We start from the raw sequence: 56,348 nt of genomic DNA, 5'->3' as shown, positions 1-56,348 counted from the left end.
GCCCGCAAAGCGGGCAGTGCGCCAGATCGAGCGCTATTTCGAGCGCGCGTCCGCGCGTTTCGACTTGCCGCTCGCTCAAGTCGGCACGCCGTTCCAACATCGCGTTTGGGATGCGATCAGCGCGATTCCGCCGGGCATCGTGCTCACCTACGGACAGCTTGCCAAGCAGATCGGCAGCGCGCCGCGGGCGGTCGGTCAGGCGTGCGGCTCGAATTACTTTCCGTTGGTGATTCCGTGTCATCGGGTCGTCGCATCAAGCGGAATCGGCGGCTTCGCGAATCACGACGACGGCTATTTCCTCCAGATCAAGCGTTGGCTGCTTGCTCACGAGGGAGTGCGGTACTGATGGCGCGCGCAGTTCGCGCTGCCGCGGATAATCCGGCGGGCGCCGCGGCCGATCGTGACGTCGCGCCGGGTGGCGACGTACTCGACTCTGCGCCGGGCGAGGCGAATGCGTCGCCCGCGTGGTTGGAAAGCCGCGCATCGATTGACCTTTTTTGTGATGCGATGTGGCTGGAGCACGGGCTGTCGCGCAACACGCTCGACGCATACCGGCGCGATCTGCAACTGCTGGCGCAGTGGCTTGCCGTGCGGCACGAGGCGAGCGTCGATCGCGCGGACGAGGCGATGGTGACCGGCTATATCGCCGCGCGCAGCGACGGCAAGGCGACGTCGTCGAACCGGCGGTTGTCGGTGTTTCGACGCTATTACGGCTGGGCGGTGCGCGAGCATCGGGCAGCCGCCGATCCGACGCTCAGGATCGCATCGGCAAAGCAGCCGGCGCGGTTTCCGTCGACATTGTCGGAAGCTCAGGTGGAAGCGCTTCTCGGCGCGCCCGACGTCGAGACGCCGCTTGGGCTGCGCGATCGGACGATGCTCGAGCTGATGTACGCGAGTGGATTGCGGGTGAGCGAACTCGTCACGCTGAAGACCGTCGAGATCGGGATGAACGAGGGCGTCGTGCGGGTGACGGGCAAGGGCTCGAAAGAGCGGCTCGTGCCGTTCGGCGAGGTTGCGCATGGGTGGATCGAGCGCTATTTGCGCGATGCCCGGCCGGCGCTGCTCGGCGCGCGCGCCGCCGACGCGCTCTTCGTCACTGCGCGCGGCGATGGGATGACGCGCCAGCAGTTCTGGAACATCATCAAGCGCCATGCGCAGCAGGCCGACATTCGCGCGCACTTGTCGCCGCACACGCTGCGGCACGCGTTTGCGACGCACTTGTTGAATCACGGTGCGGATCTGCGGGTCGTGCAATTGCTGCTCGGCCATAGCGACATCTCGACGACGCAAATCTACACGCATGTCGCGCGTGAGCGCTTGAGGACGCTGCACGCGACGCACCATCCACGCGGCTGACGCCGCGCTGCGCGCGATGCGCGGCTCCGGGGCGTTGCGATGCATTGCCATGCCGAGGCAAACGGCCCCGTCAAAGCAATTCCCGCAACTTATGTTTGAGCACCTTGCCGGTCGACGCGGCGGGCAGCGCGGCGAGCGTGCGTATCCGCGCGGGCCGTTTGTAGGGCGCGAGCCGCGCTGCGCACCAGTTTTTCAGCTCGTCTTCGGTCGCCGCGGCATTGGGCGCGAGTTCGACGAATGCGATGACTTCCTCGTTGCCTTCGACTGCGTGCCCGACGACCGCCGATTGCACGACGTCCGGATGCGCGTTCAGCGCCTGCTCGACTTCGGGCGGGTAGACGTTGAAACCGGAGCGGATGATGAGTTCCTTGCTGCGGCCGACGATCGTCAGCGATCCGTCGGGCTCCGCGCGCGCGAGATCGCCGGTTTTCAGCCAGCCGTCGGCCGTCACGGTCGCGCGTGTGCGCTGCGGGTCGCGATAGTAGCCGAGCATCACGTTCGGCCCCCGCACCCAGAGTTCGCCGACTTCGCCCGGCGCGACATCGACGCCTTGCGCCGAGCAAAACCGCACGCCGATGCCTGGAATCGGCGCGCCGACCGAGCAATCGGCGCGTGGCGCGTCGATCGACGTCTGCGCGACAGTCGGGCTGCTTTCGGTCATGCCGTAGCCGTTATGCAGCGGCAATCCATACACGCTCTCGACCCGTGCCTTCAGATCGGCGTCGAGCGGCGAGCCGCCCGAATAGACGAAGCGCAAATGCGGCGCATGCCATGCGTGGCCATGCGTATGCAGATGTTCGAGCAATTTTGCGTGCATCGCGGGGACGCCTTGGAAAATCGATACGCGTTCGTCGACGAGCGCGCGGCGCAATGCCTGCGGCGAGAAACGCGGCACGAGCCGCAGCGTCGCGCCTGCGTAGAGGCTGCCGAGGCAGACCGACGCGAGTCCATACGAGTGCGAGATCGGCAGCGCTGCGTAGACGACATCGGCGGGGGCGACGCGCCGCTGCGTGCTGGATACCGCCGCGACGAACAGCAGATTGCGGTGCGACAGCATCACGCCCTTGGGTGCGCCCGTCGTGCCCGTCGTATAGATGAGCGCCGCGCACTGGCGCGCGCTGTCTGCGTCGGCCGGCTCCGCTTGCGCCGACGGATCGAGCGCATACGACCACGCGCCGATATCGGGCTCGAACGGCTGGGCCGGCAGTGCGCCGCGCCGCTCGGCATGCGCAAGCGCATCGGGCGACGTGCTGGTCGCGAACGCGATGACGCGCGGCTTCGCATGCGTGGCGATCGCATCGAATTCGAGCGGCGAAAGCCGCGCGTTCGCGACCAGCGCCCACGCGTCGAGTTTGGTGGCGGCGAACAGCAGCACGACTTGCGCGATGCTGTTCTCGGCGGCAATCATCACCCGGTCGCCAGGCTGTACGCCGAGATCGCGCAACCGGGCGGCAGCGGTATCGACCGCGCGCGCGAGTTGTGCGTAGGTGAAGCGGCGCGCGTCCTCGATCAGCGCAACGTGATCCGGGGTGTGCGTTGCGATCCGTTCGGGAAGTGCCGCGATGCGCGACGGCAGCGACGCGATCAATGTGTCGATATCCCATTGCGCTCGAGGAGGCGGGTTCGCTGTCATGATTTCTCCGGCGGGTTGGCGCGAGCGAAGCGGCAGGCGCGCCGTCAGGGCTCTCTGTGGGGCATCGTGCCATCGCCGCTTGCGGCGCGCAATCTGCCATTCGGACAATGGTCCGTCAACGCCGATGCAATTAAAATGCGCGGATGAGTAAATCCAGACACGTCTCCGAAACGCCCGCCACGCAGTTCCTGCGCCGTCACGGCATCGCATTCGGCGAGCATCCCTACGATTACGTCGAACATGGCGGCACGTCCGAATCGGCGCGGCAGCTCGGTTGTGACGAACATCAGGTCATCAAGACCCTGGTGATGGAAGACGAGCATGCCAAGCCGTTGATCGTGCTGATGCACGGCGATTGCAAGGTGTCGACGAAAAACCTGGCGCGGCAGATTGGCGCGAAACGTGTCGAGCCATGCAAGCCCGAGGTCGCGAATCGTCATTCCGGCTATCTTGTCGGCGGCACGTCGCCGTTCGGCACGAAGCGGGCGATGCCCGTCTACGTCGAATCGACGATCCTCGAACTGCCGTCGATCTATCTGAACGGCGGGCGGCGCGGCTATCTGGTGAGCATCGCGCCCGGCGTGCTGACCACGCTTCTCGACGCGCGGCCCGTGCAATGCGCGAGCGTCGACTAGCTTGTCGGCCGGCATATGCCGGCCTAGGGTTTCACCCGCATGGCACGGCGCTGCGCTTCGGTAGAATGAGCGCCGCCGCGGCCTTGTTGCTTGCGCTGCCTGTCCATCCATCGTTATTTGAAACAAGAGTCCTTCGCATGCAGATCCTGCTCGCTACCGTCGCCGCTTATCTGATTGGATCGGTGTCGTTTGCCGTTGTCGTCAGCGCCGCGATGGGGCTCGCCGATCCCCGCTCGTATGGCTCGAAGAATCCCGGCGCGACCAACGTGCTGCGCAGCGGCAACAAGACGGCGGCGATCCTTACGCTCGTGGGCGACGCGTTCAAGGGCTGGCTCGCGGTCTGGCTCGTCAAGCGCTTGGGCATGGGCGGTGAGATCGGTGTCGCGCTTGCCGCGCTCGGCGTGTTCCTCGGTCACCTGTACCCGGTGTTCTTTCGCTTTCAGGGCGGCAAGGGCGTCGCGACGGCAGCGGGCGTGCTGCTTGCCGTGCATCCGGTGCTGGGTCTTGCGACCGCGCTGACCTGGCTCATCGTCGCGTTTTTCTTCCGCTACTCGTCGCTCGCGGCGCTCGTCGCAGCCGTATTCGCGCCGCTTTTCGACGCGTTTTTGTTCGGCACGCGCGGCAATCCGGTCATGTGGGCAGTGGTTGCGATGAGCGCACTGCTGATTTGGCGGCATCGCACCAACATTTCGAAGCTCCTCGCGGGCGAGGAAAGCCGAATCGGGCAAAAGAAGAAGGAGGCGTGATTCGCGCGGGTTCAGGCCGTTTTGTGTCGTCGAGCGGGGCCGGGCGGCTGGGGCGAAGCGGTGCGGGGCAAGATGCGGGGCCGTGGCGGCGTATCCTGCCGCGCGTTGCCGGGACTGATGCGTCGCCGTCGCCAACAACGCGTCTGAGGGATTGAGCGGTGCCGCGTCGGCGCGGAATGCGCATGATGCGGCGATGAGCCGCCGCGCAGCCGGCTCGGCCACTGCCGCGGGTTTCGATGGCAGACGCATGCCGCCGCCGAGCCCGCCATTCGGCTATTCAGCGGCGCGGCGTGATGCGGCGTCAGTCGCGGAAGTTATTGAAGTCGAGTGGCGTATCGGTGACTTCCTTGCGCAGCAGCGCGATCACGCTTTGCAGATCGTCGCGCTTCGCGCCGGCCACGCGCACCGCGTCGCCCTGAATGCTTGCCTGCACCTTGATTTTGCTGTCCTTGACGATACGCACGACCTTTTTCGCCAGATCGCCCGACACGCCTTTCTTGATCGTCACGACTTGTTTGACTTTGTCGCCGCCGATCTTCTCGATTTTGCCGTAGTCGAGAAAGCGCACGTCGACGTTGCGCTTTGCCATCTTGCCGATCAGCACGTCCTTGACCTGGCCGAGCTTGAAATCGTCGTCGGCGAACAGCGTGAGTTCGCGCTCTTTTTGCTCGACGCGTGCGTCGGAGCCCTTGAAATCGAAGCGCGTGGAAATTTCCTTGTTCGATTGTTCGATGGCGTTTTTTACTTCGATCATGTTCGCTTCGGAAACGACGTCGAACGATGGCATGGCATTCTCCTGTGTCGACCGGCGTAGGCGCGTTAGCGCCCGCTCCGGTCTCGTGTAAGAGGTGAACTGTAGAGAACGGCGGCGCGCGATTGCGCGTGCGCTCACTCGCTATAATGGCTGACTAGCCGCCATTTTACCGGCGCCCCTACATTTGCCCAAGGCCGCGGGCTGGTTTTCCGCGCCGGCGCAACTCCGAATGCCGATGTCTCGCTCCGATTCCCTCGTTCAACTGATTCCCGACTATCCATTGCACGCGCACAACACATTCGGCTTCGACGTGCGCGCGCGCGTCGCGGCGCGGATCGGCTCGCCCGAGCAGTTCGCGTCGCTTGCGCACGATCCGCGCGTCGCGGGGCTGCCGACGCTGGTGCTCGGCGGCGGCAGCAACGTGGTGTTTTCGGGCGATTTCTTCGACGGGCTCGTGCTGCTCAACGAGATTCGCGGCCGCGCGCGCGTGCGGGACGACGAAGCGGCGTGGTATGTCGACGCGGGCGGCGGCGAGAATTGGCATGCGTTCGTCGACTGGACGCTTGCCGAGGGCATGCCGGGTTTGGAGAATCTCGCGTTGATTCCGGGCACGGTCGGCGCTGCGCCGATCCAGAATATCGGCGCGTATGGAATCGAGATGAGCGCGCATTTCGAATCGCTGCGTGCGATCGAGCTTGCGACGGGCGAGACGGTCGAATTCGATGCGCGGCGTTGCGCGTTCGGCTATCGCGACAGCTTTTTCAAACGGGAAGGGCGCGGCCGCTTCGCGATCGTGTCGGTTACGTTCCGGCTGCCGAAGGTGTGGACGCCGCGGCTCGGTTACGCGGACGTCGCGCGCGAGCTTGCGGCGCGCGGCATCGACGACGATCGCGTGACGCCGCGCGACGTATTCGACGCGGTCGTCGCCATCCGTCGCGCGAAGCTGCCCGATCCGCTTGTGCTCGGCAATGCGGGAAGTTTTTTCAAGAATCCGGTGATCGACGCGCAGCGGTTTGCCGAACTGCGCGCGCGGGAGCCTGAGGTCGTGTCGTATCCGCAGCCGGATGGCCGCGTGAAGCTCGCGGCCGGCTGGTTGATCGACCGTTGCGGTTGGAAAGGGCGCGCGCTCGGCGCGGCGGCCGTGCATGACAGGCAGGCGCTCGTGCTCGTCAATCGCGGCGGCGCATCGGGCGCCGACGTGCTCGCGCTGGCGCGCGCGATCCAGCGCGACGTGCGCGAGCGCTTCGGCGTCGAGCTTGAAGCGGAGCCGGTGTGTCTATAAACGGCGGGCAGCGGGGCGTGTCGCGGGCGGGCGGTCGATAGAAACCGCCGGCGCCGGATGTCGCGATGCGTTTTGCTGGAGTATTCCGGAATGTCCGGTGCGGCGGACGTATGTTTTGATCTGCGTGAGCCGAAGCTGCCGCGTAGCGCATGCGCGGCGCGTTTCTACGGGCGCCGCTTCATCGCCCGTCTCATCGCATCGACCGGCGGCTTCGCGCAAGCGCGCGGCTTGCCGGCGCGCGCGCCGTGCGTCAGTGCTTCAAGCGCCCAAGCAGCAGGAATTCCATCAACGCTTTCTGCACATGAAGCCGGTTTTCCGCTTCGTCCCAGACCACGCTCTGCGGGCCGTCGATTACCGACGCCGTTACTTCTTCGCCGCGATGCGCGGGCAGGCAGTGCATGAAAAGCGCGTCGGAATGCGCGTGCGACATCATTTCGTCGTCGACGCACCAATCGGCGAACGCCTGCTTGCGTGCGTCGTTCTCCGCTTCGAAACCCATGCTGGTCCACACGTCGGTCGTCACGAGATCGGCGCCCTTGCACGCTTCGTTCGGGTCGTCGAAGACTTCGTAGAACGGTGCGCTTTGCGCGTCGACGAGCTTGGGGTCGAGCGCATAGCCGGGCGGCGTCGACAGGCGCAGCTTGAAGCCGAGGATCTGCGCGGCTTGAATCCACGTGTACAGCATGTTGTTCGCGTCGCCCACCCACGCGACCGTCTTGCCGCGAATCGGGCCGCGATGCTCGTAATACGTGAAGATATCGGCGAGCACTTGGCACGGATGGTATTCGTTCGTCAGGCCATTGATCACCGGCACCCGCGAGTTTTCCGCGAAACGCTGAATGATGTCCTGCTCGAACGTGCGGATCATGATGATGTCGACCATTCGCGAGATCACCTGCGCGGAATCCTCGACGGGCTCGCCGCGGCCGAGCTGCGTGTCGCGCGTGCTCATGAACACGGCGTGGCCGCCCAACTGAAAGATGCCGGCTTCGAACGACAGGCGCGTGCGCGTCGAGCTTTTCTCGAAGATCATCGCGAGCGTGCGGTCGTGCAACGGGTGATAGGTCTCGTAGTTCTTGAACTTGCGTTTCAGGATGCCGGTGCGCTCGAGCACGTACTCGTAGTCTTCCAGCGAGAAATCCTTGAACTGCAGGTAGTGACGAATGGTTTTGGCGGTCATGAAACGAAATACGGCGGACTCACCCGGCGGCAGCACGCGCCGGACGGCGCCGCCGTCGTTGTGGTAACTCGATGCAGCATAAATGATTTTGCCTGCTTTGACGAGCCGCGGCGCACCGGCTTCGCGCATGCGTTTGAGACGACGCGCGATGACGCACTGCGCTATAATTTCAGGGTTTTCTCAAGCCCGGCGGGCAAGGTTCATGCTTGGTCTGCCGGACACAAGCAGCTTGTCTGCTGCGTGCGGTGCCGTATGCCGGAGCGCATGTTCCGGCGGCTCGTTCCGGGTTGCGGCGAAACCGTCTCCATTGTGTTCTGAGTGTCCAGGCGAGGGTTCGCCGGCGCACTGCTGGGCTGTCACTTGGGTATCCTCATGGCTGAAACTCTCCCGACCGAATACTTTATTCAGGGCATCACGAAAGATGGGAAGAAGTTTCGGCCGAGCGATTGGTCCGAGCGTCTTGCCGGCGTGATGTCGTGCTTCGGTCCGGGCGCGAGTGGGCCCAACGCGCGGCTCAAGTATTCGCTGTATGTCCGGCCGACGATGATCGGCGACGTCAAGTGCGTGATCGTCGATTCGCGGCTGCGCGATATCGAGCCGATGGCGTTCGATTTCGTGATGAACTTCGCGAAGGACAATCACCTCGTCGTGACCGAGGCGTGTGAATTGCCCGATTACGGCAAGTCGGCAAAGTAGCGGGTGACTGCGCGGAGCGCGCCTGGCGGGAGTCGGGCTGCGTGGCCGGCATGCCGGTTGCGCTGATCGCGCAGCGCGTTGCGCTCACAGCAAAAAAAGCCCGCGCGTAGCGGGCTTTTTTGTCGATCGCAGCGGAAACAGGGCGCCCGCGAGGCGGGCGCGCCAGCATTACTGCGCGGCTTGCAGACCCTTGATGGCGGCTGCGAGGCGGCTCTTGTGGCGAGCGGCCTTGTTCTTGTGAACGATCTTCTTGTCGGCGATCGTGTCGATCGTCTTCGTTGCGAGCTTGAAGACTTCCGCAGCCTTTGCTTGATCGCCGGCGTCGATTGCCTTGCGAACAGCCTTGATCGCGGTGCGGAATTTCGAGCGCAGCGCCGAGTTGTGCGAGTTTGCCTTCGCTGCCTGGCGGGCGCGCTTGCGTGCTTGTGCGGAGTTAGCCATGACGGTTCCTTATCCTGTCCTGTTTCCAGAGCTTGGAGCCTGACGGCCAAGCGCTGCTTTTCGATCTCACTCCCGGAAGCGATTGCCCGGGGCGCAAAAAACGTCGGTTTCACCGAGGCCGGCCGACGCGCCCGGTTCGATGCGCGCTCGATATTGCCGCGCGCGGAACCCGAAACCCGCCTGACAGGCCCAGAAACCGGCGATTATAGCAACAAAATCAAGCGAGTGGCAAGCATGGGCAGGACCTTTCCGTGTGCGGCGCGGCATTTCCCTGGCCCGCTGCCGGTTGCCGACGCGCGAGGTCCGTATAATAAGCGCCCCATGAATCTATTCCGAGCCCTGCTGACGGTCAGCGGCTTCACGCTGCTGTCGCGCGTGACCGGACTGGCCCGCGAAACGCTGATCGCACGCGCGTTCGGCGCCAGTCAATTCACCGACGCGTTCTACGTCGCCTTTCGCATTCCCAACCTGCTGCGCCGGCTGTCCGCCGAAGGCGCGTTCTCGCAGGCGTTCGTGCCGATTCTCGCCGAATTCAAGAATCAAAAAGGGCACGATGCGACGAAGGCGCTCGTCGACGCGATGTCGACGCTGCTCGCCTGGGCGCTCGCGCTGCTGTCGGTGGCGGGCGTCGCGGGGGCGTCGTGGGTGGTGTTGGCGGTTGCGTCGGGGCTGCGCACGGACGGGCAGGCGTTCCCGCTCGCCGTCAAGATGACGCAGATCATGTTCCCGTACATCGTGTTCATCTCGCTGACGACGCTTGCCTCGGGCGTGCTCAACACGTACAAGCGCTTTTCGCTGCCGGCATTCGCGCCCGTGCTGCTCAACGTGTCGTTCATCGTCGCGGCGCTGTTCGTCGCGCCGCACTTGAAAATGCCCGTCTACGCGCTCGCATGGGCGGTGATCGCGGGCGGGGTGCTGCAATTCATCGTGCAACTGCCGGGCTTGAAGCGCATCGACATGATGCCCGCGATCGGCATCCATCCGCTGCGCGCGCTCGCGCATCCGGGCGTCAAGCGCGTGCTCGCGAAAATGGTGCCCGCGACGTTCGCGGTGTCGGTCGCGCAGCTGTCGCTGATCATCAATACGAACATTGCGTCGAGGCTCGGGCAGGGCGCGGTATCGTGGATCAACTATGCCGACCGGCTGATGGAGTTTCCGACCGCGCTGCTCGGCGTGGCGCTCGGCACGATCCTGTTGCCGAGTTTGTCGAAGGCGCATGTCGATGCCGATTCGGCTGAATATTCGGCGCTGCTCGACTGGGGGCTCAGGGTCACGTTCCTGCTCGCCGCGCCGAGCGCGCTCGCGCTGTTTTTCTTTGCCGAGCCGCTGACGGCGACGCTCTTCAACTACGGCAAGTTCGATGCGCACACGGTGGCGATGGTCGCGCGCGCGCTTGCCGCATACGGAATCGGCCTGGTCGGCATCATCCTCATCAAGATTCTCGCGCCCGGTTTCTATGCGAAGCAGGACATCAAGACGCCGGTAAAAATCGCCGTCGGCGTGCTCGTCGTCACGCAGTTGTCGAACTATGTGTTCGTGCCTGTTATCGGCCACGCGGGGCTGACGCTGTCGATCGGCATCGGCGCTTGCCTGAACTCGCTGCTGCTGTTCATCGGGCTGCGCCGCCGCGGCATTTACCGGCCTTCACCGGGCTGGCTGCGCTTTTTCGTGCAGCTTGGCGGCGCGTCGCTCGTGCTGGCCGGCACAATGCGCTGGTGCGCGCTGAACTTCGACTGGACCGCGATGCGCGCGGTGCCGCTCGAGCGCATCGCGCTGATGGCGTCGTGTCTCGTTTTATTCGCTGCATTATATTTCGGCATATTGGGGCTGATGGGCTTCAAATATGCGTATTTCAAAAGGCGTGCGAAATAACGGACCCATGACTCGCGTTCTCGACTATTTCAGTTCGCTCGTCGCCGAAGACGACGGGCTGCCGCTCACCGAGGCGGCGCTGTCGCTCGCGCAGGACGCCTATCCGGATGTCGATCTGCAAGGCGTGCTGTTCGAACTCGACGCGCTCGCGGCGCGGCTCGCGAGGCGCGTGCCGGACGCCGCCGACGCGAACGACAAGCTCGCGCTGCTGAACGACTTTTTCTTCCGCGAACTCGGCTTTGCGTGCAACCGCAACGATTACTTCAATCCGGACAACAGCTATCTGAATGTCGTTCTCCAGCGCCGCGTTGGGATTCCGATCTCGCTTGCGGTGCTGTATCTGGAGTTCGCGCAGCAGATCGGCGTGGCGGCGCGCGGCGTGTCGTTTCCCGGCCATTTCCTGCTGCGCATCGAGTTGCCCGGCGGCGATGCGATCCTCGATCCGACGACAGGCCGCACGCTGTCGGAGGCGGAACTGGTCGAGATGCTCGAGCCTTTCTCGATGCGCGGCGGCAGCGCCGATCATGCCGCGAGCACGTTGCGCGCGTTGCTGCAGCCGGCGATGCATCGCGAGATCATCGCGCGGATGCTGAACAACCTGAAGGCCGTGTACCGGCAGACGGAGCGCTGGCAGCGGCTGCTCGCGGTGCAGGAACGGCTTGTGATCCTGCTGCCGGGGCAGCTCGACGAAGTGCGCGACCGCGGTTTCGCGTATGCGCGTCTCGATTATCTGCGGCCCGCGCTCGAGGATCTGGAGACCTATCTCGGCGAGCGGCCCGACGCGGCCGACGCGACGATCGTCGAGGCGCAGGTCAGCGAGCTGCGCCAGCGGATGCAGCGCGACGACGACTGAGCGTACTCGGGCACGATCGCGCGGCTCGACGCGGCGTGGTCGCCGTGTAGGTCTCACCACGCCGCGCCGCGCTCATTTCGGCTGCATCCGGATCGCGCCGTCGAGGCGGATCACTTCGCCGTTGAGCATCGGATTCTCGATGATCTGCTTGACGAGCATCGCATATTCCACCGGTTTGCCGAGGCGGGGCGGGAACGGCACCATCGCGCCGAGCGCGTCCTGGACTTCCTGCGGCATTCCGAGCAGCATCGGCGTTTCGAAAATGCCGGGCGCGATCGTCATGACGCGAATCGCGTGGCGCGACAGGTCGCGCGCGATCGGCAGTGTCATGCCGGCGACGCCGGCTTTCGACGCCGCATAGGCCGCTTGGCCGATCTGCCCGTCGAACGCGGCGACCGACGCGGTGCTGACGATCACGCCGCGTTCGCCGCTCGCCGTCGGCTCGTTCGCGGCCATGGCGGCGGCGGCGATGCGGATCATGTTGAACGTGCCGACCAGATTCACGGTGATTGTTTTCGCGAACAGTTCAAGCGCGTGCGGGCCCTCTTTGCCGAGCGTCTTCGACGCAGGCGCGATGCCCGCGCAATTGACGAGCCCGCGCAACGTGCCGAGCCGCGTGGCGGCCGCCACGGCCGCCTGCGCGTCGGGTTCGTTCGCGACGTCGCATTTGACGAACGCGCCGCCCAGTTCCTGCGCGAGCGCCTCGCCTGCGGCCTGATTCAGATCGGCGAGCACAACCTTGCCGCCCGCTTCGGTGATGAGGCGCGCCGTGCCCGCGCCGAGTCCCGATGCGCCACCGGTGATGACGAACACGTTGCCGCGAATCTCCATGTCTGCTCCTTGTCCTGGTTGGAATGAGTGTCGTTCGAATGCCGCTCGCGGCAGCGCTCGTGACGTGCCGCGACGACAGGCCGATTGTACGGGGCGCTGCCGAAGGGCGGCGCGAAGCGAACGCCCGGACGAAAAAAAACCGCCCGAAGCGGGCGGTTCTCGCGTCTCGCGCGGCGCGGGCTTACTTGAGCGCGTCGAACACGCGGGCGCGGATCTCGTCGACCGTGCCGAGGCCGGAGATTTTGCGGTACGCGGGCGCCTTCAGGCCGTTCTCGGTGCCGCGCGCGGCCCAGTCGCCGTAGTAAGTGATGAGCGGCTTGGTCTGCGCTTCATAGACATCCAGGCGCTTCTTCACCGTTTCTTCCTTGTCGTCGTCGCGTTGAATCAGCGGCTCGCCCGTGACGTCGTCGCGGCCCTCGACCTTCGGCGGGTTGAACTTCACGTGATACGTGCGGCCCGAGGCCGGATGCGTGCGGCGCCCGCTCATCCGCTCGATGATCTCGGAGAACGGCACGTCGATTTCGAGCACGTAGTCGATGGCGACACCGGCGTCCTTCATCGCGTCGGCCTGCGCGATCGTGCGCGGGAAGCCGTCGAACAGGTAGCCGTTCGCGCAGTCCGCTTCCTTCAGCCGCTCCTTCACGAGGCCGATGATCAGCGAATCCGGCACGAGCTTGCCTTCGTCCATATAGGCTTTCGCTTCGACGCCGAGCGGCGTGCCGGCCTTGACGGCCGCGCGCAGCATGTCGCCTGTCGAGATTTGCGGAATGCTGAACTTTTCCTTGATGAAGTTTGCCTGGGTGCCTTTTCCCGCGCCGGGAGCGCCCAACAGGATCAAACGCATGGTGATATCTCCGGTATGTATGGAATGCTTGAGCGCGGGACGCCGGTGCGCCGGTTGCGCGGCTCGACGGTTCTGCCGCAAGCGCGGCGGCCGGCGCATGGGGGCTTGGGACGAATCTCGAAGAGCGGCGCGGGCAGGCGGCCCGCACGATTCGCCCGATTATGCCATGGGTTATTCGGCGCGAGCCCGAAAAAGGGCCTGCACCCGTGCAAGATCGGCGGGCGTGTCGACGCCGGTTTCGGGCGCGTGCTCGGTGACGAGCACGGCGATCCGCTCGCCGTGCCACAGCGCGCGCAATTGTTCGAGTTGCTCGGCCGCTTCGATGGGCGCGGGCGTGAGCGTTGGGTAAGTGCGCAGAAAACGCGCGCGATATGCGTACAGGCCAATGTGCCGATAAACCGCGCACGTAGGTGCGGGCATCGCCGCGACGCCGTTTGGCCAGTGCGGCTGATAGGCGTCGCGCGACCAGGGAATCGGCGCGCGCGAGAAGTACAGCGCGGTGCTCGCCGCATCGAGCACGACCTTCACGTAATTCGGATTGAACACGTCCTGCGCGTCGTGCAATGGGTGCGCGGCGGTCGCGATCGCGCATGCCGGATGCGACGCGAGGTGCGACGCTACGTCGCGCACCAGTTGCGGATCGATCAACGGTTCGTCGCCCTGAACATTGACGACGATCGTTTCGTCGTCGAGGCCGAGCTGCTCGGCGACTTCCGCGAGGCGGTCGGTGCCGGACGGATGATCGGCGCGCGTCAGCAACGCTTCGAAGCCGTGCGCACGCACCGCGTCGAGCACGCTGGGCGCATCGGAGGCGACCAGCACGCGCTGCGCGCCCGCATCACGCGCGCGCTCGGCGACGCGCACGACCATCGGCTTGCCGTCGAGATCCGCGAGCGGCTTGTTCGGCAGGCGGGTCGACGCGAGACGGGCGGGAACGATGGCGACGAAGGCGGGCGTGGAAGTCATCGGGTGAAAGTGCGGTGCGGTTGGGAGCGCGGGTACGGATCAGAGCATGCCGGCTTGGTCGGCGCGGACAACGGAAAACGGTCGGACGGCGTTGTGGCGGACGGCGCGCGGGTGTATGCGCGGCGGTGTCGCTGCGCGCTCTGGGCGCGCGGGCGAGTGCCGGGCGCGCCGCTCGCGCGCCAGTGTCAGTGACTGGCGGCCGGCCCGGCCGCATCGACCGGCGTGCCTTCGACCGTCTGGCGCGCTTCGTCGACGAGCATCACCGGAATGCCGTCGCGGATCGGGTATGCGAGCTTGTCGGCGTGGCAGGCAAGTTCCTGCGCGCTTCGGTCGTAGTGGAGCGGGCCCTTGCAAATCGGGCAAACGAGGATTTCAAGCAGGCGTGCGTCCACGGAGTTTCTCCACAACGAGAGCGATGAGGCGGGGATCGAGCGCGGCCTCGACCGGGACAACCCAGATGCGAGCGTCGCGCCACGAAGCGGCTAATTTTACCGCATCCTTCTCGGTCACCAGGATCGCATCGACATCGTCGTCGGCGAACGGGTTCTCGGCGAATGCGTAATGATCGGGCAGCGCGCGGGTGGCGGGGGTGAGGCCCGCGGCGCGCAGCGTCGCGAAAAAGCGCTCCGGCGCACCGATGCCCGCCGCGGCGAGTACCCGCTCGGCGGCGAACTGCGCGAGCGGCCGGCGGTGCGACGGCTGATCGAGATGCCAGGCGTCGCCCGGCGCGAGCGAGAGCGCGAACGTGTCGGGCCACGGCGGCAGCACGCGGCTGTATGGATCGTTGACGAGCGTGGCGTCGCGGCGTCGCGACAGCGGCTCGCGCAGCGGCCCGGCGGGTATCAGGAAACCGTTGCCGCCCAGGCGATGATCGAACACGACAAGCTCGACGGTGCGGGCGAGCCGGTAGTGCTGCAAGCCGTCGTCGCTGACGACGACGTCGACGTCGGGCTGCGCGGCCTTCAGCGCGCGCACGGCGGCGACGCGATCCGGGCACACCCACACGGGCGCGAGCGTGCGGCGGGCGATCAGGAGCGGTTCGTCGCCGGCCTGCCCGGGCAGCGACGCCGGCGTGACGGCGGTCGGTTCGACGATTTTCGCACCGTAGCCGCGCGAGACCACGCCCGGCGTGAAGCCGGCCGCGCGCAGCGCGTCGACGAGCGCGATCACGGTGGGCGTCTTGCCGGTGCCGCCGACCGTCACGTTGCCCACGACGACGACGGGCACCCCGCAATCGATCCGCGCCTTCCAGCCGCGCGCATATGCGGCGCGGCGCAGTGCGGCGATCGCGCCGAATGCGCACGCAAAGGGCGTGAGCGCCCAGGCGATCGCGCCGCGGCGCTGCCACTCGCGGACAAGACGCGCTTCGGCTCGCGCGAGAAATCGCTGCGGCGCGCTCATGGCGCGGTGGACGATGCGGCGCGCATCGCGGCTCTCGACGGGTTCGTCAACTCGTTTTCTCCGGAGGACGGCCGACAGGCCGCGCGGTCTTCGAAAGGCGGCACTCTAGCGTGCCCGCCGTGCGCCCGGCAAGTCGCGCGGGTGCGCATGGCGGTGTGCGCCGCTTGGGCGCGCTGCCCGGCAGCCTGTGGATAACTCTGTGAAAAACTCGCCGCCGAAACCCCCGGCAAGCCCATGAGGTGGACTTTCGGTCGGCGGTTCCCGTCGCCTTTTCCCGGGAAAAATCATTTAAATCAAATGCTTAATAAAAAACATAAAGGATCGGGCGGTAATCGTTACGACTCTGTCCCCGCTTGACTCGCGGTGTGGACACCTGGGCGGGCGCCCGAGCGACTTGCCGTGCGCGCGTGCGCAGTCTATCGTTGGGCCGGCTGAAATTTTCCTATCGTCCATGCATTCCGATACTCATTTTTCCGGACCCGGCGGCGCGAGCGGCGGCGACGGCGTGATTCCCGTGTCCGCGCTCAACCGCGCGATCGGCTCGATGCTCGAGCGCGCATTTCCGCTGCTGTGGGTCGCGGGCGAAGTCTCGAACTTCACGCGCGCGGCGAGCGGCCATTGGTATTTCTCGATCAAGGATCAGCAGGCGCAGATGCGTTGCGTGATGTTTCGCGGCCGTGCGCAGCATGCGGAATTCACGCCGCGCGAAGGCGACAAGATCGAGGTGCGCGCGCTCGTCACGATGTACGAGCCGCGCGGCGAGGTGCAACTGAATGTCGAGGCGGTTCGGCGCACCGGGCAGGGCAGGCTCTTCGAGGCATTCCTGCGGCTGAAGGCGCAGCTCGAGGCCGAGGGGTTGTTCGCGCCGGAGCGCAAGCGCGCGCTGCCATCGCATCCGCGGGCGATCGGCATCGTCACGTCGCTGCAGGCCGCTGCGCTGCGCGACGTGCTGACGACGCTCGCGCGCCGCGCGCCGCACGTGCCGGTGATCGTCTATCCGGCGCCCGTGCAGGGCGCGGGCGCGGCCGAGAAACTCGCGGCGATGGTCGCGACGGCCAACGAGCGGCGCGAGGTCGACGTGCTGATCGTCTGCCGCGGCGGCGGTTCGATCGAGGATCTCTGGTCGTTCAACGACGAGGGGCTGGCGCGGACGATCGCGGCGAGCGCGCTGCCGGTTGTCTGCGGTGTCGGGCATGAAACCGATTTTACGATCGCCGATTTCGCGGCCGACGTGCGCGCGCCGACGCCCACCGGCGCGGCCGAGCTGGTGAGTCCGCAGCGCGCGCTGCTGCTGCGCGAGCTGGCCGAGCGGCAACGCGCGCTCGCGCGCGGCCTGCGCCGCACGCTCGATTTGCGCGCGCAGCAACTCGATTGGCTCGCGCGCAGGCTCGTCAGTCCCGCCGAGCGCTTGCGGCGCCAGTCCGAGCACGTCGGCCAGCTCGCGGCGCGGCTCGCGGCGGCGGGCGCGCGGCCCGTGCGCGACGCGCGCGCGCGTTTCGCGCTCGTGCAGTTGCGCTGGCAGCGGGCCCGGCCGGATCTTGCGCACGCACGTCAGACGCTCGCGGGGGCTGCCCAGCGCTTGCATGCCGCTTTCGAGCGCCGTTGCGAGCGCGATGCCGCGCGCGTGGCCGCGTGCGCGGCACGCCTCGACGTGCTGAGCCCGCAGCGCACGCTCGAGCGCGGCTACGCGGCGCTGATCGACGCGCAGACGGGCCACGCGCTGCGCGCGCCGTCGGCGTTGAAGCCGCAGCGGCGGCTGACCGTGCATCTCGCGCAAGGCTCGGCGGACGTATCGCTCGCCGACGTGCAGCCGCGGCTTTCGGATACATTCTGAGCAGGCATCGCGCATGCGTGGTATCGGGCGCCGAATCCCGGGCATGCGCCGTGCGCGGCGCACCAGCAGCGATTTGCCGGATGCGGCGGATAAAGGCCCGCGCGTTTGCGGGGTTATCCGGACTCGCCTACAATCGGGCGTTGCGCTGCATTCAATATTTGCCCTCCCTACATACACTCGAAGGAACCGATCATGGCTCATACGCTCCCGCCGTTGCCGTACGCTGAAGACGCGCTCGCTCCGCACATCTCGCAGGAGACGATCCAGTTTCACTACGGCAAGCACCATCAGACCTATGTGACGAACCTGAACAATCTGATTCCGGGCACCGAATTCGAGAATCTGTCGCTGGAAGAGATCGTGAAGAAGTCGTCGGGCGGCATTTTCAACAACGCCGCGCAAATTTGGAATCACACGTTCTTCTGGAACAGCCTGTCGCCGAACGGCGGCGGCGCGCCGACGGGCGCGCTCGGCGACGCGATCAACGCGAAGTGGGGCTCGTTCGATGCGTTCAAGGAAGCGTTCACGAAGGCCGCGGTCGGCACGTTCGGTTCGGGCTGGGCGTGGCTGGTGAAGAAGGCGGACGGCTCGCTCGATATCGTGTCGACCAGCAACGCCGCCACGCCGCTGACAACGGCCGACAAGCCGCTGCTGACGATCGACGTGTGGGAGCACGCTTACTACATCGATTACCGCAATGCGCGTCCGAAATTCGTCGAAGCGTTCTGGAACATCGTGAACTGGGATTTCGCCGCGAAAAACTTCGCGTAACGCGATTGTCGCCAGACGGCTGCCGCGGCCCGGGGTGCCCTGGGCGCGGCAGCCTGCCGCAAGCCCTCGCGCCGCAACCGGCGCGAGGGCTTTTTATTGGCCGCGCGCCGCACCGTTAGCCACGATCGCTCGCGTTGCCATCGGCGCCCGGGCTGCGTTCCACGCTCGCGCGGCGCAATGCGTCGAGATCGACGATCTCGATTTCGCCGACATGCAGCCGCACGATCCCGCGCGCGGCGAGTTCCTTCAGCAGTTGATTGGCGGTTTGCCGCGACAGCGACAACATCGCGCCGAGCCGTTCCTGCGACAGTCTGATGCGCGTGTGACTCGCGCTGATGCCGCCATAGCCTTCGGCGATCATCAGCAGGCGCGCCGCGAGCCGCTGCGCGGCGGGCATCATGCTCAGCGCCTCGACATTGACGAACGACATCCGTAGCTTTTGCGCCATCAGCAGCGCAAAATGCCGCCAATAGCGCGGCGTGCCGTCGAGCAGTTGCTGTAGCGCGGGCTGCGGCAGATGCAGCAGCAGCGTGTCGTCGATCGCGATTGCGTCGTGCGTGCGTGGCAGTTCGTCGAAAAGCGCGATCTCGCCGAACCACGTCACGGGTTCGGCCACCGTCAGCAGTGCTTCCTTGCCGCTCGCGTCAACGGCGCCGATGGTCAGCGCACCCGACAACACCGCGTAGAGGCCGCACGGCGCGTCGCCGCGCCGGAACAGCATTTGGCCTGCCGACAGCCGGCGGGCCGCGGCCGCCTGGCGCAGCGCGTCGCGCAGCGGCGCGGGTAGGGCGGCGAACCATGGATTCGCATCGAGCAGCGGCTGGTAGGGTTCGAGAATCGGGTGCATCGGCGAATCGGGGTGTCGGCTGGACGACAGAGAGGTCGGCCTATCGGGGGCATCATAACGCGCACCTATATCAGGAGGAGACATCATGAAATCCCTCGTCGATCAACTCGCGCAATACGCGGCCTATCACCGTGATGCACGCAATATCGTCACGCATCTGGTGGGCATTCCGATGATCGTCGTCGCGGTGACGGTACTGCTGTCGCGTCCGGCGCTCGACGCTTCGGGGATGCTTACGCCCGCGTTGCCCGCGGCGCTGGCGGCCGCGATCTTCTATCTGCGCCTCGATTGGCGTTTCGGCGTCGTGATGGCCGCGCTGCTTGCGCTGAGTTTCTGGGCCGGCCGCGCGCTCGCCGCGCAGGCAACGGGTGTCTGGCTCGGCGGCGGGCTTGGCCTCTTTTTCGTCGGTTGGGTGATCCAGTTCGTCGGTCACTATTTCGAAGGGCGCAAGCCCGCCTTCGTCGACGACTTGATCGGGCTTATCGTCGGTCCGTTGTTCGTCGTCGCGGAAGTGGCGTTCTTCGTCGGGCTGCGTGCCGACGTGCGCGACGAAATCGAACGCCGCGTCGGGCCGGTGCGTGCCGCCGCGCGTAACGCACGCGTCTGAGCGCGGCAGCCATGGCGGCGATTTGCGTCTATGGCGCGGGGGCGGTGGGTGGCTATCTGGGCGGGCGGCTGCTCGCGGCGGGCGTCGACGTCGAGCTGATCGGACGGCAGCGGATTCAGGCGCAGTTGCGCGAGCATGGTCTCGTGCTGTCGGACTACCGGGGGCGCGATGCGCGGGTGCCGGTGTCCCGGATCGCCTATGCGGCGAGCGATGCCGCTGCCGCCGCCGCTGTCGCGGCGGCGTCGCTCGTGCTCGTGACGGTGAAGTCGGCCGCGACGCCTGCCGTTGCCGACGCGCTTGCGCGCACGGCGCGGCCCGGTACGATGGTCATCAGTTTTCAGAACGGTGTGCGCAACGCGGACGTGCTGCGCGCCGCGCTGCCGCACGCGACGGTGCTCGCCGCGATGGTGCCGTTCAACGTGATCGCACGCGGTGCCGGCGCGTTCCATCAGGGCACGTCGGGCGAATTGCAAGTCGAGGCCGCGCCCGCGCTGCAACGCTTTACCGCAGCGTTCGAGCGCGCGGGCCTGCCGCTCGTGCAGCGCGCGGACATGCGCGCCGTGCAATGGGCGAAGCTGCTCGTCAATCTCAATAATGCGATCAATGCGCTGGCGAATCGGCCGCTGAAGGACGAACTCGCGCAGCGCGGCTATCGGCGCTGTCTTGCGCTCGCGCAGGCCGAAGGACTGGCGCTGCTCAAGCGCGCGGCGATCCGGCCCGCGCGGATCACGCCGCTGCCCGCCACGTGGATGCCACGGTTGCTGAGCATGCCCGACGCGCTGTTCACGAGGCTCGCGGGCGCGATGCTTGCGATTGATCCGCTGGCGCGTTCGTCGATGTCGGACGATCTCGACGCGGGGCGTCCGACCGAAGTCGATTGGATCAACGGCGAGATCGTGCAATTGGCTGCGGGGCTCGGGCGGATGGCGCCCGTCAATGCCCGCCTGTGCGCGCTCGTGCACGATGCGCAGCGCGCCGCGGCGCGGCCGGCGTGGAGCGGCGAGGCACTGCTGGCCGAGCTGCGTGCGGCCGCTGCGCGCAGCGTCGTATAACGGCCGCGTTTCCGCATTGCATGGCGGTCGGGTCGCAGCCGCGATTGCAAGCCGGCTGAATGCCGCCGGCGCAAACCCGCGCGCTACAAGCGAATCGCTGCCGTCGAAGGGGCTCGGATCTGGCGCGGCATGCGTCGATGCGCGTCGTCCGATGCGGTGTTCGATGTCCGCTCGGCAGGTGCCGCGCGCGAGATTCCGGTATGCCGCGGCAATCGCACGATCTGCACCGAGTGGCGCCGCAGACGTCGGAATACGCGCGCGCACGTGCACGCCGCGTCAATGGCGATGCGCGGCCGCTTCCCAGTTGATATCGACGCAGAGCACCTGCATGCCTTGTGCGGCGGGCGCCGCGATCGACGCTGTCACGCACAGGTGCGCTTCATTGATCGACAGATAGGGCGGCGTGAAATGCACGTGTCCCGGCGTGCGCATTGCGTCGATGAAGTATGGCCGGCGCTCCCAGCTCGCGCCTTCCGAGTGCAGCAGCGGCTTGAAACGCTTGGCGCGCTGCGATGCGTGGCCGCGCGGCAGCAGGTTTTCGCCGATCTGCCGGCCGGACGAATCGAGCAGGAAGCAGCGCGCCGTCTCGGGCAGCGCGAGCAGCGGCGTGGCCGCGTCGAGCAGATCGTGGCCGTCGCGCAGCCGCGCGCTCGCGCCCGACAGCGCCGCGACATACGGCGCCAGGCGCGCTTGTTGCGCACGCTCGCGCTCGGCCACGCGCAGCCGCAACGCGGCCGACAGCGTATCCATGATGCCCGCGGCCGCTTGCGGCTGCACCGGCTCGACACTCGGTCCCGCGAAGTACTGGCCCTGTACGAAATCGACATTGCATTCGAGCGCGATCAACGCTTCGCGCTCGGTCGTGAGCCCGCCCATCAGCACGAGTTGCCCCGACTCGTGCAGCAGCGATACAAGGCCGGGCAGCACGCGCTCCAGGTGCGAGTGCTCGCTCGCTTGCGCGAGGATGCCGCGATCCAGCGTGACGATGTCGGGATGCAGGTGCCAGACGCGATCGATGTTCGAGTGTTTCGAGCCGAAGCCCCCCAGCGCGATCAGAAAGCCTGCCTTGCGCAGCCCGTCGACGATCGCGGCGAAGCGCGGCGTCTCGCCGCCCGCCTGCTCGGGCACTTCGAGCACGACGCGTTGCGGCGGCAGGCCGAGCGTTTTCAGGTTCGCAAGGAGCGCGTCGCCGTAGACGGTATCCATCAGCGCGGCCGGATGCAGGCTCAGGAAGAGCCATTCGTCGTGGCTGTCGAACGCATGAAAGTTGCCCAGATGCAGCGATTCGGCGAGCCGGCCGAGTTCGAGCAGATCGCCGCGGCGCGCGGCTTGCGTGAACGCCTCGTGCGATGGCACCTGGCCGCCGTGCGCATCGTGCGCGCGCAACGACGCGTGGTAGCCGATCGCCCGGCGATGCGATACCGAGAAAACCGGTTGGAAGACGCTGAAAACGGTGTAGTCGCCGTACAGGACGGTGCGCCGGTTACCGTCGTCGCCCGCGATCGGGCGCGGCGGCTGGAAGCTGGGAGGATCGATGTCGATCATGCTCGTCATGGGGCGACTGTCCGGGAAGCATCAGTGTACCTGCACAGCATAGCCGAGCAAGAACCATGCGCAAAAAGCCGCACCGGCGGGCGGCCCGCTACCGTGCGGCGGCCTGCCCGGATGCACCTGCTTGGTGCGCGCCGCTTTATCGTGGCGCGCGGCGCGCTATGCGCGTTCGGACGGATCGGTCTTGCGCGCGGCGCCGCGGATTTCGGGCGAAAGCTGCGCGAAGATCCATGCGGACGCGGCGGTGATGACGCCGACGCAGATGAAGGTCGCATGGAACGCCGGCAGCGGATGCGCCGGCGCGCCGCGCGCGATCATGCCGGTGAAGGTCGCGAGCAGTGCGCCGCCCACTGTCACACCGAGGCTCATCGACAGCATCTGCACGAGCGAGAAAAGGCTGTTGCCGCTGCTGGCGCCGCCCGTGCCGAGATCCTTCAGCGTCAGCGTGTTCATCGCGGTGAACTGCATCGAGTTGAAGCCGCCGAACAGCGCGAGCTGCGCGATTCGGACCCAGGCCGGCGTCGTGTCGCGCATCAGCGCGAAGCTCGCCATCGTCAAGCCGACCATCACGGTGTTCGCGAGCAGCACCTTGCGATAGCCGTGGCGCGTGATGAGGACCGTGATGATGCGCTTCGAGAACATGCCCGCCGCGGCGACGGGCAGCATCATCAGTCCGGCCTCGAATGCGCCGTAGCCGAGCCCGACTTGCAGCAGCAGCGGAATCAGATACGGCATCGCGCCGCTGCCGAGCCGCGCGAACAGGTTGCCGAGCAGGCCGACGCTGAACGTGTGGATGCGGAACAGTTCGAGTGAGAAAAGCGGCTGCGGCGCGCGTACCGCGTACAGACCGTAGGCGACGAAGCAAGCGAGGCCAAGAATCAGCAGCACGAGCACCACCGCATGCTGCAGGCCGAGATCGGCGAGGCCGTCGAGCGAGATCGTGAGCGCGACCATGCCGATCGTCAGCAGCAGATAGCCCTTGATGTCGAAGCGGCCGGCGGCGGGGTTGCGCGCGTCGGCCATCGAATAGAACGTCGCGATGCAGCCGGCGATGCCGATCGGCACGTTGATCAGGAAGATCCAGTGCCACGAGGCGATCTTCACGAGCCAGCCGCCGAGCGTCGGGCCGATCAGCGGGCCGATCAGGCCGGGAATCGCGATGAACGACAGCGCGGGCAGGTAGCGCTCGGCGGGAAACGTGCGCAACACGGCGAGCCTGCCGACGGGCAGCAGCATCGCGCCGCCAATTCCCTGGATCACGCGGAACGCGACGATCATCGGCAGCGTGTGCGCGTTCGCGCAAAGCAGCGAGCCGAGCGCGAAGATCGCGATCGCGCTGAAGTACACGCGGCGGGTGCCGAGCGTGTCGGCGAGCCAGCCGGACACGGGGATCATCACGGCCATCGTCAGCGAATAAGCGATCACGACCGATTGCATCCGCAGCGGCGATTCGCCGAGGCTCGCGGCCATCGACGGCAGCGCGGTGTTGACGATCGTCGCGTCGAGCGCCTGCATGAAGAAGCCGGTGGCGACGAGCCACAGCATCACGGTCAACGATTTTTCGCTAGGGACGGCGGCAGGCGGGGTGCTGGGCATGAGAGACGGGCGCCATGGGCGCTGACGAACGACGCAGCCGACATTTTAGGGAAAGCCGCTCGCGCGCGCAGAAATGGCGGCGCGCGGCATCGCCTTCATTGTGCGCGCTCGACGCCGACGTAACGCGCGCGCGGGCGGATCAGCCGGCCGTGCGCGCGTTGTTCGAGCGCGTGCGCGATCCAGCCGACGATGCGACCGGCAGCGAACAGCGCAAACGCCGCGCCCGGCGGCAGCGCGAGCGCGCGCTCGAGCAACGCGAGCGCGAAATCGATCGTCGGTTTTTCGCCGGTCGCGGCTTGCGCGGCTTCGGCGAGCGCGAGCGCGCTTTCGAGCGGCGGCGCATGCCGCGCGCGCGGCGGCCGCGCGGCGGTGCGGGCGATGATCGCGTCGATGAGCAGCGCCGCGCGCGGATCGCCCTGTGGGTATAGCGGATGGCCGAAGCCGGGCAGGCTCGTGCGCGCGTTTGCGTCGCGCGCGTATGCCGCGCATTGGGCGGCGACGTAGCGCGGCAGATCGCGCGAGCGGGCCGCGCCGTCAAGCAGCGCGGCCACCCGGGCCGTCTCGCCGCCATGCCGCGGCCCGGACAGCGCGGCGAGGCCGCCCGCGATCGCGCCGAACAGCGGCGCGCCCGTCGACGCGATGCAGCGCACGGCGAACGTCGACGGGTTGAGTTCATGATCGGCGCACAACACCAGCGCGATACGCAGCAGCTCGACGTCGCGCGGCTCGCTCACCCGCCATGCGGCGGCAAGCTGCCGGTGTGCCGGCTCGGCGCACGGCATGCGCGCGGCAAGCGCCGCGGTTGCGAGACGCAGCAGCGTGACGGCCTCGTCGAGCGGCGCGGCCGGCGCCGCATCGTCGACTGGCGCGGCAAGCGGCAGCAACGCGAGTGCGCGTTCGAGCGACGGCCGAGTGCGCCAGAGGTCCAGCCCGTGCCGCCAGCGCGATGCATCGAGACGCGGCGCGATGGTTTCGTGCGCTTCGATGCGCGCGAGCGGGCACGCCCACAGCAGCGCGGCGGCGTCCTCCAGCGTCGCGGCCGAGGCGAACGCCACCGCATCCCGGCCGCGATAGCTGAGCCGGCCGTCCGCGATCTGCGTGATCCGCGATTCGAGAACCGGCATTCCCCAGTCGAGCGAGCGCTCGGCGACGTTGCCCGCGTGCTTGGCGTCCGCGCGGCGGCGCGCCAGAAGGCGCACGTCGTCGGCGTCGTAATAGCGGCGCTTGCTCGTGCCGTGCGCGTGCGAGCGCAGCAGGCCGCGGCTGACATAAGCGTAGAGGGTCGGCAGGCTGATACCGAGCAACTGCGCGGCTTCGCGCGCACTCAAGCGGGACATGGCGGCGGCTCCTCGCATCGAAGGCCGAACGCGTATGTGTGCGCCGCGATGCGATTCATTTTGCGTTGATTCGCGCAATCAAGATTGAATGCGTCGGCACGCCATTCTAGACTCGTTTGCACATTGACGAAGACGAGGCCCGCGGCGATGAATTCCTTGCAAGCACTGACGTATCTTTGGCGTCTCGCCGCAGGTGATCCGGCTGCGCTGGAGCGCGTCGATCTCGACGGCGACGATCCGGGCCTGCCGTCGGTGCACCGGGTCGGCGTGCTTGCCGCATCGACGATCGCGGCTGCCGGCTTGGCGGCCGCCGAATGCTATCGCGTGCGAACCGGGCGTGTGCAGCGCGTCGGCGTGTCGGTGCGGCACGCGCTGGCGGCGTTTCGCAGCGAGCGGTATTTGCGCGTCGACGGCGGCGCGCCGCCCGAGCCGCGCCATGCCGTCACCGGTTTTTACGAGACGCGCGACGCGCGCTGGATTCAGCTTCACGCGAATTTTCCGCATCATCTGGCCGGCATCGTCGAGGTGCTCGGCTGCGGCGACGAACCCGGCCAGGTGGCCGCGGCGATTCGCGGCTGGGATGGCCAGACGCTCGACGCAACGCTTGCCGAAGCGGGGCTTTGCGCGGCATTGATTCGCTCTCCAGAAGAATGGCGCGCGCTCGAACCCGCGCGCGCGCTCGAGCGGGGAGCGCTGTTCGAGATCGAACGCATCGGCGACGCGCCGCCGATGCCCGTCGGCGCGGACGGGCCAATCGCGGCGGGCATGCGCGCGCAAGCGGGCGCCGCCGCGCTCGTGCAGCCGCTGTCCGGTACGCGCGTGCTCGATTTGACGCGGATCATCGCCGGGCCTGTCGCGGGCCGCACGCTTGCGCAGCACGGCGCGCAGGTGCTGCTCGTCAACGGCCCGCATCTGCCGAACATTCCGGCGCTCGTGATCGACAACGGCCGTGGCAAACGCTCGGCTATCGTCGATCTGCGCGACGACGCCGGGCGCGCGACGCTCGATGCGCTTGCGGCGCGCGCCGACGTGTTCGTGCAATCGTACCGGCCGGGTGCGCTCGATGCGCTCGGCTTCGGCGCGGCCGAGCTGGCGCGGCGTCATCCGGGAATCGTCTGCGTGTCGGTGTGCGCATACGGATACGACGGGCCGTGGGCGTCGCGCCGCGGCTTCGATAGTCTCGTGCAGTCGGCAAGCGGCATTGCCTGGACGGAGCAGTGCGCGGCGGGCACCCGCGCGCCGCGGCATCTGCCTTGCCAGGCGCTCGACCATGCCACCGGCTATCTCGCGGCGTTTGGCGCGATGATGGCGCTCGTGCGCCGCGCGCGCGAAGGCGGAAGCTGGCGGGTGCGCGTGTCGCTCGCGCAAACCGGGCGGTGGTTGCAGTCGATGGGGCGGGTCGATGGCGGCGAACGTGTGCCGGATCTGGCGCTCGACGATGTACGCGATTGCCTGGACGACGCGACCGATTCGCCGTTCGGCGCGGTGCGCGGCGTGCGGCCGGCCGAGCGGCTGTCGCAGACCCCGCCTCGTTTCGGGCGGCCGCCCGTGCCCGTCGGCAGTGACGAGCCGTGCTGGTTACCGTGACGTGGCGCTGTTTGCCGCAGCGTGATCTGTTCGTATCCGCCCATCGCCGCGCAGCGCTGTGTCGTGTCACGCATTGCCATGGGGCGCTGCCCGTTTTCGTATATTGCCGGCGCGCGATGCGCGATTTCGCGCGTCGCCCGGCGCGGGTTCGAGACACGGCAGCATCGAGCGCTATGCACGTGGCGCCGGTTATCGCGGCGGCATGGGCCGCGCGAGGCACGCGCGGAACCCGCAAAGCCCGTTATTTGCGCAATTCGATGACGAAATCGTAGTAGTCGTTGCGGCAATAGGTATCGGTCAGCTCGATCGCGCGCTGGTCGTGCGTGAAGCCGATCCGCGTGATCAGCAGCAGCGCGTCGTGCGGTGCGATGTCCATCTGCCTGGCGATTTCGTCGCTCGCGTTGACCGCGCGGAAGTGCTGCAGCGCGCGCACGATCGGCGTGCCGCGTTGCTCGAGATAGCTGTACAGCGAATCGCCGATCGATTGCGGCTCGGGAATGATCGTTGCGGGAAATGTCGAGTTCTCGACCGCCATCACGATGCCGTCCGCGAGCCGCAGCCGCTTCAATCGCGTGACCGACGCGGCGGGCGACAGCCCGAGCTGGATCACTTCGTCGCGGTTCGCGGGCTCGATTCCGCGCGCAAGCCAAGTCGAGCTTGGCGTGAAGCCGCGGCGCTTGAGCATTTCGCTGAAACTCGACAGGCGCGAGAGCGGATCTTCATAGCGCGGCTGGATGAAATTGCCGGCGCCTTGCGTGCGCCGGATCAGCCCTTGTTCGACGAGCAGCGCGATCGCCTTGCGCGCGGTGATGCGCGACACGCCGAGCGATTCCGCCAGCAGCCGCTCCGACGGCAACGCTTCGCCGGCGGCCCAGCGATTGTCGTGGATCGCGTCACCGAGCTTGCGGGCGAGTTGCAGATAGAGCGGCGTGTCGTTGTCGGGATCGGGGCGCAGGCCGGACCAGCGGTCTTCCATCGATGGCTTCATGAATGGGTTGCAGAAAACAGTGCAGCCATTCTAAGACATCGCGTGCTGGCGTTATAGCCGGTTTTTGCGCCGAATGCGGTTTGCGACGGGCAAGCCGCTAAACTGACGAAACGGCGCGCGGCGGCGGGCCGTGTGCGAATCTGTGACGACGGAGGCCAGATGACAAGCATCCTTGAGACGACCGTCGCTCTGCCCGGCGGCGAGCGCGTTCCGAAACTCGGGCAGGGCACCTGGGAAATGGGCGAGCAGGCGTCGCGGCGCGCGGCGGAGATCGCCGCGCTGCGCGAAGGCGTGGAGCTTGGGATGACGCTCATCGATACCGCGGAAATGTACGGCGACGGCGCGACCGAGACGCTCGTCGGCGAAGCGCTCGCCGACCGGCGCGACGAACTGTTCATCGTCAGCAAGGTGCTGCCGCAGCATGCGAGCCGCGCGGGCGTGATCGCCGCGTGCGAAGCGAGCCTGAAGCGGCTGCGCACCGACCGGATCGATCTGTACCTGCTGCACTGGCGCGGCGCGATTCCGCTCGAGCAGACGCTCGCCGGCTTTCACGCGTTGCGCGACGCGGGCAAGATACGCTACTGGGGCGTCAGCAACTTCGACGTCGACGACATGGCGGAGCTTGTCGATATCGTGGACGGTGACGCATGCGCGACGAACCAGATTCTCTACAACCTCGCGCGCCGCGCTCCGGAATTCGATCTGCTGCCGTGGCTCGCGCGTCACGGCATGCCCGCGATGGCATACAGCCCGATCGATCATCTGCGCTTTCCGAAGCACACGGTGCTCGACGACATCGCGCGCGAACGCGGCGTGTCGCCGATGCGCGTCGCGCTCGCATGGGTGCTCGCGCAGCCGAACGTACTTGCGATTCCGAAGGCGGGCACTATCGAACATGTGCGCGACAATCGCGCGGCGCTCGATCTGACGCTCGACGCCACCGAGCGCGCCCGGCTCGATGCGCATTTCAGGCCGCCGCAACGCAAGCGCCCGCTCGAGATGCTGTAGCGGCGAGGCGGCCGACGCGCGGGCGAAGGGCATCGTCCTGCGTTGCGCGTCGGCGGCGCGATGAATTGGACATTGGCCGTGCGCTGAATGTCGATATGACATCCGCTGTCGCGCGAGCGGCACGGCAACGCGCTGATGGACGAAGCCACGAAAAAGCCCGTCCGTTTCCGGGCGGGCTTGCTTGCTTCGAAGCGCCGGGGCTTCGAGGCGGGGCAATGCGGACAATAGCGACAACGGCAGCCATGCCGATGCCCGCCCCGCGCGCCGAGCCGCATGCGCGGCCCGGCGAGGGCGCTTATCTGCGGTCGACCTGCTTCGCGCTGATGACGGCCTCCGACACGTTCGCGGGCGTTTCCGCGTAGTGCTTGAACTCCATCGTGTAAGTCGCGCGGCCTTGCGTTGCCGAGCGCAGCGACGTCGAATAGCCGAACATCTCGGCGAGCGGCACCTCGGCGCGCACGATCTTGCCGCCGCCGCCGGCGATGTCGTCCATCCCCTGAACGATGCCGCGCCGGCTCGACAAGTCGCCCATCACGTTGCCCATGAAATCCTCGGGCGTTTCGACCTCCACGGCCATCATCGGCTCGAGCAGCACCGGTTTCGCCCGGCGCATCGCTTCCTTGAACGCCATCGAGCCGGCCATCCGGAACGCGTTTTCATTCGAGTCGACGTCATGGTACGAGCCGAACGTCAGGTGGACCTTCACGTCGACGACCGGATAGCCCGCCAGCACGCCGGATTTCAGCGTGTCCTGGATGCCCTTGTCGACCGCCGGAATATATTCGCGCGGAATCACGCCGCCCTTGATCTCGTCGAGGAATTCGTAGCCTTTGCCCGGATTCGGCTCGAGCGTGATGACCGCGTGACCGTACTGGCCGCGGCCGCCCGACTGCTTGACGAACTTGCCCTCGACATCGGCCGCCGTCGTGCGCACCGTCTCGCGATACGCGACCTGCGGCTTGCCGACCGTCGCTTCGACGCCGAATTCGCGCTTCATCCGGTCGACCAGGATTTCGAGATGCAGCTCGCCCATCCCGGAAATGATGGTCTGCCCGGATTCCTCGTCGGTCTGCACGCGGAACGACGGGTCTTCCTGTGCGAGGCGGTTCAGCGCGAGGCCCATCTTTTCCTGGTCGGCCTTCGTCTTCGGCTCGACGGCCTGCGAGATCACCGGCTCCGGAAACTCCATGCGCTCGAGAATGATCGGGTTGGCCGGGTCGCACAGCGTGTCGCCGGTGGTCGCTTCCTTCAACCCGACGGCCGCCGCGATATCGCCCGCGCGCACTTCCTTGATTTCCTTGCGCTCGTTCGCATGCATCTGCAAGATCCGGCCGAGCCGCTCCTTCTTGTCCTTCACCGCGTTCAACACGGTGTCGCCCGATTCTACGACGCCCGAATAGACACGGAAGAAGATCAGCTGGCCGACGAACGGGTCGGTCATGATCTTGAACGCGAGCGCGGAGAACGGCTCGTCGTCGCTCGGATGGCGCTCCGCTTCGTTGTCGTGCAGATCGTGGCCGAGGATCGCGGGCACGTCCACGGGCGACGGCAGGTAGTCGATCACCGCGTCGAGCATCGCCTGCACGCCCTTGTTCTTGAACGCGCTGCCGCACAGCATCGGCACGATCTCGTTCGCGATCGTGCGCTGGCGCAACGCTGTTTTGATCTCGTCCTCGGTCAGCGAATCGTGATCGGTCAGGTATTTCTCGAGCAAGGTCTCGCTTGCCTCGGCGGCCGCCTCGACCATCTTTTCGCGCCATTCGCGCGCAAGCTCGACGAGATTCGCCGGGATCTCCTCATAAGTGAACTTGACGCCCTGGCTTTCGTCGTCCCAGACGATCGCCTTCATCTTCACGAGGTCGACGACGCCCTGGAAGTGCTCTTCCGCGCCGATCGGGATCTGCACGGGCACCGCGACGCCTTTCAGGCGCTCGCCGATCTGCCGCTGCACGCGGAAGAAGTCCGCGCCGATGCGGTCCATCTTGTTGACGAACGCGATGCGCGGCACCTTGTACTTGTTCGCCTGGCGCCACACGGTTTCCGATTGCGGCTGCACGCCGCCCACCGAGTCGTAGACCATGCACGCGCCGTCGAGCACGCGCATCGAGCGCTCGACTTCGATCGTGAAATCGACGTGTCCGGGGGTATCGATGATGTTGATCCGGTGTTCCGGATAGTTGCCGGCCATGCCTTTCCAGAACGCGGTCGTCGCGGCGGACGTAATCGTGATGCCGCGTTCCTGTTCCTGCTCCATCCAGTCCATCGTCGCTGCGCCGTCGTGAACCTCGCCGATCTTGTGGCTCACGCCGGTATAGAAGAGGATGCGCTCGGTTGTCGTGGTCTTGCCGGCGTCGATGTGAGCGCTGATCCCAATATTTCTATAGCGCTCGATGGGCGTTTTGCGGGGCACGTGAACCTCCTAATGGTCCTGAATGGAAACGGGCCGGCTGGACCGGCCGGCGCCGTCGTTTTCTCGAGACTTAAAGCATAGCGCTTGCTCAAGGCTTTTGCAGATGCGGGCGGCAAGCCGCGCAATCAAGGCCGGTGCGTCACGCCTGCGCGCGGCGCCGGGCGGCGTGCGTCATCCGCCCGGACCGGGGCGCAAACGGCACACGCAAAAAAGCCGGCGCGCGGCCGGCTCGTCCTGGCAACGGCAACCGCGCCGGCGCCCGGGGGCAGGCGGGCCGCGGCGGCGTTACTGCGGCTTTGGCAGCCCGTCGATCTTCATGCCCGGCTTGATGCCCTTTGCCGTGAACCAGCCCTTGCTCATCTCGAGCGCATAGACGCCATTGTTGCGCGGGCAGTGGTTATTGGTGGTTTCGGCCTGCATTTCGTCGATGTCGGTGATCGTGCCGTCCGCGCGGATGAATGCAATCGACAGCGGGATCAGCGTGTTTTTCATCCAAAAGCAATGCACCGCGTTCTCGTTGAACACGAACAGCATCCCTTCGTTCGGCGCGAGCTGCGACCGGTACATCAGGCCCTGCTCGCGATCGGAATCGTTTGCCGCAACGGCCGCGTCGATCACATGCATGCCGGCGCGCAACTTCGCGCGCGGGAAATCGCCTGGCTGCTTCGCACCGGGCGGCAGTTGCGCGGTCTGTGCGAGCGCGGCCTGCATGCCGCCCGCGGCGAGCGCGATCGCGACCGGAAAGACGGCGGCTCGCGCAACGCGGGCGAGCGAAGAGCGTGGGGAAAATCGCACGGCGAAAGCTCCTATCGGGAAAACGAGACTCGCATGGTACTCGACGCGCGGCGTCGCGCGCAGCTTGGCGGCCGAATCGATGCGCCCGCGCCGGATCGCGCGAACAAAGAAAAAGGCAGACCGCTTCGCAACGATCTGCCTTGGAACGCCGTAAGAACGGCAACAGCTTGTTCTTGACTGCGTCTTACAACTTGCTTACTTAGTTCGAAGCAGCGGCCGGGGCTTCGGCTTCGCTTGCTGCCTTCTTCGCAGCGTGGTGCTTCTTCGAAGCGTGGTGCTTCTTGTGCGTAGCCTTCTTGGCCGGTGCCGAAGCGGCTTCAGCCGGAGCAGCCGAAGCAGCGGCCGGAGCCGAAGCTTGCGCGAAAGCAGCCGTTGCGAACAGGCCAGCAACCAGAGCAGCGATCAGTTTGTTCATGTTGTGTTTCCTCAGCTTTAGTTAATTAACCAAATGACCCGGCATAGGAGTCATGTCGTCTAACGTGCCATCCACCTTTCGGTTGACAGACGCATCGAGAAAAATCTCGTCGCGCTGCGGCGTCCTGTCTGCGGCTTGACGTCGATCAAACGACGCAGCAGCGGTTCGGACACGAATGCCGGATAGCTGGGAGCGGCATCTGTACCGTCTAACGCACCGGGTTCTCAGTCGGTTGACGCGCGATGTCGGGCGTCACGCAAATGTCACCGCCGGCGCCGCTCGCAGCGGCCGGCGGCCATCGGCCGGCGAGGTTAGCCGCGCTGCGGCAAGCCGTTCCACGGCGCGCGCGGCGGCAGCTCGCGAGTTTCGCCGGGCGCGAGGCCGAGCGCGAACACGTCGAGCGCGCCGATGCCGACGCGCACGAGACGCAGCGTCGGAAAGCCGACGGCGGCGGTCATGCGCCGTACCTGGCGGTTCTTGCCTTCGGCGATCTCCAGTTCGATCCAGGTGGTCGGGATCGCCGCGCGGTAGCGGATCGGCGGCGTGCGCGGCCAGAGCGCGTCGGGCGGCGCGATGATGCGCGCGTGGCATGGCCGGCTCACGTAATCGCCGAGATTGACGCCGCGCGCCAATTGCGCGAGCGCTTCGTCTGTCGGCGCGCCGTCGACTTGTGCCCAATACCGCTTGACCAGTTTGTGACGGGGCTCGGCGATCTTCGCCTGCAGCGCGCCGTCGTCGGTGAGCAGCAGCAGCCCCTCGCTGTCGGCGTCGAGCCGGCCTGCCGGGTAGACGCCGGGCGTCTTCACCCAGTTGCCGAGCGATGGGCGGGTGTCGTGCGCCGAGAATTGGCAGATCGTGCCGAACGGCTTGTTGAGAGCGATGAGGCGCATGGCGGTACGGAGCCCGCGCGTCGTGGCGCAGGCTGCGTTGTATGGCAAATGGCGGAATCTTAATGCATAATACGGAACGGCAAGTCTTTTGTCTTATATAAGACCTAAGCAAAAGCTTGCGCGAGCCCCGCGCGCTGATCCCCCGTCATCTCGCGCCGCCCCTTGCCGTTGGAGCGCTAGAATAGCGGCTTGCCGGCGCCGGGCCGGCGCCGCGCGCCCGGCTGCGCACAACTAGATACTCATCAGCTCAGCCCTATCACTGGAGTCGATCATGCCGTATCAGCACATCAAGGTTCCGGAAGGCGGTGACAAGATCACCGTCAATCAGGATTTTTCGCTCAACGTTTCCGATCAGCCGATCATCCCTTACATCGAAGGGGACGGCACGGGCTTCGACATCACGCCGGTGATGATCAAGGTCGTCGATGCGGCGGTCGAAAAGGCGTATGGCGGCAAGAAGAAGATCCACTGGATGGAAATCTACGCGGGCGAGAAGGCAACCAAGGTCTACGGTCCGGACGTCTGGCTGCCGGACGAGACGTTGCAGGTGCTGAAGGAGTATGTCGTGTCGATCAAGGGGCCGCTCACGACCCCGGTGGGCGGCGGCATCCGTTCGCTGAACGTCGCGCTGCGCCAGGAACTCGACCTGTACGTGTGCCTGCGCCCGATCCAGTACTTCAAAGGCGTGCCGTCGCCCGTGCGCGAGCCGGAGAAGACCAACATGGTGATTTTCCGCGAAAATTCGGAGGATATTTACGCGGGTATCGAATGGGCGGCCGAGTCCGAGCAGGCGAAGAAGGTCATCAAGTTCCTGCAGGAAGAGATGGGCGTGAAGAAGATCCGCTTCCCGCAAACGTCGGGCATCGGCATCAAGCCGGTGTCGAAGGAAGGCACCGAGCGGCTCGTGCGCAAGGCCATCCAGTACGCGATCGACAACGACCGCAAGTCGGTCACGCTCGTTCACAAGGGCAACATCATGAAGTTCACGGAAGGCGCATTCCGTGACTACGGCTATGCGCTCGCGCAGAAGGAATTCGGCGCGGAGCTGATCGACGGCGGCCCGTGGATGAAGTTCAAGAACCCGAAGACGGGCAACGAGATCGTGATCAAGGATTCGATCGCCGACGCGTTCCTTCAGCAGATCCTGCTGCGTCCGGCCGAATACGACGTGATCGCGACGCTGAACCTGAACGGCGACTACATTTCGGATGCGCTCGCCGCGCAGGTCGGCGGCATCGGCATCGCGCCGGGCGCGAATCTGTCGGATTCGGTGGCGATGTTCGAGGCGACGCACGGCACGGCGCCGAAGTACGCGGGCAAGGACTATGTGAACCCCGGCTCCGAGATCCTGTCGGCCGAAATGATGCTGCGCCACCTCGGCTGGACCGAAGCGGCCGACGTGATCATCGCGGCGATGGAGAAATCGATTCTGCAAAAGCGCGTCACGTATGACTTCGCCCGTCTGATGGAAGGCGCGACGCAAGTGTCGTGCTCGGGCTTCGGTCAAGTGCTGATCGAAAACATGCAGTAAGCGCATCGGCGTTGTCGACGTCAAACGACACCCCGGCAGGCCGCGTGCTCGCCGGGGTGTTTTCGTTTCGGGTGCCGCATCTTCACGCGGCGCTCGGCTGGGCATCGAGCGCGACGCTGGTGTATCGTCGTCGAAATGTCTGTTTTGGCAGAGTGAAAAGAGGACAAAGTTGATGTTGCGCAGACAATTCTTGACCCACGCGCTCGCGGCGGCGGCCGCATCGTTGTTCGCACGCGGCTCGGCAGCGGCCGATCATTCGATGCATGGCATGGCGGGAATGGACGACATGCCGGATATGAAGCCCAAGCGCGCGGGTGCTCACGGCGGCAAGCCGGCCGTTGCGCCGCCGGCGCGCGTGGCGCTTGCCGCGCCCGATGCGCTGCCCGCAGGCGCGCCGCTTGCTCCGCTGCGCGTGCTCGCGAACGAAAGCCGCGAGCCGGGCGTGTTCCGCGCGACGCTCACGGCCGAGCCCATCGCGCGGGCGATGCTGCCGGGTGCGCCGGCAACGACATTCTGGCAATACGGCGCGGGCACGCAAGGGCCGGTTGTCGGGCCGCTCATCGATTTGCGCGAGGGCGACGCCGTCGAGATCCGTTTCGTCAATCGGCTGCCGCAGCCTTCGACGATTCACTGGCATGGATTGCCGGTGCCGCCCGATCAAGACGGCAACCCGACCGATCTCGTCGCGCCGGGCGCGACGCGCGTCTATCGCTTCACGTTGCCCAAGGGAAGCGCGGGTACGTATTGGTATCACCCGCATCCGCATATGTATACGGCCGAGCAGGTGTTTCGCGGGCTCGCGGGGCCGATTGTCGTGCGCGCCGCCGACGATCCGCTCGCCGGTTGGCCCGAGCGGCAGCTTTTCGTTTCGGATCTGAAGCTTGCGGCCGACGGCGCGATCGCGCCGAACGACATGATGGATTGGATGAACGGCCGCGAAGGGCAGTACGTACTCGTCAACGGTGCGCGGCGGCCACGGATCGTGCTCACCGGCGACGAACGCTGGCGAATCTGGAACGCGTGCAACGCGCGCTATCTGCTGATCGCATTCGACGACGGCCGCAGCTTTGCGCATGTCGGCACCGACGGCGGCCTGTTCGGCGCGCCGCGCGAGATGACGTCGCTGCTGCTTGCGCCGGGCGAGCGTGCCGAGTTGGTCGTGCGCGCGGGCGCGACGGCGTCGCGCGCGGCACTGACCGCGCTTGGCTACGATCGCGGCAAGATGTCGATGCAGCACGGCGCGCATGAAAGCGCGCCCGCGCCCGAGCGTGCACTGACGCTCGCCGACGTTTCGTTCGAGCCTGGCGTCGCGCCGCGCGAGATGCCCGCCACGCTGCGTGCGGTGCCCGCGCTGGGCGAGCCGGCGGCGCGCAAGGAAGTGGTCTTTGCCGAAGAGATGGACATGGACGCGATGATGCGTGGGAACACACGCGGCCGGCCGGCCGGCATGCGTTTCATGGTGAACGGCGCAACATTCGATCCGCGTCGCACGACTTTCACGAGCCGGCGCGGCGACGTCGAGCTATGGACGATCCGCAACGAAACCGACATGGACCATCCGTTTCATCTGCACGGCACGCAATTCCAGGTAATCGAGCGCGAAACGGCGGGTAAAAAGGTGGCGGAGCCTTATCGCGCATGGCGCGACACGGTCAATGTCGGCGATGGGGAAACCGTGCGGATTCTGGTGACACAAACCGAGCGTGGCGAGCGGATGTTTCATTGTCATATTCTCGAACACGAGGATCTCGGTATGATGGGTGTTCTGAAAGTGATTTGAAATAAACGGGCGGCGGATATTTTGTAATCCAGCGCGCATTGGTTGCGGCCGCGTTGGCAGGAACAAAAATCGGCGCAAAAAAAACCCGGCTGGAAGCCGGGCTTTCGATTCTTTATCCAGATAGTTCTTAAGAAGCAGCCTGGATATTTGACGCTTGTTTGCCTTTCGGACCTTGGACGACTTCGAAGCTCACTTTCTGGCCTTCCTTCAGGGTCTTGAAGCCCTGCATGTTGATTGCCGAGAAATGTGCAAACAGATCTTCGCCGCCTTCGTCGGGCGTAATGAAACCGAAGCCCTTCGCGTCATTGAACCATTTGACAATACCAGTTGCCATACCTACTTCCCCTGTCACACAAGTCGCTACTTACAACGAGCACGCTCGAAAAGCTAAACGACCTACGCAGCCGTTCCCCCCTCACAAGCTCACCTCGGCCTTTCTCAATTGTCAAAGACATATTGTCGAAGACGAATTGAAAAAAGTGCCAGCTTGATTGTTGGCGCTCTTTATTGGAGTGTCAAGGAAATTTTTAGACGTATACGGGGACGTTGTAAAGAACCCATTTTTCAGGGTTTATCCCGCTTTGCTTTGCAGCATCCGCGCAAGCGAGGCCGCTTGAAAAGTCGCATAATCGTCTTACATACCGGAGACGGGTGACAAGCGTTCGACAGCGCGCAATGTGGGATACTCGATCTGGCGTGGCGCGCGGGCGGCGCATCCCTGTGACGCGCGCAACGAACGCAGGCCGGTACCGCAAACCGGTTTGCGTCCGTCGCGGCAGATTTATCCCGCGCGCGGCACCGGGAGGCTGGGGGAGGGCGCCGGCTGGTCAAGTCGGTTAATGACAGGATTGCGGGCCTGTCCGAGTTGTTTAGAATGGGTGTATGGCGATTATCCCGGACAAGCAGGACAGTACCGTCCTGGAACGCAAGGAGCAGCAGCTCAAGCCGCCTTCGATGTACAAGGTGGTGCTCCTCAATGACGATTTCACGCCGATGGAGTTCGTCGTCATGGTCGTCCAGGAGTATTTCAAGAAAGATCGCGAAACGGCCACACAGATTATGCTGAAGGTGCATCGCGAAGGGCGGGGGGTTTGTGGGGTCTATACGCGGGACATCGCGTCGACCAAAGTCGAGCAAGTCGTTACCCATGCGCGGCAGGCAGGGCATCCGCTGCAGTGCGTGATGGAGGAAGCATGATTGCCCAGGAATTGGAAGTCAGCTTGCACATGGCGTTCATGGAAGCGCGCCAGGCGCGGCATGAGTTCATTACGGTCGAGCATCTTTTGCTGGCGCTGTTGGACAATCCGACAGCGGCCGAGGTGTTGCGCGCGTGCGCCGCGAACATCGAAGACCTGCGTCAGAACCTGCGCAATTTCATTCACGACAATACGCCGACGGTGCCCGGCACCGATGACGTCGACACGCAACCGACACTCGGTTTCCAGCGCGTGATCCAGCGCGCGATCATGCATGTGCAGTCGACGTCGAACGGCAAGAAGGAAGTGACGGGCGCGAATGTGCTCGTCGCGATCTTCGGTGAAAAGGATTCACACGCTGTCTACTATTTGCAGCAGCAGGGCGTGACGCGTCTCGATGTCGTCAACTTCATTTCGCATGGCATCGCGAAGACGAGCACCGGTGAATCCGCGAAGCCCGCCGATGCGAACGCCGAAGCCGACGATACGAACGCGCAGAAAGAAACGCCGCTCGCGCAGTTCACGCAGAACCTGAACCAAATGGCGAAGGACGGCCGCATCGATCCGCTGATCGGGCGCGAGTCCGAAGTCGAGCGCGTCGTGCAGGTGCTCTGCCGCCGCCGCAAGAACAACCCGCTGCTCGTCGGCGAGGCGGGGGTCGGCAAGACCGCGATCGCCGAAGGGCTCGCGTACCGGATCACGCGCGGCGAGGTGCCTGACATTCTCGCGAACGCCCAGGTCTATTCGCTCGACATGGGCGCATTGCTTGCCGGCACGAAGTATCGCGGCGATTTCGAGCAGCGTTTGAAGACGGTGCTCAAGGAATTGAAGGAACGCCCGCACGCGATTCTCTTCATCGACGAGATTCACACGCTGATCGGCGCGGGTGCCGCATCGGGCGGCACGCTGGATGCGTCGAACCTGCTGAAGCCGGCGCTGTCGTCGGGCACGCTCAAGTGCATCGGCGCGACGACGTTCACCGAATACCGCGGCATTTTCGAGAAGGACGCGGCGTTGTCGCGGCGCTTCCAGAAGGTCGATGTGACCGAGCCGACCGTCGAGCAGACGGTGGCGATTCTGCGCGGGTTGAAGTCGCGCTTCGAGGAGCATCACGGCGTCAAGTATTCGTCGGGCGCGCTGTCGGCCGCCGCGGAATTGTCCGCGCGCTTCATCACCGACCGCCATCTGCCCGACAAGGCGATCGACGTGATCGACGAGGCGGGCGCGGCTCAGCGCGTGCTGCCGAAATCGAAGCAGAAGAAGACGATCGGCAAGAGCGAGATCGAGGAAATCATCTCGAAGATCGCCCGCGTGCCGCCGCAAAGCGTGTCGCAGGACGATCGCAGCAAGCTGCAGACGCTCGACCGCGATCTGAAGAGCGTCGTGTTCGGCCAGGACCCGGCGATCGATGCGCTCGCGGCCGCGATCAAGATGGCGCGTGCGGGCCTCGGCAAGCTCGACAAGCCGATCGGCGCGTTCCTGTTCTCCGGTCCGACGGGCGTCGGCAAGACCGAGGTCGCGCGGCAACTGGCGTTCACGCTCGGCATCGAGCTGATTCGCTTCGACATGTCGGAGTACATGGAGCGGCATGCGGTGAGCCGTCTGATCGGCGCGCCGCCGGGCTACGTCGGTTTCGATCAGGGCGGGCTGCTCACCGAGGCGGTGACGAAGAAGCCGCATTGCGTGCTGCTGCTCGACGAGATCGAGAAGGCGCATCCGGATATCTTCAACGTGCTGCTGCAGGTGATGGACCACGGCACGCTGACCGACAACAACGGCCGCAAGGCGGATTTCCGCAACGTCATCATCATCATGACGACGAATGCGGGCGCCGAGTCGATGCAGAAGGCGACGATCGGTTTCACGACGCGCCGCGAAGTCGGTGACGAGATGGCCGACATCAAGCGGTTGTTCACGCCCGAATTCCGCAACCGGCTCGACGCGACCATCAGCTTCCGTCCGCTCGATGAGGAAATCATCATGCGGGTGGTCGACAAGTTCCTGATCCAGCTTGAAGAGCAGCTTCACGAGAAGAAGGTCGAAGCGCTTTTCACCGATGCGCTGCGCAAGCATCTCGCGAAGCACGGCTTCGATCCGCTGATGGGCGCGCGCCCGATGCAGCGGCTGATTCAGGATACGATCCGCCGCGCGCTTGCCGACGAGTTGCTGTTCGGCAAGCTCGTCAGTGGCGGCCGGGTGACGGTCGATGTCGACGGCGACGACAAGGTGCAACTGTCGTTCGACAAGACGGCGACGCCGCCTAGCAAGCCCAACGAAGAAACGGTGGAAGTCGAATAACAGTCATCGTTTCACTTTGAACAAACGGCGCGGGAAGTCCTCCGCGCCGTTTCGTTTTATTTGAAGGCAGTCAACGAATATGGATTCGGGAGTTTGATTTGACGGTACAAGAACGGACGTTCGATTCGATCGTCGAGCGTGAGAAGGGCTTGAGACGCGGGCTCACGTCGGGCCAGATGGCGATGATCGCGATTGGCGGCGCGATCGGCACGGGGCTGTTTCTGGGCAGCGGCTTCGCGATCCAGCTCGCGGGGCCCGGCGTGCTCGTGTCATATGCGATCGGCGCGCTGATCGCGCTGCTGCTGATGGGCGCGCTTGCGGAGATGACGGTCGCGCATCCCACGTCGGGTTCGTTCGGCGCATATGCGGAGCACTATGTCGGTCCGCTCGCCGGATTTCTCGTCCGTTACGCGTATTGGCTGGCGGTGGTGTTCGCCGTGGGCACCGAGATCAGCGCGATCGCCGTCTTCATGAAGTATTGGTTTGCGGGGGTGCCCGGCTGGTACTGGGTCATCGGTTTCTCGGCGGCGTTGATCGCGGTCAACATGGCGAGCGTGACATTGTACGGTGTGGTCGAGTATGCGTTTTCCATGTTGAAGATCGCGGCGATCGTCGCTTTCGTCGTGCTCGGAGCCTATCTTGTCGGCACGGCGCCGGCGTCGTCCGGCATCGGCGCGGCGAACTACGTCGCGCACGACGGTTTTTTCCCGAAAGGCGTATGGGGCACCTGGGTCGCGGTGATCGTCGCGATCTTCAGCTATATGAGCATCGAAACCGTCGCGATTGCGGCGGGCGAGGCGCGCGATCCGCAACGCGCGGTGTCGCGCGCGTTTCGCTCGACGGTGTTTCGCCTCGTGCTGTTTTATTTGCTCACGCTGTCGCTGATGCTGGCGATCGTGCCCTGGACGCAAGCCGGCACCGATGAGAGCCCGTTCGTCAAGGTGATGGCCGCGACGCACGTGCCCTATGCGGCCGGCGTGATCAATTTCGTCGTGCTGGTGGCGGCGCTGTCCGCGATGAACAGCCAACTCTACGTGACGACGCGCATGATGTTCAGCCTGTCGCGCGCGGGGCTCGCGCCGGCGATGTTCGGCCGCATCGGTGCGAACGGCGTGCCGGTGGCGGCGCTCGTCGTATCGTCGAGCGGTATTGCGGTTGCGGCGGTGGTTGTCGCGGTATATCCGCAAACCGCTTATACGCTGCTGATGGCCATTGCGATGTTCGGCGCGCTATTTACGTGGCTGATGATCTTCGTCACGCATTTGTTTTTCCGCACGCGCTATCGCGGGCCGACACCGGCGTTCCGGATGTGGCTGCATCCGGCCGGCAGTTTGCTCGGCGCGGCGCTCGTCGGCGCGGTGCTTGTCACGACAGCATTCACGCGCGAATTTCAGATGACGATGGTGGTCGGCATCGTGTTCATCGTGCTGCTTACGCTGGCTTATCGTTTGTATTATCGGGAGCGGCACATCCGTTAGTGTGCGCACGCACGGAAGGTGCCGCAAGAGCGCCGTATCGCAGAATAATTCGAAGCGAGGCAGTATGGGCGATAAACAGAACCACGCGGCGGGCGGGGCGCGGGCAAAAGCCGGCGTGCTGCCGCGTATCGTGAGGCTCGTGGCGGCCGGCGTGGTCGTCGGCGCGGCCGCGCTGCCGTGGCCGGCGGCGCCGTTCGGCGCGCTCGCGCGCGCGTCGGTGAACCGCGATGCCGTGCCGCTGCTCGATGCCACACCCTGGCTTGCCAGCGTGCAAGCGCCAAAGACGCCTTTTTTCGAGCGACAGGCGGATGCCGAGCATGTGTCGTTCCGTTTCACGAACAGCGGCCGCTATCTGGCGAAAGGCAACCGGGTGATCGTAGCCGAGTCGCCGGAAGGCGACATGTGGATGGACGGTATGGTGTATGCGACTTATATCGATCGTCAGGGCGAGGCGACATCCGGCTGGCTCGTGCGCTCGCATCTGAAGCCGGCTGCCGGACCGGCGCGCGCGTCCGGCTGGGACGGCGATTGGCGCAGCAGCGACGGCGCGCGCAAGCTGATCGTGCATGGCGAGCGTGTCAGTTACTCGTTCGGCGGCGCGGCCGCGACGACGCGCATGGAAATGTTGCTGATGATGAAATCCGTGTCGGACGTCGACGCAACCTTGCTGCGCCCGCAGGCGTCAGGCGCCGCCTGCGATCTCGATGTGCGGCGTCTCGACGATTATCTGGTGGTCGCCGCGCGGGATTGTTTCATTCGTGGTGCGAATCCGGGCGGGATTCTGCGCAGGATGCGTTAATTCGCGCGGTTGTCGCCGGTTGGCGTGATCGACCTTAATGTGCTGTTAAGCGAGCGTCCCATAGTATTCGAGCCTCGTATGCGGTATTCGGACGGCTAGGCTGGCGCGTCGACCCACGCGGCCTATTGCGGCCCATCGCAGTCTGTCCGGCCCCTGATTATTCCTGAGGCTCGTATGAATAAACTTCCCGCGATCACGCTCGCCTTCTGGGTGATGAAGATCTGTGCGACGACGCTCGGCGAGACGGGCGGCGATTTGCTGTCGATGACGCTCAACGTGGGCTATCTGTACAGCTCGTTGATCCTCTTTTCGTTTTTCATCGTCACGCTCGTCGCGCAGCTCGCGACGGCACGCTATCGCCCGGTGATCTATTGGGCCGTGATCGTGGCAACGAGCACGGCCGGCACGACGATGTCCGATTTCATGGACCGCACGCTCGGCTTGGGCTACGCGGCCGGCTCGGCGATTCTGGTCGCGATTCTGCTGACGATCTTCGCCGTTTGGCGGTGGTCGGGCGAATCGTTGTCGGTCGACCAGATCCGCACCCGCAAGGTCGAAGTGCTGTACTGGATCGCGATCCTGTTCTCGAACACGCTCGGCACCGCGCTCGGCGATTTTCTCGCCGACAGTTCGGGCCTGGGTTTCGCGGGCGGCGCAATGCTGATCGGCGGGCTGCTCGTCGTGATCGTGCTCGCGACATATTGGACGAACGTTTCGCGCGTATTTCTCTTCTGGGCTGCGTTCGTGCTGACGCGACCGTTCGGCGCGACGCTCGGTGATTTGCTGACGAAGTCGCCCGCCAAGGGCGGGCTGGGGTTCGGCACGATCGGCTCGTCGGCGATTCTCGCGGGGGTGCTGATCGCGCTCGTGATCTACGCGACGATCGTTGAATCGACGCGCGTGAAACGTGAGCGTGCACCGCGGGTCGGCTGGCGGGAGCGCGCGCTCGAGGAGTGAGCGGCGCCGCAGGGCAGGGCGGCACGCGCGCGGGCGGTCATCCGCCCGCGCGCGTCTTTCATCGAGCGCTCAATGCCGGCCGGTGCTGCCGAAGCCGCCCGCGCCGCGCTCGCTTTGCGCGAATTCGTCGACGATATTGAACGTCGCTTGCACGACGGGCACGATCACGAGCTGCGCGAGGCGCTCGAACGGATTCAGCACGAATTCGCTCTGCCCGCGGTTCCATGTCGAGATCATCAGTTCGCCCTGGTAATCGGAGTCGATCAGACCCACGAGATTGCCGAGCACGATGCCGTGTTTATGACCGAGGCCCGAACGCGGCAGGATCAGCGCCGCATAGCCGGGGTCGGCAACGTGGATCGCAAGGCCGGTGCGGATCAGCGCCGTGTCGCCCGGCTTCAGCGTGACGCTCGCATCGAGGCACGCGCGCAGGTCGAGACCGGCGCTGCCCGGCGTCGCGTAGTGCGGCAGGTAGTCGCGCATCCGCGCATCGAGAATCTTCAGGTCGAGTTTCATGCGGTGACAGTCGGTGTCGGAGGTTCAAAGGCGCGGCCGCATGGAGACGGCCGCGTGACGGCGGGCGAAAGCCCGGCCGGCGTTAGATGAGGCGGGTGTCGGGCAGCCGCTTGGCGATTTCGGCGACGAGCGCATGCGCGAGCGTCATCTTGTTCGCGCGCGGCAAGCGCGTCGTGCCGCCGGCTTCGAACAGCACGACTTCGTTGTCGTCGAGGCCGAACGTCAGCGGCCCGAGATTACCGATCAGAAGCGGCACGTTCTTGCGCGCGCGCTTTTCCTCGCCGTGCACGTCGAGATCGCCGCTTTCCGCCGCGAAGCCGACGCAATACGGCGCGTCGGGTTGCGCGGCGACGCTCGCGAGGATATCCGGATTCTCGACGAACGACGGCGCCGGCATCTTGTGATCGGCGGTTTTCTTGATCTTGTGCTCGGCGGGCTGCGCCGCACGCCAGTCGGCGACCGCGGCGACCGCGATGAAGACGTCGGCGTTCGGCACGGCATGCATCACCGCGTCGTACATCTGCTGAGCGGTTTGCACGTCTTCGCGCCACACGCCCCAAGGTGTCGGCAATGAAACGGGGCCGGCGATCAAATGGACGTCGGCGCCCGCCTGCTGCGCGGCGCGCGCCAGCGCGAAGCCCATCTTGCCGCTCGAGCGGTTGGTGAGTCCGCGCACCGGGTCGAGCGGCTCGAACGTCGGGCCCGCGGTGATCAGCACGCGGCGGTGCGCGAGCACCTTCGGCTGGAAGTGCGACACGATCGCCTCGTAGATCGCCTCCGGCTCGAGCATGCGGCCGTCGCCGGTTTCACCGCACGCCTGTGAGCCGGAATCCGGCCCGAGCACGGCGACGCCGTCCGCGCGAAGCTGCGCCGCGTTGCGTTGCGTGGCCGGGTTTTGCCACATCTGACGGTTCATCGCGGGCACGACGAGCAGCGGGCAGTCGCGCGCGACGGCGAGCGTCGACAGCAGATCGTCGGCGAAGCCGTGCGCGAGCTTGGCGAGAAAGTCGGTCGACGCGGGGGCGATCACCATCGCGTCGGCTTCGCGCGATAGATCGATGTGCGCCATGTTGTTGGGCACCCGCGCGTCCCATTGGCTCGTATAGACGGGGCGGCCCGACAGTGCCTGCATCGTGACGGGCGTGATGAACTGCGTCGCGGCTTCGGTCATCACGATTTGCACGGTCGCGCCGGCCTTGGTCAGCAGGCGCGTGAGTTCGGCGATCTTGTAGCAGGCGATGCCGCCCGTGAGGCCGACGACGAGGTGTTTTCCTGCGAGTTCTGCGTGTGCCAATTGGGGCCTCCGTAAGCGGGCGGCCGGCGCGCTGCGCGCCGGCCGTTGCGCGCAGTGCCGGCGCTCAGCGCGTGCCGCGCACCCGGCGCAGCTCGTCGTAGACGAGGAGCACCGCGCCGATCGTGATCGCCGAGTCGGCGAGATTGAACGCGGGCCAGTGCCACGCGCCGACATGGAAGTCTAGAAAGTCGATCACGTGACCGTACAGCAGCCGGTCGATCACGTTGCCGAGCGCGCCGCCAAGGATCAGGGCGAGCGCAAGGCTGAATAGACGCTGACGACCGTGGCGCTTCAACAGGTAGCAGATCACGATCGTCGCGCCGAGGCCGAGCGCCGTGAACGCCCAGCGCTGCCAGCCGCTCGCCGTGCCGAGAAAGCCGAACGCCGCGCCGCGGTTGTAGATCAGCGTCAGATTGAAGAACGGCGCGAGCGGATGCAGCACGCCATAGGCGAGCGTGCGCAGCACGGCGATCTTCGTCAGTTGATCGAACAGGATCACGATCAGCGAGAGGCCGAGCCACGGCGCGAGCGCGCCGCTCGTGGATTTCGATTGGGTTGTGTTGGACACGGTTTTCGCCATTTAAGCCGCGCTCCGGATTTCGCCGTTTTCGAACAGGTTGGAGAAACAGCGGCCGCAGAGCGTCGGATGATCGGCGTGCGCGCCGACATCGTCGCGATAATGCCAGCAGCGCTCGCATTTCTGATACGTCGACGCCGCGACGTCGACGCCTTCGTCGGCTTCGCCGTCGACCTTCGCGAGCGCCGCGGCCGACGTGATCAGCACGAACTTCAGATCGTCGCCGAGGCTCGCGAGCGCGTCGTAGCGCGCACCCGACGCGCGCACGACGACTTCGGCCTGCAGCGACGAGCCGATGCGGTTCGCGGTGCGCGCTTCCTCGAGCGCCTTCGTGACGGCGCCGCGCACGTCACGCAACAGCGCCCATTTTTCGACGAGCGCGTCGGCGCCGTCGATCTGCGGATACGCGTAATAGGTTTCGGTGAAGATCGTTTCGCTCGACGGCTGGAACACCCGCCAGGCTTCCTCGGCGGTAAACGACAGGAACGGCGCGAGTACGCGCAGCAGGCCCTGCGTAAGGTGATAGAGCGCCGTTTGCGCGCCGCGCCGCGCGCGGGACGCGGCCGCGCTCGTATAGAGGCGGTCCTTCAGCACATCCAGATAGAAGCCGCCGAGATCCTCCGAGCAGAACGTCTGCAGCTTCGCGACGATCGGGTGGAACTCGTACTTGTCGTAATGCGCGAGCAACTCCGCCTGCAGCTTCGCGGCGAAGGCAACCGCGTAGCGGTCGATCTCGAGCCATTCGCTTGCGGGCAGCGCATCCTTTGCGTAATCGAAGTCCGACAGGTTCGCGAGCAGGAAGCGCAGCGTGTTGCGGATCCGGCGATACCCTTCCGTCACGCGCTTGAGGATTTCCTCCGAGATCGCAAGCTCGCCCGAATAGTCGGTCGATGCGATCCACAGCCGGATGATTTCCGCGCCGAGCCGGTTTGCGACTTCATGCGGATCGATGCCGTTGCCGAGCGACTTGCTCATCTTGCGGCCTTCGCCGTCGACCGTGAAGCCGTGCGTGAGGAGCGCCTTGTACGGCGCGCGGCCGTCGAGCATCGATGCGGTCAGCAGCGACGAGTGGAACCAGCCGCGGTGCTGGTCCGAGCCTTCGAGGTAGAGATCGGCCGGGAATTGCAGTTGATCCTTGTGCGAGCCGCGCAGCACGTGCCAATGCGTCGTGCCTGAATCGAACCATACGTCGAGCGTGTCGCGGTTCTTTTCGTAGAGGTCCGCGTCGTCACCGATCAGCTCGCGGGCATCGAGGGTCTGCCACGCCTCGATGCCCGCCTGCTCGACGCGCTTGGCGACTTCCTCGAGCAGCTCGAGCGTGCGCGGGTGCAGCTCGCCGGTTTCCTTGTGGACGAAGAACGCCATCGGCACGCCCCATTGACGCTGCCGCGACAGCGTCCAGTCCGGGCGGTTCGCGATCATGCTGTGAAGGCGCTGCTTGCCCCACGACGGATAGAACGCGGTCGCGTCGACGCCTTCGAGCGCGGTGTCGCGCAGCGTCTTGCCGCCGCTCGCGGGCGTCACGTCCATGCCGGCGAACCATTGCGACGTCGCGCGATAGATGATCGGCGTCTTGTGACGCCAGCAGTGCATGTAGCTGTGCGAGTAGTGCTCGTTGCGCAGCAGCGTGCCGGCGGACTTCAGCGCCTCGACGACCTTCGGGTTCGCGTCCCAGATCGACAAGCCGCCGAACAGCGGCAGCGATTCGATATAGCGGCCGTCGCCCATCACCGGATTGATGATGTCCGAGTCGGTCATCCCGTGCGCCTTGCACGACGTGAAATCCTCGATGCCGTAGGCAGGCGACGAGTGAACGACGCCCGTGCCGGTATCGGTTGTCACGTAATCGCCGAGATAGACGGGCGACGTGCGCTTGTAGCCCGGATGCGCGGCGGCAAGCGGATGGTGAAAGCGCAGGCCGGCAAGCTTGTCGCCGCGCGTCGTCGCGACGACGTTCCCGCTCAGGCCGAAGTCCTTCATGCACGCCGGCACGCGCTCCTCGGCGATGACGAGCAGGCCGCGCTCGGTGTCGACGAGCGCGTAGACGATCTCCGGATGCAGGTTGAGCGCCTGGTTCGCGGGAATCGTCCACGGCGTGGTCGTCCAGATCACGATGCCGCCGTCGGCGCGCGGCAGCTCGGCGAGGCCGAACGCGTGCGCGGTCTTGTCGGGCTCGGCGAACGGAAACAGCACGTCGATCGTCGGATCGGTGCGGTCCTTGTATTCGACTTCGGCCTCCGCGAGCGCCGAGCCGCAATCGAAGCACCAGTTGACCGGCTTCAGGCCGCGGTACACGTAGCCCTTTTCGATGATCTTGCCGAGCGCGCGGATTTCCTCGGCCTCGTTGACGAAATTCATCGTCTTGTACGGATTGCCCCAGTCGCCGAGCACGCCGAGGCGCTTGAAGCCGGCCTTCTGCTTGTCGATCTGCTCGCCCGCATACGCGCGTGCGCGGCTCATGACCTCGGCCGCGGGCAGCGATTTGCCGAACTGTTTCTCGATCTGGATTTCGATCGGCATGCCGTGGCAATCCCAGCCGGGCACGTAAGGCGCGTCGAAGCCCGCCATGTTGCGCGACTTGACGACGATGTCCTTCAGGATCTTGTTGACCGCATGACCGAGGTGAATGTCGCCGTTCGCATACGGCGGGCCGTCGTGCAGGATGAATTTCGGCCGGCCGCGGCTCGCTTCGCGGATCTTGTCGTAGACGCCGCGCGCTTCCCAGTCCGCGACCCATTGCGGCTCGCGCTTGGGCAGATCGCCGCGCATCGGGAACGGCGTGTCGAGCAGGTTGACCGGATATTTGGCCTGCGGTTTCGAATCGGCTTTTTTGTTGCTCATGTCGGGATCGCTTTGAAAATCTCGAGGACGCTCGCGCGTCGTGTATCGTGGGCGCGGCGCCGGGATCGGGCGGCGCGGCGGGCGGGGCGCCCGGCGAGACGGGCGGCGGCGCTTCAGCTAATTCGGTCGGTGGCCGACGTCGCGAAGCCGGTTGCGCGGCTGCCCGGCGCGCGGCCGTGCGCGGCGAAGTACGCGCGCGTGTCGGCGACGTCCTGTGCGATCGCGCGCGCGAGCGTTTCGAGATCGACGAATTTCGCCTCGTCGCGCAGCTTCTTCAGGAATTCGACGCGCACGATCTTGCCGTATGCGTTGCCGTGCCAGTCGAGCAGATGCACTTCGAGCAGCACGCGGCCCGAATCGTCGACGGTCGGCCGCACGCCGAGGCTCGCGACGCCGGGCAGCGGCTCGGGCGTGATGCCGTGCACCTGCACGACGAAGATGCCGGACAGCGCGGGGCGCTTGTGCGCGATCGGCAGATTCAGCGTCGGAAAGCCGAGGTCGCGGCCGAGCTTCAGGCCGTGGACGACATGCCCGCTGATCGCGTAGCCATGGCCGAGCGCGGCCGCAGCGGCGTCGAGATCGCCCGCGGCGAGCGCCGCGCGCACGCCGGAACTCGAGATGCGCTGGCCGTCGGCGCCGGCGAGCGTCTGCATTTGCTCGACCTCGAAGCCGTAGTGTTCGCCCGCCGCCTTTAGCGAGGCGAAGCTGCCGGCGCGCTTCGCGCCGTAGCAGAAATCGTCGCCGACCATGATCCAGCGCGTGTGCAGACCGTCGACGAGCGTGCGCTCGACGAACGCATCCGGCGATTGGCTCGCGAACGTGTGATTGAAATGCTCGACGACGACCCGGTCGACCCCGTGCTCGCGCAACGCCTCGAGCTTGTCGCGCAGCATCGCGATGCGCGGCGGCGCGCCGGCCGGATTGAAGAATTCGCGCGGATGGGGCTCGAACGTCATCACGCAGACGGGCAGACCACGCGCGTCCGCCGCTGCGCGCACGCGCGCGAGCAGGGCCTGGTGGCCGCGATGGACACCGTCGAAGTTGCCGATCGTCAGCGCGCACGGGGCGCGGCTTTCGTCGTTGGGCAGGCCGCGGAAGACTTTCACGTTAGCGGATGACAGCGTGGGAAGTGAGCGGCCGGACGCCGCAAAGCAGATAATTATAAACGTTCGTGCGCGCGGGCGGCTCGTGATGCCGGAAACGGCGGGGCCGAATGGTAAAATTCCGCGGATGAAGAAACTCGTCATCCTGATTTCCGGGCGCGGCAGCAACATGGAGGCCGTCGTGCGCGCGTGCGCGCGCGACGGCTGGCCTGCTGAGGTCGCCGCCGTCATTTCCAACCGGCCGGGCGCAGCGGGCCTGGCCTTCGCGGCGTCGCACGGCATTGCGACCGCGCTCGTCGACCACCGCGGCTTCGACAGCCGCGACAGCTTCGATGCGGCCCTCGCGGCCGAGATCGACCGCTTCGAGCCCGATCTCGTCGTGCTCGCCGGCTTCATGCGTATTCTCACGCCGGCATTCGTCGCACGCTATGAGGGCCGGATGCTGAACATCCATCCGTCGCTGCTGCCGAGCTTCAAGGGCGTTCACACGCATCAGCAGGCGCTTGACGCAGGCGTCGCGGTGCATGGCGCGACGGTTCATTTCGTGACGCCGGAACTCGACAGCGGTGCGATCGTTGCTCAAGCGGCCGTGCCCGTCGTCGCGGGCGACGACGCCGACGCGCTCGCCGCGCGCGTGCTGGCTGCCGAGCATGTGCTGTATCCGCGCGTGGTGCGCTGGTTCGTCCAGGAGCAGGTGCGGCTCGTGGATGGGCGCGCGGTACTGGCGCCGGGCTGCGCGCGCTGGCTGTTCGCGGATGCGACCGATATTTCGACGGGTGAGGGCGTATGAAGCTGCATGGTTTTCTGATTGGGCAGACCGAGACGCTGCTTGCCGAGGTGCTCAAGTTCGCGGGCCCGGCCGACGTCGTGACGAGCCGCTTTTTCCGCGCGCATCCGAAGCTCGGCCACGCGGAGCGCGGCGTGATCGCCGAGGCGGTGTTCGCGGTGCTGCGGCGAAAGATGGAGTACGCGCATCTGGCCGAGAGCGGCTCTGGCGCGCCCGCGCGGCGCCTGGCGCTGCTCGGCCTGATGCAGACGGCCGGGCGCGGCGCGCTCAGGCCGTTCGTGTCGGAGGCCGAGGCGGCGTGGCTCGAGCATGTCGCGAAAATCGATCCGGCGAGCCTGCCGCTGCGGGTGCGCACGAACCTGCCCGACTGGATCCACCAGATGCTCGCGCAGCGAATCGGCGCCGACGAACTCGCGCAGTTCGCCGCGGCCGTCAATTATCCGGCGCCGCTCGATTTGCGCGCGAACGTGCTGCGCACGACCCGGGATCAAGTGATCGACGCTTTGCGCGCGTCCGGCATCGAGGCGGGCGCGACGCCGTTCGCGCCGTCCGGCGTGCGCGTCGTCGGCAAGCCGGCGCTCACGAAGCTCAAGCTGTTCGAGGACGGCCTGATCGAAGTGCAGGACGAGGGCAGCCAGTTGCTGTGCTCGCTCGTCGCGCCGCGGCGCGGCGAGATGGTCGTCGATTTCTGCGCGGGCGCGGGCGGCAAGACGCTCGCGCTCGGCGCGATGATGCGCTCGACGGGCCGGCTGTATGCGTTCGACGTGTCCGAGAAGCGTCTCGCGAAGCTCAAGCCGCGCCTCGCGAGAAGCGGCCTGTCGAACGTGAATCCGGTGCTGATCGACAGCGAGCACGACGCGAAGATCAAGCGCCTCGCGGGCAAGATCGACCGCGTGCTCGTCGACGCGCCGTGCAGCGGGCTCGGCACGCTGCGCCGCAATCCGGATCTGAAGTGGCGGCAGACGCGCGAGACCATTGCCGAGCTTGCGCCGAAACAGGCGTCGATTCTCGCGAGCGCCGCGCGTCTCGTGAAAAAAGGCGGCCGGCTCGTCTATGCGACCTGCAGCGTGCTCGACGCGGAGAACGACGCAATCGTCGCGGCGTTCCTCGATGCGCATCCCGAGTTCGTGCTGACGCCTGCGAGCCGCGTGTTCGCCGAGCAGCGGATCGCGCTCGATACGGGCGATTACCTGTCGCTCTGGCCGCATCGGCATGCGACCGACGGCTTCTTCGCCGCGGTTCTCGAGCGGCGCGCGCAGTAGCGGGGGGCGGCACGCATGATGACGAATCATCTGCTGACCCGGCGGCTCGAGGCCGTCGTGCGCGATTTCAGCCAGCCCGCGATGATCTGGCAGGCCGTCGCGTTTTTCGGCGCGCTCGCGCTAGCGTGGCTCGTCGCGCGTTATCTGCGCGGCCGGCTCGACGCGCGCCGCCGCGCGGCCGGCCGCATGCCCGGCGCGGGCTCGCTCAGCCTGAACCGTGCGCTGTTTCCGCTCGTCGGCGGCATGTTCATGTGGCTCGCGCAGCTCGTTTTCGATGGCCTGATGCCGACGTCGCTGTTGCAGCTTGCGCTCGTGCCGCTCATCGGGATCGGCGTTATTTACGTGCTGTTCTTCGCCGCGCGCCGCGTATTCGCGCGCGACGGCCACACGCATGCGTGGCTGTCGATCGTCGAGAAGATCGTGTCGACCGTCGTCTGGATAGCCATGGCGCTGACCGTGCTCGGCATCCAGCGCGACGTGATCGCATGGCTCGACAGCGTGCAATTCCGCGTGGCGAACGCGCATCTGACGCTCATGTCGGTGATCTCGGGCGTGCTGTGGCTGTGTGTGACGCTGATGCTCGCGATGTGGCTCGGCTCGGTGCTCGACGAGCGCCTGACGCGCGCGAAAACGCTCGACGCGAACCTGAAAGTCGTGCTGTCGCGGGCCGGGCGCGCATTCCTCGTGTTCGCGGCGATCCTGATCGGGCTGTCGCTCGTCGGTATCGACGTGACGGTGCTCGGCGTGTTCGGCGGCGCGCTCGGCGTCGGACTCGGATTCAGTCTGCAGAAAATCGCGAGCAATTACGTGTCGGGCTTCATCATTTTGCTTGATCGATCGCTGCGGCTGGGCGATGCGATCAACGTCGGCGGCCAGCAGGGCGTCGTCACGCAGATTCGTACCCGCTACACGGTCGTGCGCGGCCTCGACGGCAACGAGACGCTGATTCCGAACGAAAAACTGGTCACCGACATTGTGCAGAACCAGTCGTCGTATCTGACGCACGGCTATGCGAAGGTTGCGGTGCAGGTTGCGTATACGTCGGACGTCGAGCGCGCGCTTGCGCTGTTGGCCGACGCGGCGAAGGGTGTCGAGCGCGTGCTCGTGGAGCCGGCGCCGACGCCTTACCTCGTCGGCTTCGGCGCGGACGGCGTCGATCTGGAGCTTGCGTTCTGGATCGATCAGGCGGCCAAGGGAACGGCGGGCGTGCGTTCGGCGGTCAACCGCAATATCTGGCGGCTCTTCTCCGAGCACGGGATCTCGATCCCGTTTCCGCAACGCGAGGTGCGCGTGGTCGGATTGCCGGACGGGTTCGCGGCGGCGGGCGCGAATGGCGTGCCGGCGGACCGGTCCGTGCGCGACGCGTAGCGCCGCGCATTGCGTTGCAACAAGAAATGTTCATTTTTTACAGAGACTTGGAACGGATGCAGTAAAATTCCGTCCTACTACGCAGTGTGCTTTCATTTTCTTGACATAGGTCGCGGTTGAGTCGGCGGCCTGACTACTTTCACAGGTAACGCCTTGCTGAATTCCCTGCTCGATTTCCTTTCCAACGGGCTTCTGCGCTTCTCGTGGTGGCAGATCGTGCTGTTCGCGCTGGCCGTCACGCACGTGACGATCGTCGGCGTGACCGTCTATTTGCACCGCTGCCAGGCGCATCGCGCGCTCGATTTGCATCCGGTCGTGAGCCATTTCTTCCGTTTTTGGCTGTGGATGACGACGGGCATGCTGACGGGCCAGTGGGCGTCGATCCATCGCAAGCATCATGCGAAGTGCGAAACCGAGGAAGATCCGCACAGCCCGCAAACGCGCGGGATCTGGAAGGTGCTGCTCGAAGGCGCCGAGCTGTATCGCACGGAGGCGAAGAACGAGGAGACGATGCGCAAGTACGGTCACGGCACGCCGAATGATTGGCTCGAGCGCAATGTCTATTCGAAATATCCGATTCTCGGCGTGAGCTTGATGATGGTGATCGACGTCGCGCTGTTCGGCCTCGTCGGCCTGACTGTCTGGGCGGTGCAGATGATCTGGATTCCGTTCTGGGCGGCGGGCGTCGTCAATGGCCTCGGCCACTTCTGGGGCTACCGGAACTTCAATTCGGCCGATGCGAGCACGAACCTGTTTCCGTGGGGCATCGTGATCGGCGGCGAAGAACTGCACAACAATCATCATACGTTCGCGACGTCGGCGAAGCTGTCGAACAAGTGGTACGAATTCGATATCGGCTGGATGTACATCCGCATCATGTCCGCGTTCGGGCTCGCCAAAGTGAAGAAGATCGCGCCGACGCCGCGCCTGGCCGCACGCAAGACGGTGCTCGATCAGGAAACGCTGCAGGCGGTGCTGTCGAACCGCTACGAGGTGATGGCGCGTTACGCGAAGACGTTGAAGCGTGCGTACCGCCAGGAGCTTGCGCATCTGAAGGAGCTGGGCGCGCGCGAGAAGTACCAATTGATGCACGGCGCGCGCAAGTGGTTCCACAAGGACGAAGCGGGCCTCGACGAGCCGCAGAAGCGCCTGCTGCCGGAGATTTTCGCGAACAGCCAGAAGCTGCATACGTTCTTCCAACTGCGCGCCGAGCTTGCGTCGATCTGGGAACGCTCGAATGCGTCGCGCGAACAGTTGCTGGCCCAGTTGCAGGACTGGTGCCATCGTGCCGAACAAAGCGGCATCAAGGCGCTGCAGGAGTTCGCGACACGCCTGAGCCGCTACGCATAAGCCGTCCAGACCGAAATCGATTAAAATTTCCGGACGTCACAAACCCCGCGCTGGCGGGGTTTTTTTGTTCCCGTTCGAACGGCTCGCCTGCGCTGGACTGATGATTGGGTGGGCCGCCCACGGGAGGAGGGGCGTGGCATGGGATTGGGGTGTGACGCATGGGGCGTTCAGCACGATGCGTTCACTCCGATCGGCACACCGTCGCAGGGCTGGAACAGGCGCCTAAGCGCTGGCGCCGGTCAATCGCGGCATGGGAGCAGAGGCGGCACTGAGACGCCGCGCCTGCTCGACAGGAGATTGAAGATGCAATCGGCGATCGGGATCAAACCCATCGAATACGACAGGCCGCTCGCGTCAGGAGCGGTTTGCGGCGTCGGTGAGGCGTGGGCGAAAGTGCCCGCGCCGCTCGCAGCCGGCGAACGCGATGAATGGAAGGCGCGGATCAAGACGCTGCTCAAGCGCGAAAAGGCTGTGCTCGTCGCGCATTACTATGTCGACGCGGATCTGCAGGCGCTCGCGGACGAAACGGGCGGCTGCGTTGCCGACTCGCTCGAAATGGCCCGCTTCGGCCGCGACCACGACGCGCAGACGCTCGTTGTTGCCGGCGTGCGCTTCATGGGCGAGACGGCGAAGATTCTGAGCCCAGGCAAGCGCGTGCTGATGCCCGATCTCGATGCGACCTGCTCGCTCGACCTGGGTTGCCCGGCGGACGAGTTCTCGCGGTTTTGCGACGCGCATCCGGATCGTCAGGTGGTCGTTTATGCGAACACGAGCGCCGCGGTGAAGGCGCGCGCCGACTGGATGGTCACGTCGTCGATCGGACTCGAGATCGTCGCCGATCTGCATGCGCGCGGCGAGAAGATCATCTGGGCGCCGGACCGGCATCTCGGCAGCTATATCCAGAAGAAGACCGGCGCGGACATGCTGATGTGGCAGGGCTCCTGCCTCGTTCACGACGAATTCAAGGGCGTCGAGCTCGAACTGCTGCGCGACGAATATCCGGATGCGAAGATTCTCGTGCATCCCGAGTCGCCGGAAAGCGTTGTCGCGCTCGCGGACGTGGTCGGCTCGACGTCGCAGTTGATCGACGCGGCCGTGAAGCTCGATGCGCAGCGCTTCATTGTCGCGACTGATCTCGGTATTTTGCACAAGATGCGGCTCGCGGCGCCGGGCAAGGTTTTCATCGAGGCGCCGACGGCCGGCAATAGCGCGACTTGCAAGAGCTGCGCGCATTGCCCGTGGATGGCGATGAACGCGCTGTCGAATCTGGCCGATGCGCTCGAGCACGGCCACGGCGAAATCTTCGTCGATGCCGCCATTGCCGAGCGCGCGCGCGTGCCGATTCACCGGATGCTTGATTTCGCGGCGCGTCACAAGCAGCGCGTGCAGGCAAGCGGCGACTTGCAGCGCGATCAGCAACTTTTCGCGAACGTGGGGCCGGCATGACCAGACATGCAGTGTCGCCGCTGTTTGCGGATATCTCGCACGAGTACGGCGCCGCGTTCGACGCGGCGATCGCGCGCAATGTCGCCGATGCGCTTGCCGAGGACGTCGGCGCGGGCGACCAGACCGGACGGCTCGTGCCGGATGGCCCGGTGCGTGCCGCGCGCGTGATCGTGCGCGAAGAAGCGGTGCTGTGCGGCGTGCCGTGGTTCGATGCGGTGATGCGCGCGGTCGATCCGGCGATCGAGGTTCAGTGGCACTACCGCGAAGGCGACTGGATGACGCCGGACTCGACCGTCTGCGACTTGCGCGGCCCGGCGCGATCGCTGCTGACAGGCGAGCGCAATGCGCTCAATTTCCTGCAATTGCTGTCGGGCGTCGCGACGGCAACGCGCCGCTATGTCGACCGGATCGCCGATACGCGCGCGCGCATCCTCGACACGCGCAAGACGTTGCCGGGCCTGCGGCTCGCGCAGAAGTACGCGGTGCGCGTAGGCGGCGGCGCGAATCAGCGGCTCGCGCTCTATGCGGGCATTTTGATCAAGGAAAACCATATCGCAGCGGCGGGTGGCGTCGGCGAGGCGCTGGAT

The 56,348-nt window shown here is 65.8% G+C and carries 52 protein-coding genes (2 of these 52 only partly in view); 28 read left to right on the top strand and 24 right to left on the bottom strand.

Features of this window, described 5'->3' with window-relative positions; all coding sequences use genetic code 11:
- Together AQ611_RS14470 and xerD are read left to right on the top strand one after the other, a co-directional pair.
- Nucleotides 1–346, top strand: the 3' portion of a protein-coding gene (locus AQ611_RS14470; protein WP_059569479.1) for a methylated-DNA--[protein]-cysteine S-methyltransferase. It extends 119 nt beyond the left edge of the window; the window shows 346 of its 465 coding nt (coding positions 120–465); the start codon falls outside the window, past its left edge; it ends in the stop codon at nt 344–346.
- Entirely contained in the window at nt 346–1,356 is a 1,011-nt protein-coding gene (gene xerD / locus AQ611_RS14465) for a site-specific tyrosine recombinase XerD (protein ID WP_069234903.1), read from the top strand. Before AQ611_RS14470 ends, xerD begins: the two co-directional genes overlap by 1 nt.
- A gap of 70 nt (nt 1,357–1,426) precedes the next feature.
- Here the strand turns inward: xerD and AQ611_RS14460 are convergent, their stop codons facing one another.
- Nucleotides 1,427–2,989: a class I adenylate-forming enzyme family protein gene (locus AQ611_RS14460; protein WP_069234902.1), complete on the bottom strand. Its 1,563-nt coding sequence runs from the start codon at nt 2,987–2,989 to the stop codon at nt 1,427–1,429.
- A gap of 143 nt (nt 2,990–3,132) precedes the next feature.
- On the opposite strand from AQ611_RS14460, the gene ybaK reads away from it, so the two are divergent.
- Both ybaK and plsY read left to right on the top strand, forming a co-directional pair.
- A complete protein-coding gene (ybaK, locus tag AQ611_RS14455; protein WP_059520502.1) occupies nt 3,133–3,624 on the top strand; it encodes a Cys-tRNA(Pro) deacylase in 492 nt (163 codons plus the stop codon).
- Between the two features lie 137 nt (nt 3,625–3,761).
- Nucleotides 3,762–4,370 carry a glycerol-3-phosphate 1-O-acyltransferase PlsY gene (plsY, locus tag AQ611_RS14450; protein ID WP_059520501.1) on the top strand — a complete coding sequence of 203 codons (609 nt, stop codon included), beginning with the start codon at nt 3,762–3,764 and terminating at the stop codon, nt 4,368–4,370.
- 301 nt (nt 4,371–4,671) lie between these two features.
- On the opposite strand, the gene AQ611_RS14445 is transcribed toward plsY, so the two are convergent.
- Nucleotides 4,672–5,157 carry a YajQ family cyclic di-GMP-binding protein gene (locus AQ611_RS14445; RefSeq protein WP_059520500.1) on the bottom strand — a complete coding sequence of 162 codons (486 nt, stop codon included), beginning with the start codon at nt 5,155–5,157 and terminating at the stop codon, nt 4,672–4,674.
- Nucleotides 5,158–5,353: 196 nt separating this feature from the next.
- On the opposite strand from AQ611_RS14445, the gene murB reads away from it, so the two are divergent.
- A complete protein-coding gene (gene murB, locus AQ611_RS14440; protein ID WP_069235318.1) occupies nt 5,354–6,406 on the top strand; it encodes a UDP-N-acetylmuramate dehydrogenase in 1,053 nt (350 codons plus the stop codon).
- Nucleotides 6,407–6,656: 250 nt separating this feature from the next.
- Here the strand turns inward: murB and argF are convergent, their stop codons facing one another.
- Complete coding sequence (gene argF, locus AQ611_RS14435) at nt 6,657–7,586, bottom strand: ornithine carbamoyltransferase (RefSeq protein ID WP_059520605.1); 930 nt, start codon at nt 7,584–7,586, stop codon at nt 6,657–6,659.
- Between argF and AQ611_RS24815 the strand changes: the two genes are divergently transcribed.
- Nucleotides 7,563–7,904 (top strand): hypothetical protein, encoded by a 342-nt coding sequence (locus AQ611_RS24815; RefSeq protein WP_125910546.1) that lies wholly within the window; start codon nt 7,563–7,565, stop codon nt 7,902–7,904. The genes argF and AQ611_RS24815 overlap by 24 nt on opposite strands.
- 54 nt (nt 7,905–7,958) lie before the next feature.
- Entirely contained in the window at nt 7,959–8,282 is a 324-nt protein-coding gene (locus tag AQ611_RS14430; RefSeq protein ID WP_059520499.1) for a DUF3579 domain-containing protein, read from the top strand.
- A gap of 168 nt (nt 8,283–8,450) precedes the next feature.
- Here AQ611_RS14430 and rpsT read toward each other — a convergent pair whose 3' ends face one another.
- A complete protein-coding gene (gene rpsT, locus AQ611_RS14425) occupies nt 8,451–8,723 on the bottom strand; it encodes a 30S ribosomal protein S20 (protein ID WP_059520498.1) in 273 nt (90 codons plus the stop codon).
- A 234-nt stretch (nt 8,724–8,957) separates the two neighbouring features.
- On the opposite strand from rpsT, the gene murJ reads away from it, so the two are divergent.
- Together murJ and AQ611_RS14415 are read left to right on the top strand one after the other, a co-directional pair.
- Nucleotides 8,958–10,595: a murein biosynthesis integral membrane protein MurJ gene (gene murJ, locus AQ611_RS14420; RefSeq protein WP_308410720.1), complete on the top strand. Its 1,638-nt coding sequence runs from the start codon at nt 8,958–8,960 to the stop codon at nt 10,593–10,595.
- A gap of 7 nt (nt 10,596–10,602) precedes the next feature.
- Nucleotides 10,603–11,448: a SirB1 family protein gene (locus AQ611_RS14415; RefSeq protein ID WP_069234901.1), complete on the top strand. Its 846-nt coding sequence runs from the start codon at nt 10,603–10,605 to the stop codon at nt 11,446–11,448.
- A gap of 72 nt (nt 11,449–11,520) precedes the next feature.
- On the opposite strand, the gene AQ611_RS14410 is transcribed toward AQ611_RS14415, so the two are convergent.
- The 5 genes from AQ611_RS14410 to lpxK form a co-directional block, all read right to left on the bottom strand.
- On the bottom strand, nt 11,521–12,279 hold the full coding sequence (locus AQ611_RS14410; protein WP_069234900.1) for an SDR family NAD(P)-dependent oxidoreductase: 759 nt from the start codon (nt 12,277–12,279) through the stop codon (nt 11,521–11,523).
- Nucleotides 12,280–12,460: 181 nt separating this feature from the next.
- On the bottom strand, nt 12,461–13,123 hold the full coding sequence (adk, locus tag AQ611_RS14405; protein ID WP_069235317.1) for an adenylate kinase: 663 nt from the start codon (nt 13,121–13,123) through the stop codon (nt 12,461–12,463).
- A gap of 171 nt (nt 13,124–13,294) precedes the next feature.
- Nucleotides 13,295–14,089 (bottom strand): 3-deoxy-manno-octulosonate cytidylyltransferase, encoded by a 795-nt coding sequence (kdsB, locus tag AQ611_RS14400; protein ID WP_069234899.1) that lies wholly within the window; start codon nt 14,087–14,089, stop codon nt 13,295–13,297.
- A 185-nt stretch (nt 14,090–14,274) separates the two neighbouring features.
- Nucleotides 14,275–14,481, bottom strand: coding sequence for a Trm112 family protein (locus AQ611_RS14395; protein WP_059520493.1), 207 nt, complete (start codon nt 14,479–14,481; stop codon nt 14,275–14,277).
- The gene (gene lpxK / locus AQ611_RS14390) at nt 14,462–15,490 is read right to left on the bottom strand and encodes a tetraacyldisaccharide 4'-kinase (protein WP_059520492.1); all 1,029 of its coding nucleotides are present in this window, start codon (nt 15,488–15,490) and stop codon (nt 14,462–14,464) included. Before lpxK ends, AQ611_RS14395 begins: the two co-directional genes overlap by 20 nt.
- Nucleotides 15,491–15,941: 451 nt before the next feature.
- On the opposite strand from lpxK, the gene xseA reads away from it, so the two are divergent.
- The gene (gene xseA, locus AQ611_RS14385; protein ID WP_069234898.1) at nt 15,942–17,324 is read left to right on the top strand and encodes an exodeoxyribonuclease VII large subunit; all 1,383 of its coding nucleotides are present in this window, start codon (nt 15,942–15,944) and stop codon (nt 17,322–17,324) included.
- A gap of 192 nt (nt 17,325–17,516) precedes the next feature.
- Nucleotides 17,517–18,095 (top strand): superoxide dismutase [Fe], encoded by a 579-nt coding sequence (sodB, locus tag AQ611_RS14380; protein ID WP_059520490.1) that lies wholly within the window; start codon nt 17,517–17,519, stop codon nt 18,093–18,095.
- 115 nt (nt 18,096–18,210) lie between these two features.
- On the opposite strand, the gene AQ611_RS14375 is transcribed toward sodB, so the two are convergent.
- Complete coding sequence (locus AQ611_RS14375) at nt 18,211–18,942, bottom strand: Crp/Fnr family transcriptional regulator (protein WP_059520489.1); 732 nt, start codon at nt 18,940–18,942, stop codon at nt 18,211–18,213.
- A gap of 85 nt (nt 18,943–19,027) precedes the next feature.
- On the opposite strand from AQ611_RS14375, the gene AQ611_RS14370 reads away from it, so the two are divergent.
- Nucleotides 19,028–19,549, top strand: coding sequence for an Mpo1 family 2-hydroxy fatty acid dioxygenase (locus AQ611_RS14370; RefSeq protein WP_059520488.1), 522 nt, complete (start codon nt 19,028–19,030; stop codon nt 19,547–19,549).
- Between the two features lie 11 nt (nt 19,550–19,560).
- Entirely contained in the window at nt 19,561–20,601 is a 1,041-nt protein-coding gene (locus AQ611_RS14365) for a 2-dehydropantoate 2-reductase (protein WP_069234897.1), read from the top strand.
- 276 nt (nt 20,602–20,877) lie between these two features.
- Here the strand turns inward: AQ611_RS14365 and AQ611_RS14360 are convergent, their stop codons facing one another.
- The 3 genes from AQ611_RS14360 to AQ611_RS14350 form a co-directional block, all read right to left on the bottom strand.
- A complete protein-coding gene (locus AQ611_RS14360; RefSeq protein ID WP_176704139.1) occupies nt 20,878–22,146 on the bottom strand; it encodes an EAL domain-containing protein in 1,269 nt (422 codons plus the stop codon).
- Between the two features lie 165 nt (nt 22,147–22,311).
- Nucleotides 22,312–23,748 (bottom strand): multidrug transporter subunit MdtD, encoded by a 1,437-nt coding sequence (mdtD, locus tag AQ611_RS14355; RefSeq protein WP_059520484.1) that lies wholly within the window; start codon nt 23,746–23,748, stop codon nt 22,312–22,314.
- A gap of 95 nt (nt 23,749–23,843) precedes the next feature.
- Complete coding sequence (locus AQ611_RS14350) at nt 23,844–25,085, bottom strand: citrate synthase family protein (RefSeq protein WP_069234896.1); 1,242 nt, start codon at nt 25,083–25,085, stop codon at nt 23,844–23,846.
- A 147-nt stretch (nt 25,086–25,232) separates the two neighbouring features.
- On the opposite strand from AQ611_RS14350, the gene AQ611_RS14345 reads away from it, so the two are divergent.
- Nucleotides 25,233–26,672: a CoA transferase gene (locus AQ611_RS14345; RefSeq protein ID WP_069235316.1), complete on the top strand. Its 1,440-nt coding sequence runs from the start codon at nt 25,233–25,235 to the stop codon at nt 26,670–26,672.
- Nucleotides 26,673–26,913: 241 nt separating this feature from the next.
- Here AQ611_RS14345 and AQ611_RS14340 read toward each other — a convergent pair whose 3' ends face one another.
- Nucleotides 26,914–27,660 carry a GntR family transcriptional regulator gene (locus AQ611_RS14340; protein WP_059520482.1) on the bottom strand — a complete coding sequence of 249 codons (747 nt, stop codon included), beginning with the start codon at nt 27,658–27,660 and terminating at the stop codon, nt 26,914–26,916.
- A gap of 159 nt (nt 27,661–27,819) precedes the next feature.
- Between AQ611_RS14340 and AQ611_RS14335 the strand changes: the two genes are divergently transcribed.
- Nucleotides 27,820–28,668 carry an aldo/keto reductase gene (locus tag AQ611_RS14335; RefSeq protein ID WP_069234895.1) on the top strand — a complete coding sequence of 283 codons (849 nt, stop codon included), beginning with the start codon at nt 27,820–27,822 and terminating at the stop codon, nt 28,666–28,668.
- 295 nt (nt 28,669–28,963) lie between these two features.
- Here AQ611_RS14335 and fusA read toward each other — a convergent pair whose 3' ends face one another.
- The 4 genes from fusA to AQ611_RS14320 form a co-directional block, all read right to left on the bottom strand.
- Entirely contained in the window at nt 28,964–31,078 is a 2,115-nt protein-coding gene (gene fusA / locus AQ611_RS14330; RefSeq protein WP_059520480.1) for an elongation factor G, read from the bottom strand.
- 285 nt (nt 31,079–31,363) lie between these two features.
- Nucleotides 31,364–31,873 carry a DUF192 domain-containing protein gene (locus AQ611_RS14325; protein WP_069234894.1) on the bottom strand — a complete coding sequence of 170 codons (510 nt, stop codon included), beginning with the start codon at nt 31,871–31,873 and terminating at the stop codon, nt 31,364–31,366.
- 199 nt (nt 31,874–32,072) lie between these two features.
- Nucleotides 32,073–32,288, bottom strand: coding sequence for a hypothetical protein (locus tag AQ611_RS24810; protein WP_059520478.1), 216 nt, complete (start codon nt 32,286–32,288; stop codon nt 32,073–32,075).
- 311 nt (nt 32,289–32,599) lie between these two features.
- Nucleotides 32,600–33,178, bottom strand: coding sequence for a pseudouridine synthase (locus AQ611_RS14320; RefSeq protein WP_059520477.1), 579 nt, complete (start codon nt 33,176–33,178; stop codon nt 32,600–32,602).
- Between the two features lie 271 nt (nt 33,179–33,449).
- On the opposite strand from AQ611_RS14320, the gene icd reads away from it, so the two are divergent.
- Both icd and AQ611_RS14310 read left to right on the top strand, forming a co-directional pair.
- Nucleotides 33,450–34,709: an NADP-dependent isocitrate dehydrogenase gene (gene icd, locus AQ611_RS14315; protein WP_059520476.1), complete on the top strand. Its 1,260-nt coding sequence runs from the start codon at nt 33,450–33,452 to the stop codon at nt 34,707–34,709.
- Nucleotides 34,710–34,881: 172 nt separating this feature from the next.
- Nucleotides 34,882–36,489 carry a multicopper oxidase family protein gene (locus AQ611_RS14310; RefSeq protein ID WP_069234893.1) on the top strand — a complete coding sequence of 536 codons (1,608 nt, stop codon included), beginning with the start codon at nt 34,882–34,884 and terminating at the stop codon, nt 36,487–36,489.
- Between the two features lie 127 nt (nt 36,490–36,616).
- Here the strand turns inward: AQ611_RS14310 and AQ611_RS14305 are convergent, their stop codons facing one another.
- Entirely contained in the window at nt 36,617–36,823 is a 207-nt protein-coding gene (locus tag AQ611_RS14305) for a cold-shock protein (RefSeq protein WP_059520474.1), read from the bottom strand.
- A 548-nt stretch (nt 36,824–37,371) separates the two neighbouring features.
- On the opposite strand from AQ611_RS14305, the gene clpS reads away from it, so the two are divergent.
- From clpS to AQ611_RS14280, 5 genes are all read left to right on the top strand, one after another.
- A complete protein-coding gene (clpS, locus tag AQ611_RS14300) occupies nt 37,372–37,686 on the top strand; it encodes an ATP-dependent Clp protease adapter ClpS (RefSeq protein WP_059520473.1) in 315 nt (104 codons plus the stop codon).
- The gene (clpA, locus tag AQ611_RS14295; RefSeq protein WP_069234892.1) at nt 37,683–39,983 is read left to right on the top strand and encodes an ATP-dependent Clp protease ATP-binding subunit ClpA; all 2,301 of its coding nucleotides are present in this window, start codon (nt 37,683–37,685) and stop codon (nt 39,981–39,983) included. Before clpS ends, clpA begins: the two co-directional genes overlap by 4 nt.
- A gap of 98 nt (nt 39,984–40,081) precedes the next feature.
- Nucleotides 40,082–41,461: an amino acid permease gene (locus tag AQ611_RS14290; RefSeq protein WP_069234891.1), complete on the top strand. Its 1,380-nt coding sequence runs from the start codon at nt 40,082–40,084 to the stop codon at nt 41,459–41,461.
- 64 nt (nt 41,462–41,525) lie between these two features.
- Complete coding sequence (locus AQ611_RS14285) at nt 41,526–42,260, top strand: hypothetical protein (protein ID WP_069234890.1); 735 nt, start codon at nt 41,526–41,528, stop codon at nt 42,258–42,260.
- Between the two features lie 174 nt (nt 42,261–42,434).
- Nucleotides 42,435–43,217, top strand: a complete 783-nt coding sequence (locus tag AQ611_RS14280) for a COG4705 family protein (RefSeq protein WP_069234889.1) — start codon at nt 42,435–42,437, stop codon at nt 43,215–43,217.
- Between the two features lie 69 nt (nt 43,218–43,286).
- Here the strand turns inward: AQ611_RS14280 and dut are convergent, their stop codons facing one another.
- The 5 genes from dut to AQ611_RS14255 all read right to left on the bottom strand — a co-directional run bounded on the left by dut (nt 43,287) and on the right by AQ611_RS14255 (nt 49,551).
- Nucleotides 43,287–43,733: a dUTP diphosphatase gene (dut, locus tag AQ611_RS14275; protein ID WP_059520468.1), complete on the bottom strand. Its 447-nt coding sequence runs from the start codon at nt 43,731–43,733 to the stop codon at nt 43,287–43,289.
- Between the two features lie 82 nt (nt 43,734–43,815).
- Nucleotides 43,816–45,027: a bifunctional phosphopantothenoylcysteine decarboxylase/phosphopantothenate--cysteine ligase CoaBC gene (gene coaBC, locus AQ611_RS14270; RefSeq protein WP_069234888.1), complete on the bottom strand. Its 1,212-nt coding sequence runs from the start codon at nt 45,025–45,027 to the stop codon at nt 43,816–43,818.
- 64 nt (nt 45,028–45,091) lie between these two features.
- Complete coding sequence (gene lspA / locus AQ611_RS14265) at nt 45,092–45,607, bottom strand: signal peptidase II (RefSeq protein WP_069234887.1); 516 nt, start codon at nt 45,605–45,607, stop codon at nt 45,092–45,094.
- A complete protein-coding gene (ileS, locus tag AQ611_RS14260; protein ID WP_069234886.1) occupies nt 45,608–48,445 on the bottom strand; it encodes an isoleucine--tRNA ligase in 2,838 nt (945 codons plus the stop codon).
- A 113-nt stretch (nt 48,446–48,558) separates the two neighbouring features.
- Nucleotides 48,559–49,551: a bifunctional riboflavin kinase/FAD synthetase gene (locus AQ611_RS14255; RefSeq protein ID WP_059520464.1), complete on the bottom strand. Its 993-nt coding sequence runs from the start codon at nt 49,549–49,551 to the stop codon at nt 48,559–48,561.
- A 124-nt stretch (nt 49,552–49,675) separates the two neighbouring features.
- Between AQ611_RS14255 and purN the strand changes: the two genes are divergently transcribed.
- From purN to nadC, 6 genes are all read left to right on the top strand, one after another.
- Nucleotides 49,676–50,338: a phosphoribosylglycinamide formyltransferase gene (gene purN, locus AQ611_RS14250; RefSeq protein WP_069235315.1), complete on the top strand. Its 663-nt coding sequence runs from the start codon at nt 49,676–49,678 to the stop codon at nt 50,336–50,338.
- The gene (locus tag AQ611_RS14245) at nt 50,335–51,597 is read left to right on the top strand and encodes an RsmB/NOP family class I SAM-dependent RNA methyltransferase (protein ID WP_069234885.1); all 1,263 of its coding nucleotides are present in this window, start codon (nt 50,335–50,337) and stop codon (nt 51,595–51,597) included. The genes purN and AQ611_RS14245 overlap by 4 nt, the downstream gene beginning before the upstream one ends.
- A gap of 15 nt (nt 51,598–51,612) precedes the next feature.
- The gene (locus tag AQ611_RS14240; RefSeq protein WP_069234884.1) at nt 51,613–52,965 is read left to right on the top strand and encodes a mechanosensitive ion channel family protein; all 1,353 of its coding nucleotides are present in this window, start codon (nt 51,613–51,615) and stop codon (nt 52,963–52,965) included.
- A gap of 153 nt (nt 52,966–53,118) precedes the next feature.
- Nucleotides 53,119–54,315 carry a DesA family fatty acid desaturase gene (locus tag AQ611_RS14235; RefSeq protein WP_069234883.1) on the top strand — a complete coding sequence of 399 codons (1,197 nt, stop codon included), beginning with the start codon at nt 53,119–53,121 and terminating at the stop codon, nt 54,313–54,315.
- Nucleotides 54,316–54,618: 303 nt separating this feature from the next.
- The gene (gene nadA, locus AQ611_RS14230) at nt 54,619–55,761 is read left to right on the top strand and encodes a quinolinate synthase NadA (protein WP_059520460.1); all 1,143 of its coding nucleotides are present in this window, start codon (nt 54,619–54,621) and stop codon (nt 55,759–55,761) included.
- Nucleotides 55,758–56,348, top strand: partial view of a carboxylating nicotinate-nucleotide diphosphorylase gene (gene nadC / locus AQ611_RS14225; RefSeq protein WP_069234882.1) — the 5' portion only. Its footprint extends 294 nt past the window's final position; only the first 591 of its 885 coding nucleotides appear in the window; the start codon lies at nt 55,758–55,760; its stop codon lies off the right edge, out of view. The genes nadA and nadC overlap by 4 nt, the downstream gene beginning before the upstream one ends.

The sequence above is a fragment of the Burkholderia singularis genome, from assembly GCF_001718875.1.
GTDB classification, from domain to species: Bacteria; Pseudomonadota; Gammaproteobacteria; order Burkholderiales; family Burkholderiaceae; genus Burkholderia; species Burkholderia singularis.
Note: the sequence above shows the minus strand (reverse complement) of the source record. Positions and strands in the feature narration are given on the sequence as shown.

Excerpts from the sequence above, each read along its gene's own strand:
- xerD (WP_069234903.1), top strand. The coding sequence starts at position 346 with ATGGCGCGCGCAGTTCGCGCTGCCGCGGATAATCCGGCGGGCGCCGCG.
- AQ611_RS14460 (WP_069234902.1), bottom strand. The coding sequence starts at position 2,989 with ATGACAGCGAACCCGCCTCCTCGAGCGCAATGGGATATCGACACATTG.
- ybaK (WP_059520502.1), top strand. The coding sequence starts at position 3,133 with ATGAGTAAATCCAGACACGTCTCCGAAACGCCCGCCACGCAGTTCCTG.
- plsY (WP_059520501.1), top strand. The coding sequence starts at position 3,762 with ATGCAGATCCTGCTCGCTACCGTCGCCGCTTATCTGATTGGATCGGTG.
- AQ611_RS14445 (WP_059520500.1), bottom strand. The coding sequence starts at position 5,157 with ATGCCATCGTTCGACGTCGTTTCCGAAGCGAACATGATCGAAGTAAAA.
- murB (WP_069235318.1), top strand. The coding sequence starts at position 5,354 with ATGCCGATGTCTCGCTCCGATTCCCTCGTTCAACTGATTCCCGACTAT.
- argF (WP_059520605.1), bottom strand. The coding sequence starts at position 7,586 with ATGACCGCCAAAACCATTCGTCACTACCTGCAGTTCAAGGATTTCTCG.
- AQ611_RS14430 (WP_059520499.1), top strand. The coding sequence starts at position 7,959 with ATGGCTGAAACTCTCCCGACCGAATACTTTATTCAGGGCATCACGAAA.
- rpsT (WP_059520498.1), bottom strand. The coding sequence starts at position 8,723 with ATGGCTAACTCCGCACAAGCACGCAAGCGCGCCCGCCAGGCAGCGAAG.
- murJ (WP_308410720.1), top strand. The coding sequence starts at position 8,958 with ATGGGCAGGACCTTTCCGTGTGCGGCGCGGCATTTCCCTGGCCCGCTG.
- AQ611_RS14415 (WP_069234901.1), top strand. The coding sequence starts at position 10,603 with ATGACTCGCGTTCTCGACTATTTCAGTTCGCTCGTCGCCGAAGACGAC.
- AQ611_RS14410 (WP_069234900.1), bottom strand. The coding sequence starts at position 12,279 with ATGGAGATTCGCGGCAACGTGTTCGTCATCACCGGTGGCGCATCGGGA.
- adk (WP_069235317.1), bottom strand. The coding sequence starts at position 13,123 with ATGCGTTTGATCCTGTTGGGCGCTCCCGGCGCGGGAAAAGGCACCCAG.
- kdsB (WP_069234899.1), bottom strand. The coding sequence starts at position 14,089 with ATGACTTCCACGCCCGCCTTCGTCGCCATCGTTCCCGCCCGTCTCGCG.
- lpxK (WP_059520492.1), bottom strand. The coding sequence starts at position 15,490 with ATGAGCGCGCCGCAGCGATTTCTCGCGCGAGCCGAAGCGCGTCTTGTC.
- xseA (WP_069234898.1), top strand. The coding sequence starts at position 15,942 with ATGCATTCCGATACTCATTTTTCCGGACCCGGCGGCGCGAGCGGCGGC.
- sodB (WP_059520490.1), top strand. The coding sequence starts at position 17,517 with ATGGCTCATACGCTCCCGCCGTTGCCGTACGCTGAAGACGCGCTCGCT.
- AQ611_RS14375 (WP_059520489.1), bottom strand. The coding sequence starts at position 18,942 with ATGCACCCGATTCTCGAACCCTACCAGCCGCTGCTCGATGCGAATCCA.
- AQ611_RS14370 (WP_059520488.1), top strand. The coding sequence starts at position 19,028 with ATGAAATCCCTCGTCGATCAACTCGCGCAATACGCGGCCTATCACCGT.
- AQ611_RS14365 (WP_069234897.1), top strand. The coding sequence starts at position 19,561 with ATGGCGGCGATTTGCGTCTATGGCGCGGGGGCGGTGGGTGGCTATCTG.
- AQ611_RS14360 (WP_176704139.1), bottom strand. The coding sequence starts at position 22,146 with ATGATCGACATCGATCCTCCCAGCTTCCAGCCGCCGCGCCCGATCGCG.
- mdtD (WP_059520484.1), bottom strand. The coding sequence starts at position 23,748 with ATGCCCAGCACCCCGCCTGCCGCCGTCCCTAGCGAAAAATCGTTGACC.
- AQ611_RS14350 (WP_069234896.1), bottom strand. The coding sequence starts at position 25,085 with ATGTCCCGCTTGAGTGCGCGCGAAGCCGCGCAGTTGCTCGGTATCAGC.
- AQ611_RS14345 (WP_069235316.1), top strand. The coding sequence starts at position 25,233 with ATGAATTCCTTGCAAGCACTGACGTATCTTTGGCGTCTCGCCGCAGGT.
- AQ611_RS14340 (WP_059520482.1), bottom strand. The coding sequence starts at position 27,660 with ATGAAGCCATCGATGGAAGACCGCTGGTCCGGCCTGCGCCCCGATCCC.
- AQ611_RS14335 (WP_069234895.1), top strand. The coding sequence starts at position 27,820 with ATGACAAGCATCCTTGAGACGACCGTCGCTCTGCCCGGCGGCGAGCGC.
- AQ611_RS24810 (WP_059520478.1), bottom strand. The coding sequence starts at position 32,288 with ATGAACAAACTGATCGCTGCTCTGGTTGCTGGCCTGTTCGCAACGGCT.
- AQ611_RS14320 (WP_059520477.1), bottom strand. The coding sequence starts at position 33,178 with ATGCGCCTCATCGCTCTCAACAAGCCGTTCGGCACGATCTGCCAATTC.
- icd (WP_059520476.1), top strand. The coding sequence starts at position 33,450 with ATGCCGTATCAGCACATCAAGGTTCCGGAAGGCGGTGACAAGATCACC.
- AQ611_RS14310 (WP_069234893.1), top strand. The coding sequence starts at position 34,882 with ATGTTGCGCAGACAATTCTTGACCCACGCGCTCGCGGCGGCGGCCGCA.
- AQ611_RS14305 (WP_059520474.1), bottom strand. The coding sequence starts at position 36,823 with ATGGCAACTGGTATTGTCAAATGGTTCAATGACGCGAAGGGCTTCGGT.
- clpS (WP_059520473.1), top strand. The coding sequence starts at position 37,372 with ATGGCGATTATCCCGGACAAGCAGGACAGTACCGTCCTGGAACGCAAG.
- clpA (WP_069234892.1), top strand. The coding sequence starts at position 37,683 with ATGATTGCCCAGGAATTGGAAGTCAGCTTGCACATGGCGTTCATGGAA.
- AQ611_RS14285 (WP_069234890.1), top strand. The coding sequence starts at position 41,526 with ATGGGCGATAAACAGAACCACGCGGCGGGCGGGGCGCGGGCAAAAGCC.
- AQ611_RS14280 (WP_069234889.1), top strand. The coding sequence starts at position 42,435 with ATGAATAAACTTCCCGCGATCACGCTCGCCTTCTGGGTGATGAAGATC.
- dut (WP_059520468.1), bottom strand. The coding sequence starts at position 43,733 with ATGAAACTCGACCTGAAGATTCTCGATGCGCGGATGCGCGACTACCTG.
- lspA (WP_069234887.1), bottom strand. The coding sequence starts at position 45,607 with ATGGCGAAAACCGTGTCCAACACAACCCAATCGAAATCCACGAGCGGC.
- ileS (WP_069234886.1), bottom strand. The coding sequence starts at position 48,445 with ATGAGCAACAAAAAAGCCGATTCGAAACCGCAGGCCAAATATCCGGTC.
- purN (WP_069235315.1), top strand. The coding sequence starts at position 49,676 with ATGAAGAAACTCGTCATCCTGATTTCCGGGCGCGGCAGCAACATGGAG.
- AQ611_RS14245 (WP_069234885.1), top strand. The coding sequence starts at position 50,335 with ATGAAGCTGCATGGTTTTCTGATTGGGCAGACCGAGACGCTGCTTGCC.
- AQ611_RS14240 (WP_069234884.1), top strand. The coding sequence starts at position 51,613 with ATGATGACGAATCATCTGCTGACCCGGCGGCTCGAGGCCGTCGTGCGC.
- nadA (WP_059520460.1), top strand. The coding sequence starts at position 54,619 with ATGCAATCGGCGATCGGGATCAAACCCATCGAATACGACAGGCCGCTC.